Origin of the sequence: Phytohabitans aurantiacus (assembly GCF_027923225.1) — a bacterium.
GTDB lineage: Bacteria > Actinomycetota > Actinomycetes > Mycobacteriales > Micromonosporaceae > Phytohabitans > Phytohabitans aurantiacus.
In genome coordinates, this window is record NZ_BSDI01000013.1 from 244,207 (window position 1) to 300,882 (window position 56,676).

Below are 56,676 nucleotides of genomic sequence, written 5' to 3' on the forward strand. Positions count from 1 at the left end.
GTAGATGGTCGAGCGGTACTGGGTGCCGACGTCGTTGCCCTGGCGCATGCCCTGGGTCGGGTCGTGGTTCTCCCAGAAGACCTTGAGCAGCTGCTCGTACCCGATTTTCGCCGGGTCGTACACCACCTGGACCACCTCGGCGTGGCCGGTGAGGCCGGAGCAGACCTCCTCGTAGGTCGGGTTCGGGGTGCTGCCACCGGCGTAGCCCACCGACGTGGATATCACGCCGGGCAGGCGCCAGAAGAGTCGCTCAGCGCCCCAGAAGCAGCCCATCCCGAAGACCGCCACCTCGGCGCCGGCGGGCCAGGGGCCGGTCAGCGGGGTGCCGAGGACGGTGTGGCGCGCGGCCACCGGCATCTCGGTGGTGCGGCCGGGTAGGGCCTGGTCGGGGGTGGGTAGGTCGATTTTCACGCGTCGTAGGAACACGGGTTGACACCTCCGACATGGGTAACGCCAAGGGCCGCCCAAGCCTTACCCGAGCGCTGCGGCGATCTTCTCGGCGTACAGGCTGGCCTCATCATCAGACGTGTACCGCGTCCGGGGCCAGAAGAAACCGCGGAGGCCGTCGCCTTTCGTCCGCGGTACCACGTGGGTGTGGAGGTGCGGCACGGACTGCGACACCTTGTTGTTCATGGCGACGAAGGTCCCGCCCGCACCGAGGCCGGCCTCGACGGCGAGTGACAGGCGGCGCACCAGGCCGAAGTAGGGCTCCAGGTCGCCGGTGGGCAGGTCGCCGAGGACGGCGACGTGCGTGCGCGGCACGACCAGGACGTGGCCCTTGAAGACCGGCCTGGTGTCCAGGAACGCGAACCCGCCGGGCTCGTCGGCGACCACGAACCCGGGTACCGAGCCTGCGACGATGCCACAGAACAAGCATTGAGCCATCCGGGAAGGGTAGAGCCTGCGCGGCGAGTGCGAGGGTCGGCTGGGGGAGGACTAGCCTCGACCTAATGACGTACGGGTTCGACACGCTCGCCATCCACGCCGGCCAGGAGCCGGAGGCGCGCACCGGCGCGGTGGTGCCGCCGATCTTCCAGACCAGCACGTTCGCGCAGGACGCGGTCGGCGAGCCGCGGCTCGGCTACGAGTACGCGCGCTCGGGCAACCCGACCCGCGACGCGCTGCAGGAGTGCCTGGCCGCCCTGGAGGGCGGTCGGCGCGGGCTGACGTTCGCGTCGGGGCTCTCGGCCGAAGACACGCTCCTGCGCACCGTCTGCCGGCCCGGCGACCACGTGGTGATCCCCGACGACGCGTACGGCGGCACCTACCGGCTGTTCGCCAAGGTGGCCGAGCGCTGGGGGCTGAGCTGGACCGCCGCGCGCATCTCCGACATCGACCAGGTGCGGGCAGCGGTCACCGACAAGACGAAGGTCATCTGGGTCGAGACGCCCACCAACCCGCTGCTCGGCATCGCCGACATCGCCGGGCTCGCCGGCCTCGCGCGCGAAAATGACGCGCTTCTGGTCGTGGACAACACGTTCGCGTCGCCGTACCTTCAGCAGCCGCTCGCACACGGCGCCGACATCGTGGTGCACTCGACGACGAAGTACATCGGCGGTCACTCCGATGTGGTCGGTGGCGCGCTCGTCGTGTCCGACCCCGGGTTGGGCGACGAGTTGGCGTACCACCAGAACGCCATGGGCGGCATCAACGGCCCCTTCGACGCGTGGCTGACCCTGCGCGGCGTGAAGACGCTCGGGGTACGCATGGATCGGCACTGCGACAACGCCGAGCGCATCGCGGCCTATCTCCAGCGGCACCCGAAGGTCGCCCAGGTCCTGTACCCGGGCCTGCCCACCCACCCCGGCCACGAGACCGCGGCGAAGCAGATGCGCCGCTTCGGCGGGATGATCTCCTTCCGCGCGGCGGGCGGCGAGGGGGCGGCTGTCGACGTCTGCAACCGGACGAAGCTCTTCGTGCTCGCGGAGTCGCTCGGCGGGGTCGAATCCCTCATCGAGCACCCCGGCAAGATGACACACGCGAGCGCTGCCGGCTCGCCGCTTGAAGTTCCCTCGGATCTCGTGCGACTGTCGGTCGGCATCGAGACCGCCGACGACCTTCTCGCGGATCTGGAGCAGGCGCTCGGCTAGCCCAAGGGGAGGGGCCCGTGCAGGAGACGTGGGTCGGCGCGACCGCGAAGCAGATCGCGCGTGCCGTGCGGCGCGGCGACGCCTCCGCGACGCAGGTGGTCGCCGACCATCTCGACCACATCGCGACCGCCGACGCGGTGCTGTCCGCGTTTCGCGTGGTGCGCGGCGGTGAGGCGATCGTCGAGGCGGAAAAGGTCGACGAGCAGGACGACCTAGCCAACCTGCCGCTGGCCGGCGTGCCGGTCGCGGTCAAGGAGAACACGGCCGTCGCCGGCCTGCCCACCTGGAACGGCTCGGCGGCGGCTCGCGGCCCGGTGGCCGAAGACGACCACGAGGTGGTTCGCAGGCTGCGGGGCGCGGGCGCGGTGGTGCTCGGTGTGACCCGCATGCCCGAGCTTGGCCTGTGGGCGACGACCGACGACGAGTCGGGCACGACCCGCAACCCGTGGCGCACCGACCGCACCGCCGGTGGCTCATCGGGCGGCTCAGCGGCCGCGGTCGCTGCCGGGCTCGTGCCGTTTGCCCACGGCAACGACGGGCTCGGCTCGATCCGCATCCCCGCCGCCTGCTGCGGCCTGATCGGGCTCAAGCCGGGGCGCGGCGTGGTGCCCTGCAATCTTGGCGCCGACGACTGGTACGGCCTCACCGAGCATGGCATCCTCGCCACCACTGTGGCGGACACGGCGGTCGGGTTCGCGGTGCTCGCCGGCCGCCGCCCGGAGAAGCTGGTCGAGCCGCAGCGGCTCAAGGTCGCCGTCTCGCTGCGTTCGCCGGTCCGCGGCGTGCGGCCCGACAAGCCCAACCTCGACGCGGTCGCCGAAGCGACCCGCCTGCTGGTCGCCGCCGGGCACGACGCCGTCACCGCCGACCCGGTGTATCCGACGTCGCTCGGGCTGCGCGGCATCGCGACCTGGTTCGGGGCCGCTTGCCGCGACGCCGAGGCCGCCGGCCTCGATCGAAAGACCCTCCAGCCACGGACGCGCCGGCACGTCGCCCTCGGCGCGTGGGCACTACGCAAGGGGTACGTCCGGGAGGCGGATCGCGCGGGATGGCGCGACCGGTCCATCGGCTTCTTCTCCGACCACGGCGTCGACCTGATGATCACCCCTGCGCTGGCGAGCGCACCCATCGCCGCCGACGGCTGGTCGCGCAAGTCCTGGCGAGCCAACATGGTCGCCAACATCCGGTACGCGCCGTACGCCGCACCCTGGAACATCGCCGGGCTGCCCGCCCTGGTCGTACCCGTCGGCATGCGCCCCGACGGGTTGCCCGTGGCGGTGCAGATCGTCGGGCCGCCCGGTTCGGAGCTGACGCTGCTGGCGGTGGCGGGGCAGTTCGAGATGATCGCGCCCTGGCAGCGGCACGCCTCGACGTGGCCGCGTGCGGGCCGGTCAGCCGGTGGTGCGACGATCGGGCAATGAGCGAGCTCCTGACCTTGGGCGACATCGAGGCCGCCCGAGAGCTGCTGAGCGGGGTCGTGCGGACCACGCCACTCGAACCGTCCCGCCCGCTGTCCGCGACCATCGGGGGTCCAGCCTGGCTCAAGTGCGAAAACCTGCAACGCGCCGGCTCGTACAAGGTGCGCGGGGCGTACGTGCGCATCGCCCGGCTGTCACCGGAGGAGCGGGCCCGCGGCGTGGTCGCCGCCAGCGCCGGCAACCACGCCCAGGGCGTCGCGCTCGCCGCCGGGTTGCTCGGCGCCGTCTCCACGGTCTTCATGCCGGTGGGCGCGCCGATCCCGAAGGTGTCGGCTACCAAGGGCTACGGGGCACGCATCGAGTACTCGGGCATCACGGTCGACGACGCGCTGGTGGCCGCCCGCGAGTTCGCTGAGCGTACGGGGGCTGTGCTGATCCACCCCTTCGACCACCCGGACGTGATCGCCGGTCAGGGCACGGTGGCGCTGGAGATCCTCGAGCAGTGCCCGGACGTCAAGACGATCGTGGCCGGGCTGGGCGGCGGCGGGCTGCTCTCCGGTATCGCGGTCGCCGCCAAGGCGCTCCGGCCAGACGTGCGCGTGATCGGCGTACAGGCCGAGGGCGCGGCCGCGTATCCGCCGTCGCTGCGGGCAGGGACACCCGTACGGCTGCCGAAACTGGACACGATCGCTGACGGCATCGCGGTGGGCTGTCCGGGCGAGCACACGTTCGCGCACGTGAGCAAGCTCGTCGACGAGGTCGTGACGGTGACCGAGGAAGACATCTCCCGGGCGCTGCTGATGCTGCTGGAGCGCGGCAAACTGGTCGTGGAGCCAGCGGGCGCGGTCGGGGTGGCGGCTCTGATGTCCGGCGCCGTGAAGGCGGAGGCGCCCACCGTCGCCGTGCTGTCGGGCGGCAACATCGACCCGCTTCTGCTGCTGCGCGTGATCGAGCACGGGCTGACGGCGGCTGGCCGGTACCTGCGGTTCACCGTGCACTGCGGCGACCAGCCGGGGCAGTTGGCTTCCCTGCTCGCCCTGATCGCCGAGCACCGCGCGAATGTGGTGGACGTACAGCATCAGCGGGTGAGTCCGCGGTTGCGGCTGGGCGAAGTAGAGGTTGCGCTTTCCGTCGAAACGCGCGGCCCGGAACACGCCGAAAAGCTCATTGGCGTGATGCGCGCCAACGGATACGAAGTGACTTTCCGCTCCGCATAGCCAAGCAAAAGGCGCCCGTCGCAATCGCGACGGGCGCCTTTCTGAATCTGCTTACCGCCAGCTCGGCTTGGTCTTCTTGACCAGCTGCGCGCGGGCGGCTGCCGCGCTGCTTACCGCGCTCTGCGAACTGGCCGTCGCACCGGTCACCGTGAACTCCGGGTTGACCGAGCCGTCGCCCACCACGAACGCCACCACGTCGAGGAGGAAGTGCGTGGTCTGGCTGCTGAAGACGGACAGGCCGGACGCGACCGCCGTGTCGTCCCAGCCGGACCCGCTGAACACGAAGTTCGACAGGTTCTGCCCCGGCGAGTAGTTGACGTTCGACACCGTCGGCCGGGCCGTGTTGTACGGCCACACGGTCAGGAAGCCTGCGGCACCCTGCCCGGTGACGGTAGCGGTGAGCAGCACCGCGGTCGGGAAGAACGCGATGTCACTCAGGTCGACGCTGACCGACCGGCCCGCGATCAGGCGGCCCGCGCTGTCGAGGTTGCCCGCCGCGTTGAGGATCCGCGCACGGCCGGCAAGGTTGCGGGTGTCGACGACCCGGGTCGGGTTGATGGGCACGATCGTGTTCGAGTTGAACGTCGTGTGCACCGCGTGGGAGAACGTGAACGTCGGGTACTGCACCGACACCCAGGGAAGACCCAGCTCGTCGGCTGCGATCGAGCCGGCCGGAGCCTCGTCGTTCAGCCAGTTGCCGTGCGGGACGAGCTGGACGGCCGGACCGACCGCGACCCCACCCTCGGGCCCCGTCTCGTTCGGGTTGGACAGGATGAGCGTCGGAGCCGTCGGGCTGTTCGACGTGACCGTGGTGCTCGCCGTGCCCGCGTTGTTGGTGGCGCCCTGCACCACCGGGTCGCCCGGGGCTGCCTGGGCGGGCGTTGCGGCCACCGCACCCGCAACGCCAGCACCCGCGACGCCCGCAGCCACCGTGCCGGCGCGGCGCAGGAGCCGGCGGCGATCCACGGTGGACTTTTCGGACTCTGCCATTCGTTTACCTCCCCATGAAGGAGACTCACGGTTCGTGAGCCGACGGCGATCCTCGCAAGGGAAGCGCGTGTCGCGCTATCCGTCGAACGTCTTAGCCGCCGAACGGCTTGAACTCGACCACCGTGACCTTGATGTCTGCACCGCTGGGAGCGGTGTAAGTCACGGTCTGGCCGGGCCGTGCGCCGAGAATGGCCTGTCCTAGGGCGGATTCTGGGCTGTAGACGGTCAGATCGGTGGTGGCCGCGATCTCCCGGGACCCGAGCAGGAATGTCTCGGTGTCGTCGGTGTCGTCGTCGAAATGGATGGTCACGACGGTGCCGGGCGCGACCTTGTCGGCCTTCGGGGCTTCGCCGACGCGGGCGGTGCGCAGCAGCTCCTGGAGCTGCCGGATCCGCATCTCGGCCTTGCCCTGCTCTTCCCGGGCAGCGTGGTATCCGCCGTTTTCGCGCAGGTCGCCTTCTTCGCGTCGCGCGTTGATCTCAGCGGCCATCGCCGGACGGGCCGCGATCAGTTCGTCGAGCTCGGCCTTCAGGCGGTCGTGCGCGTCCTGGGACAGCCAGGTGGCCTGCGCCTGGGGGTCGGTGGTGGACACAGACGATCTCCTCGGGTGGGCTAACGGGCAAACAAATAAGAACTACCAACTTACCAGCGACTGACACCACCGGAATTACGCGATTTTTTCGGCGGCTGAACCGGGTCAGTCGCGCCGGTCAATTCGCTAGTCGGCGGCTCTGCAGCGCACCACTTCGCCGATCACCGGGCGTGCGCTGGTCGCGAGCCGGTATCGGGTGAGCGGGCGGGTATCACCGGCTGACGCGGCGACCTGTACCTCTGCCTTGCCGACCTCGGCGCCGTCGCGCGACCGGGCTCTCAGTACGCAGAGCGCCTTGCCGCCCTCCGGCACGTTGACCCGAAATTCCAGGTCGATACCGGTGTCGCTGATGCCGGAGTAGCTGGTCACCTGGGCGTTGTACGACGGATCGCCGTACTGCTGGTAGAGCCGGATGGCGAGCCCGACGCCAGCGGCGACCACGGCCGTGACCAGCAACGCGACCAACCACCGGCGCTGCCTACGCGGCTCCCGCCGGCGGCCGTACCGGCCGGGCGGGAACACCGGGGCGCCGGCGGTGGTTGTGGGGTGCGTCTCGGTCACCGGGTGGATCTCCTGCGACTGTTGTCGGGGGCATCGGCCAGAATGGCAGAGGGTCCGTTGCTGTTCCCATCTTGTCAGCACGTGACCGACGGGGAGCCGGCAGGTCGTGAGGGAGTTTTTCGTTGTCTGAGCAACTGCGTCTGATGGCTGTGCACGCACATCCGGACGACGAGTCCAGCAAGGGCGCCGCCACCATGGCGAAATACGTCGCCGAGGGCGTGTCCGTGCTGGTCGTTACGTGTACGGGGGGCGAGCGGGGCAGTGTGCTCAACCCCAAGATGGACCGGCCCGACGTGTGGGAAAACATCGCCGAGATCCGCCGCGCGGAGATGGACGCCGCCCGCGCGATCCTGGGTGTCGACCAGGCGTGGCTCGGCTTCGTCGACTCCGGCCTGCCCGAGGGTGACCCGCTACCGCCGCTTCCCGACGGCTGCTTCGCGCTCCAGGATGAGCAGGCCGCGGCGGCGCCGCTCGTGCGGATGATGCGCGAGTTCCGTCCCCACGTGGTGCTGACGTACGACGAAGAGGGCGGCTACCCGCACCCCGACCACATCATGTGTCACAAGATCAGCATGGTGGCGTTCGACGCGGCGGGTGACGCCGAGCAGTTCCCCGAGATGGGTGAGCCCTGGCAGCCAGCCAAGCTGTATTACCAGCACACGTTCACGCGGACCAAGTTCGTGGCGCTGCACGAGGGGATGATCGAGGCCGGCCTCGAATCGCCGTACGCGGAGATGCTGGAGCACTGGGAAGACGACGGGCGCGACAAGAGCGGCCGGATCACCACCCGCGTCGAGTGCGCCGCCTACTTCCCGCTGCGTGACGACGCGCTGCGGGCGCACGCGACCCAGGTCGACCCCGACGGGTTCTTCTTCCGGGCACCACTGGAGATCCAGCAGCGCATCTGGCCGACCGAAGACTTCGAGCTGGTCACCTCGCACGTCGACAGCCCGGTGCCGGAGACCGACCTGTTCGCGGGGGTCCGCCCGCCTGCGCGTACCGTGGAGTGATGCTGACGGCTGCACAGGTGCTCGCGGAGAACAACTTCGGCGACACGCGCTCCGGTGGCCTTGCTGGGCCCATGGGGTTGTTCATCATTGTGCTGCTGGCGATCGCGACTGTGCTGTTGATCCGGAACATGAACGCTCGCCTGCGCCGGCTCCCCGGCCGGTTCCCGCAACAGCAAGATCAAGAGGAGCGGGTGGTCGAGTCCGCGGGCACTGTCCTTGATCCGACAGATCGTGAGTCCAGCTCCTGACCGTGTTGTAGGGGGTAGAGCGCTCCCAGCGCCCGGATCGGCGACCTTCTTGGTAAACCGACCCGGCGACCCCTGTTGCGCCCATCCCGTTTGGCTTAGCCTTCCGCCGGGGGCATTGTCCCCGGAACTGCGGGTTGGAAGGGGACGCCGATGATGATTCGTCGCGAATTCCTTCCTTCTGTCCGGATGCGTCGCACCAAAAACGCCGGTCGCAGGCCGGCGGTTCGGAGTGACTCGTGACGGCCTCCCGCGAGGGCACCGCTGGGGCGGGCCGGACCCTCGTGCTCACCCTGATCGTGCTCGCCGCCGCACTCTCCGCAGCCGTGGTCGGTCTTGTCACCCCGGCAGACGCCCCGCCGGCGGGTCCGCTATCGCCGCTCAGCCGGCTCGGCATCGCCGCAGGCGTGATGGCGGTCGCCCAGCTCGCCCGGCTGCGCCTCCGGGTGGCTTCCGGCCTGGTCAGCGTCACGTGGGGCGAGGCCGCGCTCATCATCGGCCTGTACCTGGCGCCCGCCGGCTGGCTGCCGGCCGCCACGTTCGTGGGTGCCGGGCTCGCCTGGCTCCTGCTCTCGTTCTTCTCCGACCGCCGCACGCCCATCGAGATCCTCCACGTGACCGCCTCGCTGACCGTCGCGGTCGCGCTGGCCACCACGGTCACCACCGCGTTCGGCGACCCGTTCAGGCAGCCGCTCAGCCCCGCGCTCGCCGGTGCCCTGGCGCTCGGCGCGCTCGTGTACCTGCTGGTCACCGGCTGGCTGGCAGCCCTCACGCTGTCGCTGCGGCACGGTCGCCCGATCGGGGCGCTGCTGCTTCGCGCGCTGCGCGGCAAGCTGCTGATGTTCGTCGGCAACGTGCTCGTCGGCCTCGTCGTGATCGCGATGCTCGACCGCGATCCCCGCTGGCTCCTGCTCCTGCCACCCGCTCTGTGGCTCCTCCAGCAGACATACGGCCACCGGCTCCGCGCCGAAGACGAGCGGCGGCTCTGGCAGTCGTTCGCCGGTGCCACGAAGGAGCTCAACCAGCTCGACGAACGGGCCGTCGCGACGGCGGGCGTGGCCGGCGCGCTCACCCTCTTCGGTGCCGAGCGGGTCGACGTCGAGGTGCTGCGCCCCGACGGCGGTCGCCGCCGGTACCGGGGTGACGGCGTCTCGGCCCTCGAAGAGACCGACCTGCCGGCCGACGCCGCTCCTGACACCGCTGACGACGGCGACGAGGTCGAGGTGCGACCGCTCGCGGTCGGCGGAGTGCCGGTCGGCGACCTGCGAGTCCGCTTCGCCCGGCCGATCGGTCCAGACGCGGACGCGCGCGACCAGATGGCGCTGTCCGCGTTCAGCGACGCGCTGGCGTCCGCGCTGCATGACGCCGCGACGCATCGCCAGCTCCAGATCATGACCGAGCGGGCGCGGTACGAGGCCGTGCACGACCAGCTCACCAAGCTTGCCAACCGTGCGGCCCTGCTCATGAAGGGCGACGTCGCGCTGCGGCGGCTCGACCGTGACACGCCGGTCGCGCTGCTGCTGCTCGATCTCGACCACTTCAAAGAGGTCAACGACACGCTGGGGCACGCCGCCGGCGACGACCTCCTTCGGGCCAGTGCGGCGCGGCTTGACGCGCTGACCCACTCCGGCGAGCTGCTGGCGCGCCTCGACGGCGACGAGTTCGCCCTGCTGGTGACCGGGCTCGACGACGGCGAGTCGCCGATGCCACAGGCGTTGCGCCGGGCCCGCCGGATCGTCGAGGACCTGGCCGCACCCACCGAGATAGCCGGCGTGACGATGTCGGTCGAGGTATCGGTCGGCGTGGTCGTGGCCGCCGCCGGCACCGCCGACATGGCTGAGCTGGTACGCCGCGCCGAAAACGCCATGTACCAGGCCAAGACCGGCGGCGACAGCGTCGCTTGGTACGACAGCGCCAAGGACGAGGCGAGCACCGATCGGCTGGCCCTGCTGGCCGAGCTGCGCGAGGCACTCGAGGTCGACGACCAGCTCGTCCTCGCACTCCAGCCTGCCGTCAACCTCAGCACCGGCGCGCCCACCGGCGTCGAGGCGCTGATCCGCTGGCGCCACCCCCGCCGTGGCCCGCTCAGCCCGGTCGACTTCGTCCGGGTGATCGAGGGCAGCGACCTGCTGGGGCCGTTCACCCGGTACGTGGTCGACAAGGCGCTCACCGTCGCGGCCGAGTGGGCCTCGCACGGCATGGATGTGCCGATCTCGGTCAACCTCTCCGCCCGCAGCCTCCTCGACCCGCGCCTGCCAGCCGACATCGCCGAGCGGCTGCGCCGGTACCGGGTGCCAGCCCACCGGCTGGTCCTGGAGATCACCGAAACGGTGGTGCTCAGCGAGCTGGAGATCATCGACGAGGTGCTCGGCGCCCTGCGCGACCTGGGCGTCCAGCTCTCGGTCGACGACTTCGGCACCGGATTCTCGTCGCTGACGTTCCTGACTCGGATCGCGGTCGACGAACTCAAGGTCGACCGGTCCTTCGTGCGAAAGATGGCCGACTCGCCCGAGGCCGCCGCGATCGTGCGGACCACCGTGGGGCTCGGGCGCGAGCTCGGCCTGCGGGTGGTCGCCGAGGGCGTAGAGACCGCCGACCAGCGCGCCGCCCTTGCCGCACTCGGGTGCAGCGCCGCGCAGGGGTACCACTTCTTCAAGCCGATGCCGGCCGAAAAGATCGTGGCGGTACTGCGCTCCCTGCTCGACTCCGCGCAGGCCCAGGTCTTCCCCCTCCGCGCCGACGGCGCGTCCTAACCTCGTCCGGCTTCGGCCTTTCGGGCCTTTCGGGCCTTGCCCAGCCTTTGCCTGGCCTTTTCGGCATCGCCCGGCCTTTGCCTGGCCTCTTCTCGTCGATCAAGGGCGAATGCACGTGGTTGGATCTCTTTATCGCGTGCATTCGCCCTTGATCCATGCAGATGTCCTTGATCAACGCCGTTGAGTTAAGCGTTGCGGTGCTGTGTCAGGGCTCCGACGCGCACGACCAGACCCTCGCGGCCCGCGCCACGACCGGCCGGATTGCCCGATTCCACCTATGCCCGCCGAGATCTTGAACAGTTATTGCTCGCCAGAGAGAGCAATAACGGTTCAAGATCTCGGCGAATGAACCACCCTTGACGGCGGTCCGGCTCGCTTAACTCAACGGCGTTGTGTCCTTGAACGGCGGGTCGTCCGCCTGCCGTAGGCGGACGGTCGCCGGCTGCCCGCCACGGACCGCTAGTGGCCTCCGGCCGCCAGTTCCGGCCGCCGGGCGCTCGCGCTGCGTGCCTGGCGTGCATCGCGCCGGTGCGCGGTGCGCCGGCGGTGTGCTTCGCCCTCCGCTGGCTTGTGGGAGCTGGACCTCCGGTCCAGCTCCGTCTCGAGCAAGGAGGCAATGCCGCCGAGTTCGGCGAGCCCGACCGCCGTACAAGCCGGGCCATTTGTGTATCCGCTGGAGATACCGGGCATTCCGTCTGGTGGTGGCGCTGGCGGGCGGGTTCGGATCGTGCGTTGCCGCAGCCTTGACTGCGCGCCGGAGCGCGTGGCGCAAGGGCGCTGATCAACGAGACGGGGCCGTTGTTTCAAGCGCGCGGGCCCGAGGGCAGCGCGCCGCGCTGTGAACGTTTATGGCTGCTCCAGCAGCCATAAACGTTCACAGCGCGAGAGACCCGGCGGACGGATCGGGACGATCCGGTCGGGTGGCGGCGCCTAGCGGCGCCGGGCCGCGGTGGTCCGGCTTGACGCGGCGCCAGAGCCCTTACTCAGCGGCGCCGATCAAGGAGATCTGCATGGATTAAGGGCGAATGCACGCGGAAAAGAGATCCAACCGCGTGCATTCGCCCTTGATCCATGGAAAGAGCCGCGCCAGCGCGCCGTGGGCGGTGCGCCGTGGGCGGTGCGGCGTGGGCGGTGCGGCGTGAGCGGTGCGGCGTGGGCGGTGCGGCGTGGGCGGTGCGGCGTGGGCGGTGCGGCGTGGGCGGTGGGCGGGATAGCTTCGCGGTATGGGCAACAGACTGGCTGACGCGACCTCCCCCTACCTGCTGCAGCACGCTGACAATCCGGTCGACTGGTGGCAGTGGAGTGCCGAGGCGTTCGCGGAGGCCAAACGGCGGGACGTGCCAGTACTGATTTCGGTGGGATACGCGGCCTGTCACTGGTGCCATGTGATGGCGCACGAGTCGTTCGAGGACGACGCCGTCGGGCGGCTCATGAACGAGAACTTCGTGTCGATCAAGGTGGACCGCGAAGAGCGCCCCGACGTCGACGCCGTCTACATGACCGCCACCCAAGCGATGACCGGTCAAGGTGGCTGGCCGATGACGGTGTTCGCCACGCCGGACGGTCAGCCCTTCTTCTGCGGTACCTATTTTCCCAAAGCCAATTTTGTCCGTCTCCTGGAGAGCGTCACGACCGCGTGGCGCGACCAGCGAGACGATGTCGTGAAGCAGGGCGCGGCCGTGGTGGAGGCGGTCGGTGGAGCGCAGGCGGTGGGAGGGCCGACGGCGCCGTTGACGGCCGAGATACTCGACGGCGCGGCTGAACAGCTCGCGAAGGAGCACGACGAGTCGCACGGTGGTTTCGGTGGGGCGCCGAAGTTTCCGCCGCACATGAACCTGCTTTTCCTGCTCCGGCACCATCAGCGTACGAAGTCTCCGGAGAGCTTGGAGATCGTGCGGCACACCGCCGAGGCGATGGCCCGGGGCGGCATCTACGACCAGCTCGCGGGCGGTTTCGCGCGGTACTCGGTCGACGCCACCTGGACAGTGCCGCACTTCGAGAAGATGCTGTACGACAACGCGCTGCTGCTGCGGGTGTACACGCAGCTGTGGCGGTTGACCGGTGATGTGCTGGCCGCACGGGTGGCCGCCGAGACGGCTGCGTTCCTGCTCGACGGCCTCGGTACGCCCGAAGGGGGTCTCGCGTCGGCGCTGGACGCGGACACGAACGGCGTCGAGGGTGCCACGTACGCGTGGACGCCGGACCAGCTACGTGAGGCGCTGGGCGACGAAGACGGCGCGTGGGCGGCGGACCTGTTCGCGGTGACTGCCACGGGAACCTTCGAGCACGGCACGAGCGTGCTGCGGCTAGCGAGGGACATCGACGACGCAGCTGCGAGCGGAGGCGGCGTGACCGCGAGCGGAGGCGGCGTGACCGCGAGCAGAGGCGACGTGACCGCGGGCGAAGGCGACGCGGCTGCCGGGAACGGACAAGCAGCGGCGACGGAAGGCGGCGCAGCCCAGACGATTGTGGAGCGTTGGGAGCGGGTGCGGGCACGGCTGCGTGCGGCTCGCGACGAGCGGCCGCAGCCGAGCCGCGACGACAAGGTGGTCGCCGCGTGGAATGGGCTGGCGGTGACCGCGCTCGCCGAGCACGCGATGATCACCGGTGACGCGGTGACGGCCTCCGCCGCGACCAGGATCGCCGGGGTACTTGCCGACCGGCACCTGGTAGACGGGCGACTGCGGCGGGTGTCGCGGGACGGTGTCGTGGGCGAGCCAGCCGGCGTACTGGAGGACTACGGCGCGGTGGCCGAGGGCTTCTGCGCGGTGCACCAGTTGACCGGTGACGGGCGCTGGCTGGACCTGGCGGGGGAGCTGCTCGATACCGCGCTGGCCCGGTTCGGGGCGGGCAATGGCGGGTTCTACGACACGGCCGACGACGCCGAGCAGCTGGTCACCCGCCCGGCGGACCCGACCGACAACGCGACTCCCTCGGGGCTGTCCGCGATGGCGGCGGCGCTGACGGCGTACTCGGCGTTGCGGGGAGAGTCGCGCTACCGGGAGGCGGCCGAGTCCGCGCTGGCGACCATCGCGCCGATCGCCGCCCGGCACGCGCGGTTCACCGGGTACGCGGCGGCGGTCGGCGAGGCGCTGCTGTCCGGCCCGTACGAGATCGCGGTCGTGACCGGTGAGCCGGTGGCCGACGAGTTGGCGCGGGCCGCGTACCAGTACGCCCCGCCCGGCGCGGTCGTGGTGGTGGGGGCGTCCGACCAGGCCGGTGTGCCCCTGCTCGCCGACCGCCCGATGCTCGGTGGCCGCCCGACGGCGTACGTCTGCCGGGGGTTCGTCTGCGACCGCCCAGTCACCACGACCGGGGAACTTGTGGCGCAGCTCCGGTAAATAAGGGACATATCGGCCTAACATCGGCTAATGGCCGGAATCGCTGGCACCTTCTACGCGCCCACAAGCGGGCCCGCCCGCACCAGAGCGAGCACCCAAACGAGTACACGAGCGAGCACACCTGAAGGCCCGCTCAAAGCACTGTCCACCGCGCTCGCCCGCCGCGGGCCCGACGTGGCGACCTGGCACGCGGGTGGCGCCGCGCTGCTGGTGCGCGCCGCCATGCCGGCGGTACACGAGCAGGACGGCATCGCCGTGGTGGTCGACGGGATCGCCGAGGTCAGCGCGCTGGCCAGCGGGTACTCCACCCGGGGCCCCGCCGCGCTGGTGGGCGGCGCCGAGCCGTACGCGCTGATCCTCGCCGACCCGGCCCGCGGCGGGCTGGTACTCGCGCGCAACGGCGACGGCCCGCCGCTCTACTACGCGGAGACGGCGAACGGGGTGTTCGCCGCCTCGGAGCCGGCCGCGCTGCTGGCCGCCGGGGTCGCCGCCGAGCCGGACGAGGGCGTGGTGTCGCGGTTCATCGCCACGGGCGCCTGCGATGACACCGCGGCCACGTTCTACGCGGGCATCCGCCGGGTGCTCCCCGGGGAGATCGTCGAGATCACCGGCGGTGTGCGTACCCGAAAGACCGCGACGGCGCGCGACGGAGGCGGACGGTTCGCGCGGCCGGTGCTGGACGCGGCGCTCGGTCGTGGCCGGATCGGCGTGCGGTTCGGGCACGGCCTCGCGGGCGCGGCCACCGTCGGCGCGGCGCTGGCCGGCGCCGGCGGACCCCGGCAGCTGATGATCTACTCAGCAACGTTCCCCGGACTCACGACGGCGGCCGCCGACTACGCCGCGGCGGTACTCGGACCGGTCGCGGCCAGCGGCGCGCGGCACCGCGCCCAGCCGTTCTTCGCCGACGAACTCGACCTCGACGCCCTCCTCGCCGACCTCGGCGAACCGGTCCCCGACCTCGACAGCTACCTCATCTGGGCGACCGCTCGGTCGACCGCGGGGGAGGTCGACACGCTGATCGACACGGCCGGCGGCGGCGCGCACCTGGCTCGGATCGCCGACCGGCTGGAGAGCCGCTACGGCGTCACCGTGCGGTTCCCGCTGCGCGCGCTCGCGTCGACCGGTCCGGTCCTGCGGGCCGAGCTCGCGGCGATCGTCGAGGGCACGCTCCCGACCGCCGCGGCGCGGTTCGCCACCGGCAACGCCGCGCACAGCCTCCAGCCGCCGATGCGCGACCTGCTCCTGCGGATGCGCGCGGAACTGGCCGCCGTGCTGCTCCACACGCGCCTGCCGGGCTCGCATCGTGCGTCCAGGACCGCGCTGGCCGCGCTCTTCGCGGACGGCCAGGTCGACACCGGCGCGCTCTTCCGCCGGTACATGGTGGAGCGCTGGCTGCGGTCGGTCGCGCCCGCCGAACCGCCTCGCCCCGCGCCCAAGCCCGAGAAGCGGGCCGGCGGCGCCACCTGGACCCGTTCGGCGATCGCCACGGAAGCGTTCGCGAGCGGCGACAAGCTGCCCGAAAAGGTCGCCTGGTACGTCGGCGAGCGGCTGGCCGAGGCGGGCCGCAAGGCGTACCGCGAGAAGTGGTGTGTGCTGGTCGCGGCCCGGCCGGTCGCGGTCGTGCAGGGCCGCGCCCGCCCGGTCTGGGACATCCGGCCCGGCGCCCTCGCGCGGACGCTGCACCGGTTCGCCCGGCCGTCGGCCGGGCTCGACAGCCCATGGACGGCGCAGGTGGCGGTCGAGCAGGTCGGCCCGCTGCGGGCTGCGTTCGGTCCAGCCGCTTCGCATGGTGTACGCGGACCCGCCGTCGACGCCGTGGCGGTGGTGCTGCCTCCCGAGTCCCCCGATCGGGTGGCCGCCGACATCATGGCGGCGCTGCGCACCACGCTGCCCGAGGAGGCGTACGCCACGCTCGCCGGTTGCGCGATCGCGGGCTCCGCCGGCGTACTGGCCGTCGCCGGAGACCTGTCTCGCGAGGCCGCCGAGGCCCTGTGCGCCGACGATCCGTTCCCCGTGGGCGGGCCGATCGTGGTGGCGTTCAGCACCCCACCAGCGCGTAAGGGAGGCCGTCCTCGTACGAGGGGCAAGAAGTGAGCGACTAGGCTGGCGGCCGAAATGGATACCCGTACCGGTCTGCCTGTTGTCGGCATGGTGGGCGCCGGGCAGCTTGCCCGGATGACGCACCAGGCCGCGATCGCCCTCGGCCAGTCCCTGCGCGTCCTCGCCGCCGCGCCCGACGACGGTGCCGCCCTGGTGGCCGCCGACGTACAGTTCGGCGACCACACCGACCTGGCGGCGCTGCGCACGTTCGCGAAGGGCTGCGACGTGGTCACGTTCGACCACGAGCACGTCCCCACCGAGCACATCCGCACGCTCGCCGCCGAGGGCGTCAAGCTGTACCCGGGCGCCGACGCGCTCCTGTACGCCCAGGACAAGCGGGCGATGCGGGAGCGGCTGAGCGCGCTCGGTGCCCCGGTGCCGCGCTGGCGCCCCGACGCCGCCGACCTCGCCTCGTTCGGCGACGAGGTTGGCTGGCCCGTGGTGGCGAAGGCGGTGCGTGGCGGGTACGACGGCCGCGGCGTGTGGATGCTGGACGCCGGTTCGCCCCTGCCTCCCGGCGTCGAGTTGATGCTCGAGGAGCGCGTGCCGCTGCGCCGCGAGCTGGCGGTACAGGTGGCTCGCTCGCCGTTCGGTCAGGTCGCCGCGTACCCGGTCGTCGAGACGGTCCAGCGAGACGGCATCTGCGTCGAGGTGCTGGCGCCGGCGCCCGGGCTGCCCGAGGAGCTGGCCGTGGCCGCCCAGCAGCTCGCGATCGACATCGCGACGGCACTCGGCGTGGTGGGCCTGCTTGCCGTGGAGCTCTTCGAGGTCGACGGTGGCCTGGTGGTCAACGAGCTCGCGATGCGCCCGCACAACTCCGGCCACTGGACGATCGAGGGCGCCCGCACGTCGCAGTTCGAGCAGCACCTGCGCGCGGTCCTGGACTACCCGATGGGCGACACCACGCTCACCGCGCCGGCAGTCGTGATGGCCAACGTGCTCGGCGGCGAGCCGGGCGGCATGAGCATCGACGAGCGGCTGCACCACCTCTTCGCCGCCGAGCCAGGTGTCAAGGTCCACTTGTACGGCAAGCAGGTGCGCCCCGGCCGGAAGATCGGGCACGTCACGGCGCTCGGTGACGATCTGGACGACGTACGTGAGCGGGCCGGCCGGGCCGCCAAGTGGCTTCAGGAGGGTTCCCTACGGCCTCGGGAGAGTCAGTGACTGTTGGTGTGATCATGGGTAGCGACTCGGACTGGTCGACGATGAAGGCGGCCGCCGAGGCGCTCGACGAGTTCGGCGTGGCGTACGAGAGCAAGGTCGTCTCGGCGCATCGCACCCCGGTCGCCATGATCGAGTATGGCCAGCAGGCCGCCGCGCGGGGGCTCAAGGTGATCATCGCGGGTGCCGGGGGAGCGGCTCATCTGCCGGGCATGGTCGCCTCGGTCACCTCGCTGCCCGTCATCGGCGTGCCGGTGCCGCTCAAGTACCTCGACGGCATGGACTCGCTGCTCTCGATCGTGCAGATGCCGGCCGGTGTACCCGTGGCCACGGTGTCGATCGGCGGAGCCCGCAACGCCGGCCTGCTCGCGGTGCGCATCCTCGCCGCCTCAGACGACGGGCTGCGCGCCAAGATCGAGGAGTTCCAGCAGAGCCTGGTGCGCCTCGTGGAGGAGAAGAACGCCGCCCTGCACGCCTCAGTCGACTAGCTCGGACGCCTGCGGCTGGCGTGGCGCCACTTCGAGCTGCGGTGGTGCGACCAGCTCGTCGCCGGACACGCCCAGCTCGGCGAGCTTGCGGGCGCTGACCAGTACCCGGGCCTCCAACGAACCCACGGCCTTGTTGTATGCCGTCACCGCGCCCCCCAGCGAGCTGCCCAGCTTTGACACGTGATCGCCCAATGTGGACAGCCGCCCGTACAGCTCGCGAGCCAGCGTGTGTACCGCCACCGCGTTGCGGGCCAACGCCTCCTGTCGCCACGCGTATGCGACCGTGCGCAGCAGCGCCATCAGCGTCGCCGGGGTGGCCAGCACGACGTTGCGGGCGAACGCGTGCTCCAGCAGCGACGGGTCGCGTTGCAGCGCCGCGTCGAGGAACGTGTCGGCCGGTATGAAGAGGACCACGAACTCGGGGGTCTGGTCGAACGCGGTCCAGTAGGACTTCGCGGCCAGCGCGTCGACGTGCCCGCGCAGGTGCTTGGCGTGCGCGTCGAGCTGGGTGTCGCGCCCGCGCTCGTCACGCGCCTCCATCGCGGCCAGGTACGCCTCGAACGGCGCCTTGGCGTCGACCACGACGGACCGCCCGCCGTGCAGCCGCACCACCAGATCGGGGCGCACCCCCTGGTGGTCGGTCGAGGCGGTCACCTGCTCGGCGAAGTCGCAGTGCTCCAGCATCCCCGCCGCCTCGACGATCCGCCGGAGCTGGTGCTCGCCCCACCGCCCGCGTACCTGAGGCGCGCGCAGGGCGGCCACGAGCTGCTTGGTCTCGGTGCGCAGCTCGCCGGAGACCGCCGACATCGAACGCACCTGCTCGCGCAGCTCCGCGTACGCGTCGACGCGCTCCCGCTCCAACTCGGCGACCCGCTGCTCGTATCGCCGCAGCGTCTCGTGCAGCGGCGCGACCGCCCGGGCGACCGCCTCCTGCGACTGCGCGGTGGCCTCGTACGACAGCGCGCGCATCGACTGCTCGAGCCGCCCCTCACCCTCACGGGTGGCGCGGAGCGTCGCATCGAGCCGAGCCAGCTCGGCGCCGGACCGGGCGCGGGCGGCCAGCCAACCCACGGCCCCGCCGGCGAGCAGGCAGACAATCACCACGGCCAGCGTCGAAAAGTCCACGCCAGGTAGCTTGCCAAACAAATACGACAGACAGCCGCGAGTACCGTCGGAGTCATGGAACTGATCCTGCTGGCCCTCCTGATTGTGCTGGTCATCGGCGGGGGCCTGTGGTGGAGCCGGATGAGCGCGGCGCGTCGCGAGCGCGACCTGGCCGACGCGCGCGCCGAGGCCCAGCGGTGGTACGAACGCCTCGGCGGTCAGGTGATGAACCTCCACGGCGAGGACCAGGCCGTCCGACAGGCACTCGTGGACGCGGGTGAGCGGTACACGGCCGCCGGCAGCCAGTTGGAGCAGGCGCGCACCGTGCGGCAGTACGCGCTGGCACGGGAGACCGCCCTGGAAGGGCTCGCCTACGCACGGGCAGCCCGGATCGCGCTCGGCCTCGACCCAGGCCCCGACCTGCCCCCGCTCGCCGCCGCCCAAGGCGTCGGTCACCTCACCAAGGAGCGCGAGGTGGCGGTACAGGGCCAGCACTACAAGGCAGGCCCCCAGCCCGGCGCCGACACCCCGTACTACTACCCGGGCGGCCGCGTGCAAGGCCGGCCCGTGCCCGCGGGCTGGTACTCCCAGCCACTGTGGAAGCCGGCCCTGGCCGGCGCCGCGGGCGCGATCGGCGGCCTCTTGATCTTCGACGCGCTCTTCTCCCCAGCGTTCGCCGACCCGGGGTACGGCTTCGACGCCGGCTACGCCGATGGCTTCGAAGACGGCGCCAACTTCGACGACGGCGGCGACGCGGGCGGCGGCGACTACGGCGGTGGCGACTACGGCGGCGGCGGCGATTTCGGAGGCGGCGACTTCGGGGGTGGCGACTTCGGCGGCGGCGGCGACTTCTAACCCCCACCCGGTCCCCGCACTCCCGCGCTGTGCTTGCGGCTCGCGCCGCGCGCCTCTGCCCGCCGATCAAGGCCAAACGCACGTGGTTCGATCTCTTTTCCGCGTGCATTCGCCCTTGATCGATGCGAATCTCCTTGATTGACGCGGCTGAGGCCGCCGGGTCCGAGATGGAGACCGGCGGCTTCGCGCCGCACGCCCGCCGGCGCCGGCGTCGCGGCCGCGGCCATGCCAGAATCGCAACATCCGCGACGCTGCGGCCTCCGCGCGGACCCACTCCGCAATCCGCGGATCTGCGTCCTTGGGAGGCGGCTGGTCTGGCCTCCTGGAAGAGGAAGAGTAGGGCTAACCGGATGGCCGCGGCCCGTTCGCGGCGGCATATTCGTCAGCGTGACCGTTGAGACCGAGGCGATGACAGTACGGCGACCGGCGCGGGCGTGGCTCGCCGGTGCGGTGGGGGCGGCGGTCGGCGTCGCGGGTTTGACCAGCACCGCGCAGGCGGCGGGGCACTTCCACTGGTGGGCCGGGTTCATCGTGGTGCCGGGCGCGCTGATCGCGGCGTCCGGTGCGGTGCTGCTCGCGCAGGGCCGGAGCACGGGCAAGGGCTTGTTCGGGTACGTGACCGCCTGCGCCGGCGCGCTCGTCTTCACTGTCGGGGCGCTGCTGATGGTCGGCAAGATGGGCGAGGGCTGGCCCTTGATGATCAGCCTGCCGGCGCTGGCGGTGGCTGGTACGTACGCGTGGCGTCCGGAGCACCCGCTAGCCCGCGCCTTTCACCGCATGATCGCTTCGCTGGCGGTGGCTGGTGCCGCGCTGGGCGTCACATTCGTGTTGATGAACACGGGCGCGCTCGACCTCGAAGGCGACTGGTGGGGCTGGTTCATGATGCTCGGGGCGGTGCTCGTGGCACTGAACGGCCTGGAACTGTTGCGGCACCGCATCGAGTACCGCCTCCAGGCCGTCGCCCTCGCTATCGGCCCGGCGGCGTTCGTCTTCCTCCTCGGACTCCGCATGGCACGAGGCGCCTGGCCCTACTGAGCAGGCGTACGCGCTGCGGCCCCTGCGTCCCGTCGCACCAAGCCGCGCGCCGCGTCGATCAAGGCCATTCCCATCGATCAAGGGCAAACGCACGCGGAAAAGAGATCCAACCACGTGCATTCGCCCTTGATCGACGGAAAGGCGCGGCCGCGCGGACGCGGAAGCGCGAGCGGGGGAGCGCAAGCGGGAAGGGCTAGAAGGCGCAGGCGACTACCAGGGACGGGGTGCGGTTGGGGAGCATGTCGAGTTTGCCGATCTTGCCGGCGGACCGGAAGTCGCCCGAGACCAGAGCCAGCTTGTCGAGCAACTCGGCTGGCCCCAGCGCCTCGGCGAGCGGCACCTCGGCGCGCATCGACAGCCGGCGCTCGGACTTGGCGCGCCGCACCTGGGTCAGCGCCTCGCCCGCCACCCGTAGCAGCTCGTGGTCACCGTCGCTGGGCACCTCGTACGCCGACGGCCACGGCGAGCGGTGGACCGACCCGTACCGCCACCATGACCACACCTCCTCGGTCACGTACGGCAGGACCGGTGCGAACAGGCGCAACTGCACCGAGAGCGCGGTGGCGAGTGCCGCGCGTGCCGAGTCGGCGGCGGCGCCGGAACCGTATGCCCGCTCCTTCACCAACTCGATGTAGTCGTCGCAGAACGTCCAGAAGAATGACTCCGTCGCCTGCAGGGCGCCCGTGTGGTCGTACCCGTCGAACGCGGACGTGGCGGTGGCGACGACGCCGGACAGGACCGCGAGCATCGACTGGTCAAGTGGTTCGGTGACCGGTGCCCGCAGTGCATCGGCGGCGCCGAGCCCCAGCGCGAAGCGGGACGCGTTGAGCAGCTTGGTCGCGAGCCGCCGTCCCACCTTGATCTGCCCCGGGTCGTACGCGAGGTCGGTGCCCGGCCGCCCGCTGGCCGCCCAGTACCGGACCGCGTCGGAGCCGTGCTCTTCGAGCAGGCCCATCGGGGTCACGACGTTGCCCTTGGACTTCGACATTTTCTTGCGGTCGGGGTCGAGGATCCAGCCCGACAGCACGGCGTCGCGCCACGGGAGCGTGCCGTGCTCCAGGTGCGCGCGCACGACAGACGCGAAGAGCCAGGTGCGGATGATGTCGTGTCCCTGCGGCCGCAGGTCCATCGGGAAGACCCGCGCGAACAGGTCCGGATCGGTCTCCCAGCCGCTCACGATCTGCGGCGTGAGCGACGAGGTGGCCCAGGTGTCCATGACATCCGGGTCGCCGATGAAGCCGCCTGGTTGCCCGCGGTCAGCCTCGGTGAAACCATCCGGTATGTCCGAAGATGGGTCGATTGGTAGCCGTGACTCATCGGGTGTGAGAGGGTGGTAGTGGTCCGGCTCGCCAGCGTCGTCGAGCCGGTACCAGACCGGAATCGGCACGCCGAAGAATCGCTGCCGGCTGATCAGCCAGTCGCCGGTGAGGCCGCCCACCCAGTGCTCGTACCGGTGGCGCATGTGCTCTGGCACCCACCGCAGCTCGCGCCCGCGCGCGAGCAGCGCCTCCCGTAGGTCGAGGTCGCGTCCACCGTTTCCGATGTACCACTGACGCGAGGCGACGATCTCCAATGGCTGGTCGCCGCGCTCGTAGAACTTGACCGGATGCGTCAACGTGCGTGGCTCACCGAGCAGATCGCCGCTTTCGCCGAGCAGGTCGACGATCGCGCGCCGGGCCTGGTTGACCGTCATGCCGGCCAGCGGTGAGTAGGCGGCGGATGGCACGCCAGCGGGCGCCTCGGCCAGCAGCCGCCCGTCGCGCCCGATCACCACGCGGGTGTCGAGCCGCAGCTCTCGCCACCATGTCACGTCGGTGAGGTCGCCGAACGTGCACACCATCGCGATGCCGCTGCCCTTCTCCGGGTCGGTCAGTTGGTGCGCGTGCACCGGCACCTCGACGCCGAAGATGGGCGTGCGGACCGTGCGGCCGACCAGATCGGCGTACCGCTCGTCGGACGGGTGGCACACGAGCGCCACGCACGCGGGCAGCAGCTCGGGCCGGGTGGTCTCGATGTGCACGTCACCGGCCGGCCCGTGAAACCGCAGCCGGTGGTACGCGCCCTGCCGCTCCCGATCCTCCAGCTCGGCCTGGGCCACGGCGGTGCGGAACCCGACGTCCCACAGCGTCGGCGCCTCGGCCGTGTACGCCTCACCACGCGCCAGATTGCGCAGGAACGCACGCTGCGACGCGGCCCGCGCGCGCGAACCGATCGTCGTGTAGGTCATGGACCAGTCCACCGACAGGCCCAGCCGGCGCCAGAGCGCTTCGAAGGCGCGCTCGTCTTCGGCGGTCAGCCGCTCGCACAGCTCGACGAAGTTGCGCCTGGAGATCGGCTCTGGCTTGCCTGAGGGCTCCCACGAAGGGTCATAAGGCAACGATGGGTCACACCGCACGTGGTAGACATTCTGGACGCGGCGCTCGGTGGGCAGGCCGTTGTCGTCCCAGCCCATCGGGTAGAAGACGGCCTTGCCGCGCATCCGCTGGAAGCGCGCGACGGTATCGGTGTGCGTGTATGAGAAAACGTGTCCGACGTGCAGCTCACCCGATACGGTCGGCGGCGGAGTGTCGATCGAGTACACGTCGCCGCGAGCCTTGTCGCACGCGAACGTGTACGTGCCCTCCTCTTGCCAACGCTGTGCCCACTTCTCCTCGACCCCGTCGAGGGTGGGGCGCTCGGGTAGCCCAACCATGCATCGATGCTACGAAGCGATCACCTCGCCGGCACCCCGATATCCCGCGCGGCGCCCCGCCGTCGCCGCGTATGCGGCGGCTCGCGGTCCGTACGGCGGGCTCGCGTCCGTATGGCGGGCTCGCGTCCGTATGGCGGGCTCGCGGCCGCGAGCGGCCGTCGCGGCTTCGCCGATCAAGGGCATTTGCATGGATCAAGGGCGAATGCACGCGGAACAGAGATCCAATCGTGTGCATCCGCCGTTGATCGGCGGGAGCAGGCGCCCGCGCTGCCCGCGCCGCGGGGTCAGACGAGGCTGTCGCGCCATTGGGTGTGGAGGAGGGCGTAGCGGCCGCCGGTCGCGATCAGCTCCTCGGGCGGGCCGTCCTCGACGATGCGGCCGCCGTCGAGGACAAGTACCCGGTCGGCGATCTCCACTGTGGACAGGCGGTGCGCGATCACGATCGCGGTGCGCTCGCTCAGGATCGTGCGGAGCGCGCGTTGTACGAGTCGCTCGCTGGGCACGTCGAGCGACGACGTGGCCTCGTCGAGGATGAGCACGGTCGGGTCAGCGAGAAACGCTCGCGCGAACGCGACGAGCTGCCGCTGCCCCGCCGAGAGCCGCCCGCCGCGGCGGTGCACGTCGGTGTCGTATCCGTCGGGCAGCGCCGCGATGAAGCCGTGCGCCCCGATCGCCCGTGCCGCGCCGGCAACCTCGTCGTCGGTGGCGCTCGGCCGCCCGAACCGGATGTTGTCGGCGATGCTGCCGGAGAAGAGGTGGTTTTCCTGGGTGACCATCACGACCGCGCGCCGCAGGTCGGCGTCGGCCACCTCGCGCAGGTCGACGCCGTCGAGCGTCACCGAGCCTGTCACCGGGTCGTAGAACCGCGCCACCAGCTTCGCGATCGTCGACTTGCCGGCGCCGGTCGCCCCGACGAGCGCCACCGTCTGGCCCGCCGGAATGTGCAGGTCGAGCGTGGGCAGGATCGGCTGGTCGGGACGGTAGTGGAAGGTCACGGCCCGGAAGTCCAGGGCGCCACCACCGTCGGGTGCCAGCGCCACCGGCCGCGCCGGCTCTGGCACGGCGGGTTTCTCATCCAGTACTCCGGAGAGCTTCTCCAAGGCCGCGGTGGCCGACTGGAGCGAGTTGTAGAACTGGCTCAGCTCCTGCATCGGTTCGAAGAACCGCCGCAGATACAGCAGGAACGCCGCCAGCACGCCGATCTCGGTGCGACCGTGCATGACCAGCCAGCCGCCGTAGGTGAGGATGACCGCGATCGTGATGTTGCCGATCACCTTGATGCCCGGCGAGTACGTGGCGATGAGCCGGAACGCGCGCAGGTTGGCGCGGCGGTAGTCGTCGTTGACCTTCTCGAAGATCTGCTGGTTGCGCGGCTCGCGGCGGAACGCCTGGACGGCCCGGATGCCGCCCAGCGACTCGACGAAGTGGACGATCACCAGTGCGACCGCCTCGCGGGTGCGGCGGTAGGCACGGGCCGAGGCGCGGGCGAACCAGCGCGAGAGCCACAGCAGAAACGGAAACGCCAGCAGCGTGACCGCGGCGAGCGGCGCGTCGAGCCACAGCAGGATGCCGGCCACCGACAGCACCGACAGCCCGGCGAGGACGAGGTCGTCGATGCCGCCGTCGGCCAGTTCGGCGATGGAGTCCATGTCGCTCGTGAGGCGGGCGACCACTCGACCGGACGTGTACCGCTCGTGGAAGCTGACCGACAGGCGCTGGAAGTGGTCGTACACCCGCTGGCGCAGGTCGAGCAGGACGGCCTGGCCGATGCGCGCGGAGAGCACCAGGAAGCCCCGCTTGCCGATGTACTCGGCGACCGTGGCCGCGAGGAACGCGGACGCGATCGCGATCAGTGGACGGGCGTTGCCGTCGTCGCGCAGCGGCGGGATGGCGCTGTCGATGCCGAGCATGACCAGGTAAGGGCCGGCCATGCCGGCGGCGTTCTGCAACAGCAACAGGCCGACGGCGACGGCGAGCAGCCTGCGGTGCGGCCGGATCAGCGAGGTGAGCAGCGTCCGGCTGCGAGCCCGCAGGCGTACGACCGAGCCGGTCTCCGCGACCGTCTGCTCCGCCGCCTGGTCGGGCGCGATGCCCCGCCAGTTATCGGCTGACGACATCGTCGACCTCGAGCTCGGTGCCGGAGGCGTCAGCCTCCAGGGAGGCGGACGCGGAGAGTGCCGCGCGGTACGCCGGAACGTCGCTGAGCAGCTCGGAATGGGTGCCGATCGCGACGATCTCGCCGTCGGCCAGGAGCGCGACCCGGTCGGCGAGCGCCACTGTGGACGGCCGGTGGACGACGAGGAGTGCGGTAGTGCCGCGGAGCACCCGGGCGAGCGCGTCTTCGACAAGGGCCTCGGTGTGCACGTCGAGCGCGGAGAGCGGATCGTCGAGCACCAGTACGCGGGGGCGGCTCACCACCGCGCGGGCGAGCGCGAGCCGCTGGCGCTGCCCACCGGAGAGCGACAGGCCCTGCTCGCCGATCCGGGTGTCGAGCCGCCACGGCAGGTCGTACACGAATTCCGCCTGCGCCACCGCGAGGGCCTCGGCGATCTCCTCGTCGGTGGCCTCGTGCCGCCCGAGCGTGAGGTTTTCGCGCACCGACATGGAGAAGAGCGTCGGCTCCTCGAACGCCATGCCGACCAGCCTGCGCAGCGAGGTGAGCTGGATGTCGCGGATGTCGCGGCCGTCGAGCGTGATGCGCCCGCCGCTGACGTCGTACAGCCGCGGCGCGAGCGAGACGAGGCTGGTCTTGCCCGAGCCGGTGGCGCCGACGATCGCCAAGGTCTCGCCGGGTCGTACGTCGAGGTCGATGCGGCGCAGCACGGGCGCGCTGGTGCCGGGGTATGTGAACGACACGCCCTCGAACCTCAGATGCCCTTCGGACTCCCGCAGCGCAACCGCAGCCGGCCGGTCCACGATGGACGGTGGCGTGTCGAGTACGTCGTGAATGCGGTCGGCGGCGGTCATCGCCTCCTGCGCGTTCGCGATGATCCAGCCCAGCGACTCGATCGGCCAGATCAGCATGAGCTGGAGCGACACGAACGCGACCAACTCGCCGAGCGTCATCGCGTCGTGTGCGACCGCCACCGAGCCGGCGACCAGCACGATCGCGAGCGTCAGGTTGGGCACGAGGTCGAATCGTGCCGAGCTGAGCGCCAGCAGCCGGCCCTTGCCGATCGCGGTGTCGTGGAGGCGGCGCGCCTCGCGGCCGAACCGCTTCGCCATGTGCGGCCGCCGCCCGAACGACTTGATCGTGCGCAGGCCCTGCGCCGACTCCTCGACCAGCGTGGCGACGTCGCCGAGCTCGTCCTGCATGCGGCGGGACGCGGCGATGTAGTGGCGCGAGAAGTGCCGGCTGAGCAGGAAGAGCGGTATGCCGCTCGTGGCGACCAGCAGCCCGAGCGGCCAGCGCAGGTGGATGAGCAGCGCCACCACGGTGATGTACGTGGCGGTGTTGACGATCAGGAACACCAGCCCGAACGACAGGAACCGCCTGATCACCGACAGGTCGGCGGTGATGCGGGACAGGAGCTGGCCGGTCTGCCACTGGTCGTGGAACGAAATCTGCAGCCGCTGGAGGTGGGCGTAGAGCTCGTTGCGGATCGTGGTCTCCATGCCGAGCGCGGACGCCGCCTGGGTCCACCGCCGGATGAAGATGAGGCCGGCCTCGATCAGCCCGAAGACGGCCGCGAGCGCGCCGAGCTGCCACAGCCCCACCGGGTCGCGGTGGGCGATCGGACCGTCGACGACCTGCGCCACGACCAGCGGGACGGCGATGCTGGCGCCCGTCGCGGCGAACGCGGCGAGCACCAGCCACACCATCTGGCCCAGATATGGGCGGACATAACGGCGGATTCGCCACAGATTGTGCACGGGGTGTTGTCTGTCACCGTGATAGTGCACAGAGTGACGTTATCTGTTACGTCTGACGTTTACGAGTCAGTTGTGTTCTCGTGTGCCAGAAGCCACTTCTTCACGTCGAGGCCCCACCGGTACCCGCGCAGCGTGCCGTCGGTACCGATGATCCGGTGGCACGGCACGAACAGCGCGACCGCGTTACGAGCGCAGGCGGTCGCGGCGGCCCGGATCGCACTCGGCCGGCCCGCCAGCGCGGCGAACTGGGTGTACGTCACCGGCTGCCCCGGCTTGACGTGCCGCAGCGTGTCCCAGGAATGCGACAGGAACGCCCCACCGGTGTGCTGCTCCACCGTCACCTCGTCGATGGCGGCCACATCACCGTCTAAATAGGACCTGACAGCATCGGTCACGGACCCGAGGTCCGGTCGGGCGCGCGGCTCCGCACGCAGGCTCGGGTGTACCAGCCGGAGCAGCTCCGCCGTATCGGTGGTGAAACCCGCCGCGCGAACCGCGTTGTCGTCGCTCGCCAGGATCGTAAACGGGCCGGCGGGCGTGTCGACGGTCGTCATGTTCATCTTCTTCTCCATTTCATGACCTCCACAGCCTGATCAGGGCGTACGAGCGCCACGGCCGCCAGCGGGCCGCGTACGCGTCGAGCGCCGTCGGGTCGTCGGGGATGCCGAGCGCCTCCGCGCCGCGGCGGATCCCCAGGTCGGTCGGGAGGAACGTGTCCGGGTCGCCGATACCCCGCATGGCCACGTAGCCGGCGGTCCACGCCCCGATGCCGGGCAGCGCGGTGAGCCCCGCGACCGCCGCCTCGCGGTCGGCTCCCGGATCCAGGTGCAGCCCGCCGGCGACCGCCTCGGCGAGCGCGCGGATCGTCGCCCGTCTCGCCGCCGGCATCCGGAACGCCTCGTCGGGCAACTCCAGCACCTGCTCCGGAGATGGGAACGGCGTCAACTCGTCGGGTGCGGTGGTCACCAGGTTCGACAGGACCCGGCGTGCGGCCAGTACCGAAATCTGCTGGCCGACGACGGCCCGGACCGCCATCTCCCAGCCGTCCACCGACCGCGGCACGCGGACGCCCGGCTCCTTCGCGACCGACGGCTCCAGCGCCTCGTCCGCCGCGAGCGTCGCGTCCACGGCGATCGGGTCCGCGTCCAGGTCGAGCAGGCGGCGGCAGCGCGCTACTGCGGGCGCCAGGTCCCGCACGTCCGTCAGGCGCAGCCGCGCGGCGACGTACTCCGGCTGCGGCGTGAGCGTCACCGTGGCGGTGCCGTGGGGCAATCGCAGCGCCCGCTGGTACGTGGTCGTGTCCACCTCTTCGACGCCCGGAACAGCCCGCAGCGCGAGGAACTCCAGCAGCGAAGCGGCGTGCAGCGGCGGCCGGTACGCCAGCCGGAGCGCGACCGTGCCCGCCTCGGCGGTGCGGCGGGCGCCCGGCTTGCGCAGTTCCGACGGCGCGGCGCCGTACACCTCGCGGATCGTGTCGTTGAACTGCCGCACGCTGCCGAACCCGGCCGCGAACGCGATCTCGGCCAGCCCCAGGTCGGTCGTCTCGATCAGGATGCGTGCCGTCTGCGCCCGTTGCGCCCGGGCCAGCGCTAGCGGCCCGGCGCCGAGCTCGGCCGTCAGCATCCGGTGCAGGTGCCGCTCGGTGTACCCGAGCCGGCTCGCCAGCCCCGGCACGCCGTCCCGGTCGACGACGCCGTCGCCGATCAGCCGCATCGCGCGCCCGACCAGGTCGGCTCGCGCGTCCCACTCCGGTGAGCCCGGGGCCGCGTCGGGGCGGCACCTGCGACACGCCCGGAACCCGGCGCGCTGCGCCGCTGCCGCCGACGGGTAGAACCGCACGTTCTGCCGCTTCGGGGTGACCGCCGGGCAGGACGGCTTGCAGTAGATCCGTGTCGAGGTCACCGCGGTGTAGAACCAGCCGTCGAACCGCTGGTCGCGGCTGTCGACGGCTCGGTAGCACCGCTCGAAATCGAGTTCCACGCCATCGATACTGCCCCAGGATGCCGGGCACGGCTGGCGGGATTCGGACGTCGGCGTGACGGCTTGCGACAGGGCGTCGAACCGACCCGCGTAGACTCGCGGTCCGTGAGTCTCACCATCGGGATCGTCGGCCTGCCGAACGTCGGCAAGAGCACGCTCTTCAACGCCCTGACCAAAAACGACGTGCTGGCGGCGAACTACCCGTTCGCCACGATCGAGCCGAACGTCGGCGTCGTCGGGCTGCCCGATCCGCGGCTGGAAAAGCTCGCCGAGATACACCAGTCGCAGAAGATCATCCCGGCACCCGTGTCGTTCGTCGACATCGCGGGCCTGGTGCGCGGTGCCTCCAAGGGGCAGGGCCGGGGCAACGCGTTCCTGGCCAACATCCGCGACGCGACGGCGATCTGCCAGGTCGTGCGCGCGTTCTCCGACCCGAACGTGGTGCACGTCGACGGCAAGATCTCGCCGGCCGACGACATCGAGACGATCAACACCGAGCTGCTCCTGGCCGACATCCAGACGCTGGAGAAGGCGCTGCCCCGCCTCGAAAAGGAGGCGCGCGCCCGCAAGGACCGGGCCGGGATCGTCGCCGCGGCCTCCGCGGCCGCCAAGCTGCTCAACGAGGGCATCACGCTGTACGCGGGCGCGGCTGCCGCCGGCATCGACGTCGACGAGCTGCGCGAGCTGCACCTGCTGACCACGAAGCCATTCCTCTACGTCTTCAACGTCGACGAGGAAGAGCTGGCCAACACCGAGTTCCTGGACGAGATGCGTGCCCTGGTCGCGCCTGCCGAGGCGGTCTTCATGGACGCCAAGATCGAGTCCGAGCTGATCGACCTGCCCGAAGACGAGGCGCGCGAGCTGCTGGAGTCGATCGGCCAGCCGGAGCCGGGCCTGCACCAGCTGATCCGGGTCGGCTTCGGCACCCTTGGCCTCCAGACGTACCTGACCGCCGGCCCCAAAGAGGCGCGGGCCTGGACGATCCCGATCGGCGCGACCGCGCCCGAGGCGGCCGGGGTGATCCACTCGGACTTCCAGCGCGGCTTCATCAAGGCGGAGATCGTCTCCTACGACGACCTGGTCGCGGCGGGCTCGATGGCCGCGGCGAAGGCGGCCGGCAAGGTGCGCATGGAGGGCAAGGAGTACGTCATGCAGGACGGCGACGTGGTCGAGTTCCGCTTCAACGTCTGACCGGCGGCCATGCTGCTCAGCCCGTACGACATCGAGGTGTTCGAGCGCTCCCGGCCGCGCCTTGAGGCGATCGCCTATCGCCTGCTGGGCTCGGCGAGCGACGCGGAGGATGTGGTCCAGGACACGTTCCTGCGCTGGCAGGCCGCCGATCGGGAGCGTGTCGAGGTCCCCGACGCGTGGCTGACGAAGGTGCTCACCAACCTGTGCCTCAACCAGCTCACCTCGGCGCGAGCCAGGCGCGAGACGTACGTGGGCATGTGGCTGCCCGAGCCCGTCCTCGCCGGAGACCGGATGCTCGGCCCGGTCGACACCGTCGAGCAGCGCGAATCGGTCTCCACCGCGGTGCTGACCCTCCTGGAGCGGCTTTCGGCCAACGAGCGCGTCGTCTACGTGCTGCGCGAGGCGTTCGGCTATTCGCACGGAGAGATCGCCGAGATCCTCGATCTCTCCGAGTCGAACTGCCAGCAGATCTACCGGAGGGCCAAGCAGCACGTCGCCGCAGACCGGGCACGCGCGGAGGTCGACGAGGCAGCCGCCCGCAGGATCGTCGAGGAGTTTCTCGCCGCGGCCGTCAGCGGCCAGACCGAGCAACTGGTGAAGCTGTTGAGCGTCGACGCGATCAGTGTCGGTGACGGCGGCGGCAAGGTACGGGCGGTCGCGACGCCGATCTCCGGTGCGGTGGCGGTGGCGAGGTTCCTGCGTGGCCTGTTCAAGCCCGCCGACGCCAAACGGGCCATGGTGGGCGGTAGCCCGACCTTCTACGCCAACGTGGTCAACGGCGAGCCAGCGGTGGTGATCGTGGTGGATGACCGGGTCGTCGGCACCATGTCGCTGGAGGTGGTGTCCGGGGCCATCGCGGCGGTCCGCTTCCAGGCCAACCCCGACAAGCTTGGCCGCTTCACTCGCCAGTGGTTCGCATCCGAGCGCGGGGAGCCTGTCATCGACGCCTGGTGATTCAGGTCACAGCCAGCTCCTGTCAGGAATCGTGTCGCTGCCCGGTTCAGGAGGCGACACACACCGAGACAGGAGTGAGGCCATGAAGCACCGCATCGTCGTCCTCGGGGCCGGGTATACCGGAGCGCTCACCGCCGGCCGTCTCGCCCGGCGGCTGCACCCCGACGACAGCGAGATCACCGTCGTCAACGCGGTTCCTGACTTCGTCGAGCGGGTCCGCATGCACCAGGTCGCGACCGGCCAGGAACTCAAGCACCGCCCGCTGACCGACATCTACGCGGGCACGGGAGTCGACGTCCGGCTGGCGCGGGTCACCGCAGTCGACGTCGAACGCAAGACCGTCGCGCTCCTCGAAGAGCACGGCGCCGGCGAGATCGCCTACGACACCCTGGTCTACGCCCTCGGCAGCGCGGCCACCGACCACGGGGTGCCCGGCGCCACCGAGCACGCCTACGACATCGCCGGCAGGCAGTCGGCGCTCCGGCTGCGCGAGCGGCTGAACGAGCTCGCCGCGGGCGGGGCCGTGCTGGTCGTCGGCGGAGGACTCACGGGCATCGAGGCGGCTACGGAGATCGCCGAGTCCCGGCCCGACCTGCACGTCGCTATCGCCGCCCGCGGCGTCCTCGGCGACTGGCTCAGCGAGAAGGGCCGGCGGCACCTGCGCGGCGTCTTCGACCGGCTCGGCATCGCCGTGCAAGAGCACACCGACATCGCGCGGGTCGAGGCGACCGGCGTGGTCACCGGTGACGGCAAGACCATTCCAGCGCAGGTCACGGTGTGGACGGCGGGTTTCGCGGTACACCCCATCGCCGCCGCCACGACCCTGAAGGTCGCCGGCAACGGGCAGATCATCGTCGACGGCACGATGCGCTCGGTCTCGCATCCCGACGTGTACGCCGTGGGCGACGCCGGGCTCGCCGACGGGTCGGGTGGCAAGCCGCTGCGGATGTCGTGCGCCTCGGGGATCCCGATGGCCATGCGGGCGGCAGATGCCATCGCCGCGCGCCTGACCGGCCAGAAGCTCCCCGAGGGCCAGATCGGGTACTCCCAGCAGTGCATCAGCCTCGGTCGCCGGGATGGCCTCATCCAGTTCGTGACCGCCGACGACCAACCGAAGCCGTCTGTCCTCATGGGAAAGATGGCGGCCCGGTACAAGGAGTTGATCTGCAAGAGCGCGGCCTGGAGCATCGACCACCCGACGCTGCTGGCCCCCACCCGCCGCCGGCACCTCTCGGCGGCGGGCGTCGAGAACCCGGTGGCCACCTCGTGACGGCAGGACCACATCGGTGGCACAGCATAACGCGTTGCGTTATGCTGTGTGGGTGATCAGGTCGTTCGGGGATACCGTGACCGAGCGGCTCTGGGCACGTGAGCGGGTCAGGGAGATCGATCCGCGCATCCACCGTGTAGCGCTCCGGAAGCTGGTGATGTTGGACGCTGCTGCGGTGCTCGACGACCTGCGGGTGCCGCCAGGCAACCGCCTGGAGGCTCTCAGGGCAGACCGGGGCGGCCAGCACAGCATTCGCATCAACCAGCAGTGGCGGATCTGCTTCGTCTGGACCGCTGCCGGCCCTGAGCGCGTCGAGATCGTGGACTATCACTAGGGGGGCAGATGGACAAGATCAGTCCGATCCACCCGGGCGAGGTGCTTCTGGAGGAGTTCATCGAGCCGCTGGGCGTGACGCAGCACAAGGTCGCGGTCGCGATCGGCGTGCCGCCGCGGAGGATCAACGAGATCGTGCACGGCAAGCGGCGTGTCACGGCTGACACCGCACTGCGGCTGGCCCGGTACTTCGGTACGACGGACCTGTTCTGGCTGAACCTGCAGATCCGCTTCGACCTCGAGATGGAGCGGGATCACCTCGGATCGTCGTTGGAGGCGATACGGCCGCTCGAGGCGGTCTGAGGGCGGCTATTCGGCGCCGGTGACCTTGCGGTAGGCATCTTCGATGCGGGCGGCGAGCGTGACCTCGCCCTCGGTGATCACGTCGCCTTCCCGGGGGCTCACCCGGATCTGGGTGCGCCCGTCGAGCCGCCGGATCTCCGGACGGATGTGCAACGCATCGGCGACGACCTTGATACGCTCAGTGAGCGCAGCGTGTTGGGCGTCATCGAGGACCAGGGTGCGCTTGATCTGGCGACCCTCGCGAGCCCAACCACCAAGTAGGGTCAGCGCGTCGCTGAGATAGTCGCGGTCTGCCCTGCTGCCCCACAGAGCACGCATGCGCCACACCTCCCAGGCGTCGTTGCCGGCTTGTGGCCAAATCGTCGCCATCTCGTCATCGTTCGGTGTCCACCAGTCTTGCCGCTGACCGGCTGGTGTGTCCACGCCCACAATTCCGTCTTCTGGTGTCCTACAGGACGGCTCCGGCACCCAAATTTCGTTCTGATCTGGAAGGCTGGTCGGCCGTGCAGACCGAACGGACGAACCAAAGGATCATCGTCGGCGCCGCGATCATCGTAAATGGGCGCGTACTGGGGTGTGCCAGGTCCGATCCGCCCGAGGTAGCTGGAATGTGGGAGTTTCCGGGCGGCAAGGTGGAAACCGGCGAGTCGGATGTCGAGGCGCTCGTGCGCGAGTGTGAGGAAGAACTCGGCGTGCGAGTGACGGTGGGCGAGCGGGTCGGCAGCGACGTCCTCCTCGCGCACGGGCGGGCGGTGCTTCGGGTGTACGCCGCGCGGCTGGTCGGCGATGCCCAGCCGCAGGCGCTCGAACACGCCGAGTTGCGCTGGCTCGGCCCGGACGAGCTGGACTCCGTGGCCTGGCTGCCAGCCGACGCGCCGATCGTCAAAGCACTTCACCCCCTCTTGCTTGACCTTTCACGCTCGGCCTGAAACCGACTGGATCCTCGTCGAGAAGCCGTGTGAGGCCAGGCCATCGCCGTCCCGCCACAGCTCGAACCCGGCCTCGACGCCGCTCAGGTACCACCAGTCCCGGATGTACCCGCGGCTCACGGCGTCGCGGGTGAACGCCCGCAGGTCAAGGTCGCGCACCGACGACGTGGGGCTGGTGCGCACGTACACGACGTGGTTCCAGTCCCAGTTGGCGTACGAGACGTCCCAGGTCGCCCCGGCGATCGGCACCGAGCGTGCGACAACTGTGCCCTTCGGGCGGGCACCCATCGTGTGGTCGAGCCAGATCATCAGTTCGGCGCCGTCCGGGCTGCGGTTGGCGTCTTCGGTGGTGTGGAACCAGAGGTCGTACGCCGCGTTCCACTGGCCGGGCGCGTTGTTGCCGCTGAAGCTCCAGTTGCTCGTCGCGGTGCGCAGGTGTGACACCTGTGCCGGCAGTTCGCTCTTCGCCGTGCAGTCGCCCCAGTGGCAACCGGCGTAGATGGCCGGGTACGCCGCGACGTTGTCACCGTTGTCGTGGTCCGAGCGGACCACCTGGAACGCACCGGTGCCCGGGTCGACGTCGAGGCACTGCGTGGATTCGGCGCCCCAGACGTTCGACATCACGGCGTACCGGCTGTCGTCGGCCCGCACGGTGCCCTGGCAGAGCTGTGTGGGCTCGGCGGAGTCGGAAGGGGCGGCGGTTATTCCGTACGTGGCGGCGAGCCCACCGAGCGCGACGAGCACGCTGAGGGCCGTGAGCAGACGAGCGCGCTTCATGACGAAGCTCCCTAGCGCGGGTGCGCCGCACGCGGCGACGCACCGGGGCGCGGGTGCGCTGCCACTTCGCGTACCCGCCCGGAATCGGCTCCGGGGGGATGATACTCGTCGATAAAACAAGCGCGCGCCCCCTGGTAGGGGGCGCGCGCTGAGAATTTTTGGTTACTTGTCCCGGTCGGGGTGGGCGTAGTTGAGGCCCTCCGGCGGCAGCGGGAAGGTCACGTCATCACCGAACGGCGACGGGCCGCCCGCGCGGTCGAACGTGATCTCGGAGATCGGCAGCTTGCCGTCGTCGCCCACCGGCGCGACCTGCGGCGCCGGCACCTCACGGTGCCAGTTCACGCCACTCTTGTGCTCGGCACCGTGGCCGTCGGCCTGCGGAAGACCACTCATACCCAGCCCGTCACCCTCGCTCAGCTGATCACGACGGAAGATCTTGCGTCCCAACCACACGATCGGATCGTACCGGCGGTCGACGACGCGCTCCTTCATGGGGATGATCGCGTTGTCCGTGATCGTGATGTGCTCGGGGCAGACCTCGGTGCAGCACTTGGTGATGTTGCAGTACCCGAGGCCCATGGACGCCTGCGCGTAGTCCTTGCGGTCGGTCTTGGCGTCCAGCGGGTGCATGTCGAGCTCGGCGGCCCGGATGAAGTACCGCGGACCCGAGAACGCCTTCTTGTTCTCCTCGTGGTCACGCACCACGTGGCAGACGTTCTGGCACAGGAAGCACTCGATGCACTTGCGGAACTCCTGCGAGCGCTCCACGTCGACCTGCTGCATCCGGTACTCGCCCGGCGCGAGATCCTCCGGCGGCGCGAAGGCGGGCGTCTCGCGTGCCTTCTGGTAGTTGAAGTTCACGTCGGTGACCAGGTCGCGGATGACCGGGAACGTGCGCAGCGGCGTGACGGTGACCGTCTCGCTCTCCTCGAACGTGGACATCCGCGTCATGCAGCCGAGGCGGGGCATGCCGTTGATCTCCATCGAGCAGGAGCCGCACTTGCCGGCCTTGCAGTTCCACCGGCAGGCGAGATCGGGCGTCTCGGTGGCCTGGAGCCGGTGGATGATGTCGAGGACGACTTCGCCCTCGTTGACCTCCACCTGGTAGTCCTGCAGGTCGCCGCCGGTCTCGTCGCCCCGCCAGACCCGGAAGTGACGCTTCGCGCCCATTACTTAGCCTCCTCAGCCAGCGCGTCGAACTCGGCGAGCTCTTCGTCGGTCAGGTACTTGGCCAGCTCGGCCCGGTCGAAGAGCTGGATCAGCTCCGCGCGCATCCGCGGCACCGGCTTGTGCTCCAGCCGCACCTTGTCGCCGTCGAGGGAGCAGACCAGGTTGACCCGGCGCCAATCCGGACGCATCGTGGGGAAGTCTTCGCGGGTGTGACCGCCACGCGACTCCTCACGCTCCAGCGCCGCCTTGGCCGTGCACTCCGACACCACGAGCATGTTGCGCAGGTCGAGCGCCAGATGCCAACCGGGGTTGTACTTGCGGCCGCCGGTCGCGCTCACCTTCGCCACCCGGTCGCGCAGCTCGGCGAGGCGGACCAGCGAGTCTTCGAGCTCGCCCTTGCGGCGGATGATGCCGACGAGGTCGCCCATGACCGTCTGTAGCTCCTGCTGGAGCGTGTACGGGTTCTCCCCGCCGTCGCGCTCCAGCGGGGCCAGGGCGGTCTCCACAGCGGTTTCGAGGTCGCGCGTCGACACCTTCGGCCGTGCGGTCAGCGCGTCGGCGTACGACGCCGCGTGCTCGCCCGCCCGCTTGCCGAAGACGAGCAGGTCGCTCAGCGAGTTGCCGCCCAGCCGGTTGGAGCCGTGCATGCCGCCGGACACCTCGCCGGCCGCGAACAGGCCCTGCACGGTGCCCGCCGCCGCGGCCGTGTCGGGGTCGACCTCGACGCCGCCCATCACGTAGTGGCAGGTCGGACCGACCTCCATCGCCTGTTTCGTGATGTCGACGTCGGCCAGCTCCTTGAACTGGTGGTACATCGAGGGCAGCCGCTTGCGGATGACGTCGGCGGACATGCGGGTGGACACGTCCAGGAAGACGCCGCCAGCGGGGGAGCCGCGACCGGCCTTGACCTCGGAGTTGATGGCCCGGGCCACCTCGTCACGGGGCAGCAGCTCCGGTGGGCGCCGGTTGTTGTCGGGGTCGGTGTACCAGCGGTCCGCCTCTTCCTCGGTCTCCGCGTACTGCTTGCGGAAGACGTCGGGCACGTAGTCGAACATGAACCGCTTGCCCGTGGAGTTCTTCAGCACGCCACCGTCACCGCGCACCGACTCGGTGACCAGGATGCCCTTGACCGAGGGCGGCCAGACCATGCCGGTCGGGTGGAACTGCAGGAACTCCATGTTGATGAGCGTCGCGCCGGACCGCAGCGCGAGCGCGTGCCCGTCGCCGGTGTACTCCCAGGAGTTCGACGTCACCTTGTACGACTTGCCGACGCCGCCGGTGGCCAGCACGATCGCGGGCGCCTCGAAGAGTACGAACTCGCCGGACTCCCGGTAATAGCCGAACGCGCCGGCGACCTTGTTTCCGTCGAGCAGCAGCTCGGTGATCGTGGTTTCCTGGAAGACCCGGATGCGGGCCTCGTAGTCGCCGAACTCGCGCTTGTCTTCCTGCTGCAGCGAGACGATCTTCTGCTGCAGCGTGCGGATCAGCTCCAGGCCCGTGCGGTCGCCGACGTGCGCCAGCCGCGGGTACTCGTGGCCGCCGAAGTTGCGCTGCGAGATCTTGCCGTCCTTGGTGCGGTCGAACAGCGCGCCGTACGTCTCCAGCTCCCAGATCCGGCTGGGCGACTCCTTGGCGTGCAGCTCGGCCATCCGGAAGTTGTTGAGGAACTTCCCGCCGCGCATGGTGTCGCGGTAGTGCACCATCCAATTGTCTCGGCTATTGACGTTGCCCATCGCGGCGGCCGCGCCGCCCTCGGCCATGACGGTGTGCGCCTTGCCGAAGAGCGACTTGGAGATGATCGCGGTCTTCTTACCCGCGAGTCGAGCCTCGATCGCGGCACGCAGGCCGGCACCGCCGGCGCCGATGACGACGACGTCGTAGTGGTGTCGTTCGATTCGGGTAGCCATATTCAGTGCCCTCAGTTGATGAACCGCAGGTCGCCGAACCAGCCGGCGGAGACAGCCATGATGTAGAAGTCGGTCAGCGCCAGCGTGCCCAGCGTGATCCAGGCGAGCTGCATGTGCCGGACGTTCAGCTTCGACACGAACGTCCAGAACCGGTAACGCACCGGGTGCTTGGAGAAGTGCTTGAGCCGCCCGCCGGCGATGTGGCGGCAGGAGTGGCACGACAGCGTGTACGCCCACAGCATCACCACGTTGAGGACGAGGATCACGTTGCCGAGCCCGAAGCCGAAGCCGTCGGGGCTGCGGAACGCCACGATCGCGTCGTACGTGTTGATGATCGAGATGATGCCGGCCGCGTAGAAGGCGTACCGGTGCGCGTTCTGGAAGATGAGCGGGAAACGCGTCTCGCCGCTGTACGTCTTGTGGCCGTCCGGTACCGCGCAGGCCGGCGGTGACGCCCAGAAGGACCGGTAGTAGGCCTTCCGGTAGTAGTAGCAGGTCAGCCGGAACAGCAGCAGGAACGGCAGGGTGAACGACGCCTCCGGAATCACCCACCAGCCGGGCAGGTAGGTGCCGAAGTGCGCCGCATCGGTTACGCACCGGTCGGTGATGCAGGGCGAGTAGAACGGCGTGAGGTAGTGGTAATCCTCGACCCAGTAAAAGTCGTGCATGAAGACCCGGACGGTGGCGTACGCGACCCATCCGCCGAGCCCGACGACCGTGATGAGCGGGGCCAACCGCCAGTTGTCGGTGCGCAACGTCTTGGCCGCAATGGCGGCGCGTGCGCGCGCCCCTCCCGGCTTCGTTGCCGTAGTGGTCATCCTTTACGTCTCCCTAACGGCGCAACCGCGTCGATTTTCGGCTACACGTTACGCCGGGCCGTGGGGGTGGCCTGCAAGGGAGTCCTAGTTATCGCCGCCTGGTCACAGGTCGGGTCCGGCAAGGCGCCGGATCGCGCCGCCGCACGACTCGGGTGAGTCGTCTGTGAGGCGCTCGACGACCGGCGTGCCGTGCCGGCCTTGCGGCGCCACGAAGAACGCCGGTTCGCCGCCGCCCGCTTCCCGGTCGAGCGCGTCGGCGTACGTGATCCGGGCGTCGACGAGCTGGCGCCACGATTCGATCCAGTCTCGCCAGTGCGCGTCGCGGTCTTCGCGGATCTGCTCCAGTTCGGTGACGAACGGTCGGATCGCGGCGTTCTCCGCGCGTACAGCGGCGGCGCGTTGCCGCGAGTCGGCGGCCGCGCCGGGCGGGCTCAGCCGGTTGAGCCGCCTTTCCAACTCCAGGCAGGCGGCGTCGGTGCGTTCGGCGCCCCGCTCGCTCTCGTCGATCCGTTCGGCGACCCCGTTGATCGCGTTGACGAACGCGATGCCGCCCACGCAGACCGCGACGACGAGCACGGCGAGCACCGTGCCCACGACGATGAGTAGCCGTCGCCGGCTCGGCTGCGGCGCCTTCTCGGGCTGCGGCGCCTTCTCGGGACCGGCCTCCGCGGATTCCTCCGTCACCCGCCCAGTGAACCATCGTCGGGCCAGTGGGTCATCCCGAGGCGCCGCCCGTGAAGTTCCAGGAGGCGAGGCGGAGGGCGGGCGCGGTCCACCAGGCGATGCCCCACGGGTCGGGGAAGACGGTCGCCTGGCCGCCGACGCCCAGCACCGCGCCCGGTCCGAGCGCCTGCGGGTACGACTGGGTGAACCGGAAGTTCCGCACGGGCCTCGTCAGCTCGCCGTCTTCGATGAGCCACACGCCGTTGCGGGTCAGGCCGGTCACGACCAGGCTCTTCGGATCGAGCACCCGGGTGTACCAGAGGTCGGTCACGAGGAGCCCTCGCTCGACGCCTGCCACCAGCGACGCGGCGGCCGGGTCGATCACAGCGCCCGCCTCCACACTGGACGCCGCCGGCCCCGGCATCAGCCCCAGGTTGACCGGCAGCGCGCCGCGGGTCCGGACGCCCAGCCCCGCGTGCCCGGTCGATTCGCCGCCGGCCTCCGCCGCGGTGCGCCGGTCGTGCGCCACCGCCTGCGTGACGCCCCCGGACACGAACTCGACCGGCCGCTTCGGGGTGCCCTCCGCGTCGAACGGGATACCGAGCCCGGTGTCGCCCAGCGGGTCGTCGACGAGCGTGACCGCCGCGTCGAGCTGCTGCGCGCCCGGTTCGGCGAACGACTGCCGCTCGTTGTACGCCTTGCCGTTGAACCCGTAGAGCGACAGGTTGTGGAGCACGTCGACCACCGCGGTCGCCTCCAGCACCACTTCGTACCGGCCGGGTGGCAGCTCGACCGCCCCCGCGCCGGCCCGGGCCTTGGCCGCGGCCCGCGCGCCCAGCACCGCCCCGTCCACATCGGACAGGCGGCCGGACGCGACCCGCGCGGTGCCGTCGGCGCCCTCGACCCGGGCGATGCCGTCCATCGCGACCTCGGCGGTGCGCCCGGTGACGACCTGACCGGCGCTGTTGGCGAACGCGGCCGACCAGTGCAGCGTGCGGCAGTACCCGGCCGTCTCCAGCCCGCCGGCGGCGTCGACGAACGCGCGTACCCGATCGGCGCGCGCCTCCGGCGAGGCCTTTGCGGTCTCTTCGTTCCAGTTGCCCTCGCTGGCCAGCGCCGCTGGCGGCGCGAGGCCGGGCCAGCCGGCGTCGGGCGGGCACAGCCGGGCGGCGTCGAGCGTCCGGGACACCAGACCGCGCAGGCCTTCGTCGGTGGTCACCGTCGTGGCGCCACTGGCGGTGCGCCCATCGGCGTGCAGCCGCAGCCGTACTGTCGTCGTGGCGTCGGCGACGTTCTGGTGGATGAAGGAGTTCGCGAACCGGGTCAGCGCGCGGGCCATGTGGTCGACGAACACCTCGGCCTCGACCCCGGCCGGCACCATCCCGAGTACCCGTTGCGCCAGTTCGATACTCACCCGCGGACCCCCACGCGTACGTTCTGGAATCGGGCCGGCGCCGCCGGGTGCCCAGTGTGGCCGATCTGGCCGGGCTGGCCCTTGCCGCAGTTGGGCGTGCCCCACGGGACCACCTCGGACGACAGCATGTCCATGGAACGCCAGAACACAGGGCCGATGCCGGTGTACGTCGGGTTGCGCAGCATCCGCCCGCGCCGCCCGTTCTTGATCTCCCAGCCGATCTCGCACCCGAACTGGAAGTTCAGCCGCCTGTCGTCGATCGACCAGGAGCGGTTGGTGTCCATGTAGACGCCGTCGTCGGTCGCCGCGATCATCTCGTCGAGCGTGTGCGGCCCCGGTTCAAGCCCGACGTTCGTCATCCGCACCATCGGCAGCCGAGCCCACCCGTCAGCGCGCACGCTGCCCGCGTAGTCGAGGCCGGCGACCGCCGCCGAGTCGCGCCCGGCGAGTACGCCGACCCAGCGACCCTCCTTGACCGCGTGCCGCCGTGCGGCGGGCGTGCCCTCGTCGTCGAACCCGAAGCTGCCCAACGCCCCCGGGAGCGTCGGGTCGATCGTGATGTTCATCAGCTCGGATCCATAGTGGAGGCTGCCCAACTGGTTGAGGTCGAGCCACGACGTGCCGGCGAACGCGGCTTCCCAGCCGAGAATGCGGTCGAGTTCGATGGCGTGCCCGACGGACTCGTGGATCTGCAGGGCCATCTGCTCGTCACCGAGGATTAGCGTGGTCTCGCCGGCCGGGCAGGGCGGTGCGGTCAGCAGCGCCCGCGACTCGTCGGCGATCCGGGCGGCGTGCGCGCCGAGGTCCAGCGACTCGACCATCTCCCACCCGCGCGTGCCGTACTGCCCGCGGTCGGCCGGGTAGCTGCGCCGCTGCACCTCACCGTCGCCGACCGCGATCGACGCGATGCCTCCACCGCACTCGCGGATCCGCTGGTCGATGCGGTGCCCCTCGCTGGAGACGAACCACTTCTCGGTGTCCCAGATGTGGTACAGGCCCTCAGCCTGGTCGGCACCGTGCTCGCGCATCGTCTTCGTGGCGTGTACCAGCAGGTCGCCCTTGTCGGAGAGCGGCACCGACAGCGGGTCGATCACGCACTCCGACGACCAGGAGGCGGTTCGGGCCTGCACCGGCACGAGGTCCGCGGCCGGGCCCGGCACCCGTGCGCTGGCCGCCGCGATCTTCGCCGCCCGGCCACCTGCGGCGCGCGCCGCACCGTCTGACAGATCGGGTACCGCGTAGAAGCCCCAACTGCTGCCCACGAGCGCCCGTACGCCGATGCCGGCGTCTTCGCTCTGCGTCAGCTCCTCGACATCCCCGTTTCGCGCGAACATCGACTCGTACCGCCGGTGCATGACGCGCGCGTCGGCGTACCGCGCACCCGCGTCCAGCGCCGCCTGCACAGCAGCAGCCGCCACGTCGAAGTGACTCATGCACCGACCCTACGGCAGAAGATCCTCCGGCCGGATCGTCACCGCCACCGGCTCACCAAGCCGCAAAACCTCACCCGGCTCCGCCACCGCGTGCGGGGCATAGGTCCTGCCGTCGAGCCGGAAGAGCCGCAGTGTCGCCGTCTTGTGCTCCACAAGCAGGTACCACGGGATGCCGGCCTCCGCGTAGTAGTGCATCTTGAGCACCTTGTCGTGCGCCTCGTTGCTCGGCGAAGTGATCTCGCAGACCAGCCGCGTCGCCTCAGCGGGTGCTACCACCGCGTCGAAGTCGATCGGCGAGGTGATCACGAGGTCAGGAATCAGTATCCGGCCAGGCCTTAGCCGGAGATTGATCGGCCCGAGGACATAGAGCGCCTCGGCCTCGGCTGGCCCGTCGAGCAGGCCAGCCAGGCCATTGGCGAAGAACTGGTGCCGGACGCAGGGTGAAGGGCTTACGTAGAGCGATCCGTCGAGGAGTTCGATGCGGTCGTCGGTCTCGCCGAGCGCTAAGCAGTCATCCTCGGTCCAGGGTCCGTGGTTGGTGGGGATCATGGCTGTCGCGGACACCTTTCGAGGCTTGCGAGATCGGCGCCTTGGCGCAAGCCGCCCACGAGCTTCCTGCGGCGTGTCGCGGTATAAAGGACGCCATCGAAACCGAGTCGTAACGGCGTAGAATATTTTCAGTCTTCGCAGCTCGTTGTAAGTTCTCTACGAACAGAGCGCGAAGGAGGCCCGGTGCGACCAGTCGGCGACGGCCCGTATCTGCAGGTCCGCGACCTGCGGGTGCGGTTCGACACCGAAGACGGCGTGGTGCGCGCGGTCGACGGCGTCTCGTTTGCGGTGGAGCGCGGCAAGACGCTCGGCATCGTGGGTGAGTCGGGGTCCGGCAAGAGCGTCACCAGTCTGGCGGTGCTCGGGTTGCACGATCCGAAACGCGCCCAGATCAGCGGCGAGATCCTCGTCGGCGGCCGCGACATCGTGGGGCTCGCCGAGGAAGAGGTCCGCCATCTGCGCGGCCGCGACATGGCGATGATCTTCCAGGATCCGCTCTCCGCGCTGCACCCGTACTACACGGTGGGTCGCCAGATCGCCGAGGCGTACCGGGTGCACCACTCGGGCGCGAGCCGGCGCGAGGCGCGACAGCGCACGGTCGAGATGTTGGGCCGGGTCGGCATCCCGCAGCCGGAGCGGCGGGCTGACCAGTACCCGCACGAGTTCTCCGGTGGCATGCGGCAGCGGGCCATGATCGCGATGGCGCTGATCAACAACCCAGACCTGCTGATCGCCGACGAGCCGACCACCGCCCTCGATGTCACCGTGCAGGCCCAGATTCTCGACCTGCTGGGAGATCTCCAGGACGAGTTCGACTCCGCGATCATCCTGATCACCCACGACCTCGGCGTGGTGAGCCAGGTCGCCGACGAGGTGCTGGTCATGTACGGCGGTCGGGTGGCCGAGCACGGCAGCGCCCAGCAGGTGCTGCGGCGGCCGCAGCACCCGTACACCTGGGGTCTTCTCGGAAGCGTGCCGTCGCTGCACGGCGACGCCGACGCCGACCTGATGCCCATCCGGGGCAATCCGCCGAGCCTGATCAACCTGCCGTCGGGCTGCGCGTTCCATCCGCGCTGCCCGCACGCGACGAACCGTTCCCGGGTCGACGTGCCCGAGTTGCTGCCGGCGGGCGAGGCGGGTCACCTGGTGGCCTGCCACCTGCCGGAGCCCGACCGCCAGCGGCTTTTCCAGGAGGCACGATGAGCCTGCTCGCCGTCGAGGGGTTGACCAAGCACTTCCCGGCCCGCGGCGGCGTGGTGCGGGCGGTCGACGGGCTCGACTTCACGGTGCGCGCGGGGGAGACCCTCGGGCTGGTCGGGGAGTCGGGCTGCGGCAAGACCACGACTGGGCGGATGCTGGTGCGGCTGCTGGAGCCGACGGGCGGGCGGATCGTCTTCGAGGACCGGGACATCACGCACCTCGGCGGCCGCGCGATGCGCCCGCTGCGGCAGGAGCTTCAGATCATCTTCCAGGACCCGTACGCGTCGCTGAATCCGCGGCACACCGTGGGCCGGATCGTCGCGATGCCGCTGACCGTCAACGGCATCCGGCCGCCCGGCGGGGTGAAGAAGCGGGTCCAGGAGCTGCTCGAACTGGTCGGTCTCAACCCCGAGCACTACAACCGGTACCCGCACGAGTTCTCCGGCGGGCAGCGGCAGCGGGTGGGTATCGCCCGCGCGCTCGCGCTGCGCCCCAAGCTGATCGTGGCCGACGAGCCGGTCTCGGCGCTGGACGTCTCGATCCAGGCCCAGGTCATCAACCTGTTGCGGCAGTTGCAGCGGGACCTGGGGCTGGCCTTCGTGTTCATCGCGCACGACCTGGCCGTGGTGCGGCACTTCTGCCAGCGGGTGGCGGTGATGTACCTGGGCCGGATCGTCGAGATCGGCGAGCGCGACGAGATCTACGAGCGGCCCCGGCATCCGTACACGCGGGCGCTGCTGTCGGCGATTCCCAATGTGGCGAAGTTGGGGGAGTCCGAGGGGCGGATCAGGCTCTCCGGTGACGTGCCCACGCCGATGAACCCGCCCTCGGGCTGCCGGTTCCGGACCCGCTGCTGGAAGGCGCAGGACGTCTGCGCGACCGAGGAACCACCCCTGACCGGGGGCGTGGCGTGTCACTTCCCGGAGGGGGCGTCATGAGTCTCTCGCCGGAGGTTCTCGAACCCGTACCAGTCGCTGATGCCGCGCCGGTCGAGAAAGGCGTCGTCGGACGCTCGCCGGGACAGCTCGCCTGGACCCGGCTCCGCCGCGACCGCACCGCGATGATCAGCGGCTGCACACTGCTCCTCCTCATGCTCGTCGCGCTGGCCGCCCCGCTGATCGAGGTGCTGTACGGCGTCGGGCCGCACGACGAGTTCAAGGAGCTGCTGACCCGGCGCGGCGCCATCCCACTCGGGTACGCCGGCGGCGTCAGCGCCGACCACTGGTTCGGCATCGAGCCGGGCACGGGACGCGACATCTTCATCCGCATGGTCTACGGCTTGCGCACCTCGATCTTCATCGCGCTGGCGTCCGCCCTGGTCACCGCGGGGATCGGGGTGACCGCAGGCATCCTCGCCGGCTACCTTGGCGGCTGGGTCGACACGGTGATCAGCTGGATCACCGACTTCGCGCTCGCGCTGCCGTTCCTGATCTTCGCGCTGGCCATCATGCGCCCGGTCGAGATGCGCTTCTACGGCCCACGCGACGAGGTGCCGGTGTGGTTCCGGGTGACGGTACTGATCGCCATCTTCGCCGCGTTCGGCTGGACGAGTACCGCCCGCCTGGTACGCGGACAGGTGATCTCGCTGCGCGAACGGGAGTTCATCGAGGCGGCTCGGGCCAGCGGCGCCGGGCTGGGACACATCCTCTTCCGGCAACTCCTGCCGAACCTGTGGGCGCCGATCCTGGTGTCGTTCTCGCTGGCGGTGCCGGCGTACGTCACGGGCGAGGCGGCACTGTCCTTCCTGGGTATCGGCATCGTCGACCCGACTCCGGATTTCGGCGCCATGATCTTCCGGAGCATCGCCTACCTGCAGACCGACCCGGCGTACGTCTTCTTCCCCGGCATCACGATCTTCGCGCTCGTGCTGGCCTTCAACCTCTTCGGTGACGCGCTGCGTGACGCGCTCGATCCGAAGTCGTCCCGCTAGAGGTTCGCCATGGCCCGATTCTTGATCAAGCGGTTGCTCTCGGTATCGCTGACGCTGTTCGCGGTCAGCGTGGTGAGCTTCCTGATGTTCTTCGCGCTGCCGAAGGACCCGGTCACCGGCATGTGCCCGAAGAACTGCAACGCCGAGCGGCTGGAGCGGGTGCGCCAGGAGCTCGGGCTGAACGACCCGAAGGTCGAGCAGTACGCGGCGTACATGAAGGGGATCTTCGTCGGGCGTGACCTCGGCAGCGCGCAGGGCGGCAAGTGCGAGGCACCGTGCCTCGGGTACTCGTACGTCAACAGCGAGGCGGTCACCGACACGCTCGGCAGGGTCCTGCCGGTCACGCTCAGCATCGTGATCCCGGCGGCCATCCTGTGGTTGCTGCTGGGCGTCGGTCTCGGCATGCTCTCCGCGTTGCGGCGGGGCACCCTGGTCGACCGGCTCGCCATCGGCTTCTCGCTGACCGGCGCCTCGATGCAGCTGTACTTCGTCGGCGCGCTCCTGCTGCTGATCTTCACGTACCAGCTCAAGATCGTGCCGGTACCGCACTACACGTCCATCCTGGACAATCCGTTCGACTGGGCGAGCGGCCTGGTGCTGGCCTGGATTGCGCTGGCGTTCCTGTTCTCGGCGATCTACGCGCGGCTGGCCAGAGCGCAGATGCTGGAGACGCTCTCGGAGGACTTCGTGCGCACCGCGCGCGCCAAGGGTCTCGCGAAACGCACGGTGTACGGCCGGCATGCGTTGCGCGCCGCGATCACGCCGCTGGTCACGATCGCCGGGCTCGACGTCGGCGCCGCCCTCGGCGGCACGGTGATCACCGAGACCACCTTCGGCATCCAGGGGCTAGGCCGCACCGCTGTCTACGCCGTACGCGGCGGCGACCTTCCCATGATCATGGCCACCGTCCTGATCGCGGCGGTCTTCGTCGTGATCGCGAACCTCGTCGTCGACCTGCTCTACGCGGCCATCGACCCGCGTGTCCGATTGTCCTGACCTAGGAGAGTAATTATGAGAATGAAAGTGGCCGCCGCCGCGGCCCTGGTACTCGTGGTCAGCGCCGCCTGCAGCAAGACCACCGAGGACGGCGAGGAGGTCGACCAGACCCGCACCGCCACCGGCGTGATCGCCACCGACCCGAAGGACTCGCTGGGCCCCGCGGCCGAGGTGCCCGGTGCCACGAAGGGCGGCACCTTCACGGTCATCCGCGAGAACAAGATCTCGCACCTCGACCCGCAGCGCGTCTACTCGTTCGCCGGCCTGATGAACGCGCCCCTGTACGCCCGGTCGCTCACCGCCTTCAAGGACGACGGCAAGGGCAAGCTGACGCTCGTCGGCGACCTCGCCGAGACCCCCGGCACGAACGTCAACAAGGACTGCAAGGTCTGGGAGTTCAAGGTCAAGGACGGGGTGAAGTTCGAGGACGGCAGCCCGATCACCTCCAAGGAGATCGCGTACGGCATCGCCCGCTCCTTCGATCCGGACCTGACCGGCGGTCCCACGTACGTGCAGGAGTGGCTGGCCGACACCGCCGACTACGACACCAAGTGGAACTTCAAGGCCAACAAGGCGTCGCTGCCACCGGGACTGACCACGCCGGACGCCAAGACGATCAAGTTCGAGTTCGCCAAGCCGCGGTGTGACCTGCCGTTCGCGCTGTCGCTGCCGTCGAGCGCGCCGCTGCCGCCCGCGAAGGACACCGGCGTCAACCTCGACAACCAGCCGTTCTCGTCCGGCCCATACAAGATCACCAAGCACACGCCGGGCGTCGAGCTGGTGATGGAGCGCAACGAGCACTGGGACGCGAAGACCGACCCGGTCCGCCACCAGTACCCGGACAAGTTCGTGTGGAGCTTCGGCCCGGACCCGGACGCGGGCGCCAACCGGGTGATCGCCGACACCGGCGGCGACGCCGCCGCGCTCGCCTTCAATGGCGTGCCGTCCGCGCTGGTGTCCAAGGTGGAGGGCGACGCGGCGCTGAAGGGTCGCACGATCACCTCGCCGACCCCGTCGGCGTGGCGGCTCACCATCAACACCCAGCGGGTCACCGACCTGAGCATCCGGCAGGCGCTGAACTACGCGATCGACCGGCAGGGCCTCATCACCGTGTACGGCGGCACGACCGTCGCGTCGCCGCTGACCACGCTCATGCCGCCCGCCACGATCGGCTACAAGGAGTACGACGCCTACCCCGCCGGGGCGACCGGCAACCCGGAGAAGGCCAAAGAGGTGCTCGCCGGCAAGGCGCCCGAGCTGGTGCTGGGTATCGGCGACGACTCCACCGAGCTGGGCACGCAGCTCAAGACGAACCTGGAGAAGGCCGGCTTCAAGATCACGGTGAGGACGATCCCGGCGGACGCCAAGCTCGACGAGACCAAGAAGAAGGACAACCCGTGGGACATCTGGCTGGACCAGTGGGCCGCCGACTGGCCCAGTGGCGCGGCGATCCTGCCGGTGCTCTTCGACGGCCGCTCGATCAAGGCTGAGGGCAACAGCAACACGTCCTACTTCAACAACGACGCGATCAACACCGAGTTCGACCGCGTGCTCGCCATGGACCCGTCCGCCCAGGCGTCGGAGTGGTCCAAGATCGACGAGAAGATCATGAAGGAGCAGGCGCCCGCGGTGCCGCTGTTCGTAGAGGTGGCGTACTACGTGCACGGATCCAAGGCCGGCGGCGTCTTCATCTCCAGCGTCTTCGGGTACCCGGCGTTCGTGAACGCGTACGTCAAGCAGTAATCACCCGCTGGATTTGAGCTACCGCGACGTCCGCCCCGCGCAAGACCGCTGCTCCCGCGGCCTCGCCCTTCGCGTCCCCACGACCAACCCCGGACGGGGTTGATCGTGGATCGCGGACGGTGAGGCCGCGGGAGCAACGGGCCTGGACCGCGGCGGACGTCGCGGCAGCCCATCTCCAAAGCTCTCTAGATGTTGCGCCGGAGGAAGTCGAGCTCCAAGGCGAGCAGCTTCTCGGCCACGCCGCCGGCCGCCATGTGGGTCGCCCCGGTCAGCGGGATCACCGAGTGCGGGCGGCCAGCCGTCAGCAGAGCCGCCGACAGGCGCAGGGTGTGCGCGGCCACCACGTTGTCGTCGGCGAGCCCGTGGATCAGCAGCAGCGGCCGGGTCACGTCGGACGGTTCGGCCGCCAGTTCGACCAGCGAGTGGTGCGCGTACACGTCGGAGTTCTCCTCGGGCAGTCCCAGGTAGCGCTCGGTGTACGCGGTGTCGTACAGGTGCCAGTCGGTCACCGGCGCACCGGCGATGCCGCACTTGAAGAGGTCGGGCCTGCGCAGTACGGCCAGGCCGGCAAGCCAACCGCCGAACGACCAGCCCCGGACGGCAACCCGGTCGAGGTCGAGGTCGGTGTGCTTGCCCGCGAGCGCGGCCAGCGCATCGACCTGGTCGGTGAGCGCCACGTCGGCCACCCGCCGGTGGATCACCTTCTCGAACGAGGGCGCCACACCCGGGGTGCCCCGGTTGTCGACGGTCACCACCGCGAAACCGGCATCGGCCCACCACTGCCGCTCCAGCCAGCGCGAGCGCGCGGTCACCACCTCCTGGTGACCCGGCCCGCCGTACACGTCCAGCAGCACCGGCAGCCGCCGGCCGCTCACGTGACTGCGCGGGTAGACCACTGCGGTGGGAAGCCTGCGGTCGGTGACCCGCTCCAGGGCGGGCCTCGGCGCGTACGGCGGCTTGGCGGCCAGCGACGCCAGCCCGGCCACCTGCTTCTCTCCCCGCCAAACCGTCCACTGTGTACCGGCGTGGTCGAGCGAGGCGGTGCCGATCACCACGACGTCGCCGCCAACGGCGCCGAAGTGCCAGCCCGGCGCCGTGGTCAGCGGGCGGATCTCGGCGCCGCCCCCGCCGATCGCGGTGCGCACGCGGTACAGGTGCTGCTCGCTCGGCTCGCCCTCGCTCGCCTCGACCAGCAGGTCAGGTGATCCGGAGCCGCCGGACATCCGGCCCACCACCCGGCGCACGTACAGCGACGGCGGCGTCAGCAGCGTGCCGTCCGCGAACAGGCAGCGCGCGTCGTACCCGTCATGCGCCAGCTCGCCGCCCACCAGTACCCGGCCGTCGGGCAGGTGGCTGGGCGTACCGGCGACAGGCTCCACCCAGCGCGGGTCGGCCAGCTCGGCGTGCACCTGGGTCTCGCCGGTGCGCGGGTCGACCGAGAGCACGAGGCCGTGCTGCTGGAGGCGGCGCAGCACCGTGATCAGCGGGCCACCCTCGGCCCAGTGCACCGACACCAGGTACGGGTAGGTCTCGCGGTCCCAATGCACGTCGACCCAGCCGCCGTCGAGGTCGAGCAGGTGCAGCGTGACCTCGGCGTTCGCGGCGCCGGCATGCGGGTACGCCACGGACGTCGGGTCCTGCTCGGGGCGGGCCGGGTCGTGCAGGTGCCAGCGCGGCACCCGGGATTCGTCGACCCGTGCGGCCAGGACCGAGCGGCCGTCGGGCGCCCACCAGTACCCGCGGAACCGGTCGAGCTCCTCGGCGGCGATGAACTCCGCGAGCCCCCACGTGACGCCGCCCTGCTCGCCGGCCAGCATGGCGTCGGTGCCGTCCGGGTGCACGACGTGCAGGGCGCCACCGGTGACGTACGCGATGCGCGTGCCCGTGGGATCCGGCCGGGGATCGACGACCGGGCCGGCGGTGGCGACCTCGGTCACCTCGCCCCGCGCCAGGTCAGCCCGGAAGAGCCGTCCGGCCAGCGGAAACGTGCAGACTCGCGCGGCGTTGTCGGTCGCGTACGAGCCGATGCCGGCGGCGGAGAGCCGCAGCCTCTCGCGCAGCGCGCGCTCCTCGGCCGGCAGGTCCTCCTCGACGCCGGCGAGCAGCGCCGCCGGGTCGGCGACGAGCCGCTCGGACGCTGTGCCCACATCGAGCACCCAGAGGGCGTCGGCCGTCGCTTCTGGGCCGTCTGACCTGAGAAAAACCACCCGCGAGCCGTCACTCGCGACGCTCACCGCCCGCGGTGCGCCGCGAGTGAACCGGCGGGTACGCGCTGCCAGCTCTGGATACTCCACACTTTGGATCGTAGATCCGGGACGCCCCAGCGCCCGACCGCCACGGGCGTGTCTGCCCGGAACGTGGTGATCTCTATGCGCGCGCGTAGAGTGACGCGGGTGGCACGACGACTGATGCTGGTGCACGCTCACCCCGACGACGAGACTGTCGGCACCGGCGCGACCATGGCCCTCTACGCCGCCGCCGGCGTCGAGGTCACGCTCGTGACCTGCACGCTCGGTGAAGAGGGCGAGATCCACGTTCCCGAGCTGGAGCTGCTGGGGCCGGCCGAGGCCGACCAGCTCGGCGGCTACCGCCTGGCCGAGCTCGACGCCGCGTGCGCCGCGCTGGGCATCACCGACCGCCGCTTCCTCGGCGGCGCCGGGCGCTACCGCGATTCGGGCATGATGGGCCTCGAAACCAACAAACACCCACGCAGCTTCTGGCAGGCCGACGTCGAGGAAGGCGCCGGCCACCTGCTCGAAATCATGCGCGAGGTACGCCCGCAGGTGCTGGTCACGTACGACGAAAACGGGTTCTACGGGCACCCCGACCACATCCAGGCGCACCGGGTAGCGATGCGCGCGGCCGAGCTGGCCACCGCCGAGGGCTTCGGCCCCGCCAAGATCTACTGGACGGCGATGCCGAAGAGCGTGCTCGAAGCCGGCATCAGCGCGTTCGCGCAGTCGAGCAACAACCCGTTCGAGGGCATCGAGCGCATCGAAGACTTCCCGTTCGGCACACCAGACGAGAAGATCGCCGCCCGGATCGACGGCACCGACCAGCACGAGGCGAAGGTGGCGGCCATGCGGGCGCACGCCACCCAGATCCCGGACACCTCCTGGCTGTACTCCATCGCCGGCAACTTCGGCAGCGAGTTCATGGGCGTCGAGTACTACACCCTGGCCGCAGGCCAGAAGGGCCCCGGCGACGGCCCGTACGGCTGGGAGAGCGACCTTTTCGCCGGCCTGCCGGTATGAGTTTGTCCAGTACGCCCGTCGCCGATTCGGTTCCGTCGCGGTTCGCGCCGATGGCCGACACGGCGCTGCGGGTGGCGGGCGGGGCTCTGCGGGTGGCGGGCGGGGTGATCGCGGTACTCGCCGCGGTGCTGACGGCCGTGCTCGAGTTGCTGCTCGCCGCGGTACGTGTCGGCGGTGAACTGGTCGGCATCTCCATCGTGGTGGCGGTGGCTGGCAACCTGGCACTGGGCTGGTTCGCCTACACCACCGTCGGACGGAAGTGGGCGATCGCGCTGCCCGCGACGGCGTGGCTCGCCGTGATGCTGGTCGCGTCCGGCCGTACCGCCGAGGGCGACCTCCTGCTCGTGGGCCCTTCGGGCGGCAAGGTCATCGATGGCAACAGCTGGGTCGGGATCACAATGATCTTCGGCGGCGCCATAGCGTACGCAATGGCCGCCTTCCGCCTAATGCTCATGCCACCCCCCACCCCGCCCCCTTCACCCCCCGCGGCGCCCGCGCCCCCCGCAGCGTCCGCGCCCCCTGCGGCGGCGCCCGCGTCCGCGCCGCCCGCGCCGTCCCCTCCTCCCGCCGATCAAGGGCAAAAGCACGCGCTTTGATCTCTTTTCCGCGTGCATTCGCCCTTGATCGATGCGAAAGCCCTTGATCGGCGCGTTGCCGCGCGGCGTAGTCGGCGGTTTACTCGTGATGCCTGGCGGATTCTCTGGCCGCGCGGTAAATGGAGAGGTAACGCTTCGGGGAGGTTGAGATGAAGGATCGTTGGCTGCCGGTCGGCGTGCTCGCGGGCGTGCTGTTCGCGGTCAACGTGGCGGCCCGCCTGGTCGCCCGCTTCGCGTTCGACAGCGACACCGAGGCCCAGGATCGGGCCTCGCTGGTCATGTTCGTCGTGATCGGGCTGATCCTCGCCACGATGGCGTTCATCTGGGGCCGGCGATACCCAGCCAGCCGGTGGATCGCCGACATCGGCGCCGCCGTCATCGTCGCGATGCTGCTGACGATCTTCGTCGGGCCCTTCATCAGCGGGGATACGCCGTTCGAGGGCGGGGCCGGTGACTTCTTCTCGCAGGTCTGGCTGTACTGCGGCTTCTCCATCGGCGGCGCGCTCGTCGGCTTCATGATCCTCACGACGCTGGGGTGGGACTACCGCTCGCAGTCGCTGAAGCGTTTCGCGGAGACCAAGATGGCCAAGCCTCGCCGCACCGTCCGCCGCTGACCGTCCGCCGATCTCGGCCGGTCGCCCGGCTCATCGCTGCCGCGCGCAGCGGTATGGGTGAAATGCGCCGGGGTGCTTCCGGGGCGCCCGGCCGTCGGGACCGGGCGAGTTGGCTATGCGGCGATTGTCCGATAACGCCGCTACGGCCGTATCGAGGCGCCGCTGAGTGGGGGCGTGTTCGGGTCAGCGCCGTAGGGGTCGCCCGGCGTGCGGCGCCGCTGCGTGTTCCGCTGCCGTGTCTGCGCGGCCTTCGCCGCGTCGATCAAGGCCATCTGCATGGATCAAGGGCGAATGCACGCGGAAAGAGATCGAAGCATGTGCGTTTGCCCTTGATCGGCGTGTGGGGCGTGGCGACACGCCGTGCCTGGCTGGCCTGGGGGCGGACGCGCGCGGAAGAGAGATCCAATCACGTGCGTTCGCCCTTGATCGGCGTGTGGGGCGTGGCGACACGCCGTGCCTGGCTGGCCTGGGAGCGGACGCACGCGGGGAAGAGATCCAACCGCGTGCATTCGGCCTTGATCGGCGGAAGGGGCGCGGGCGCGGCGGGAGGGGCGGCGCGCCGAGAGCGGGGCGCGGGGTGCGCGGGCGGCGCGCGAGGCGCGGACGGCGCGCCCCAGAGCGGCGAGCAGGCGCGGGGTGCCCGGGTGGCCCGGGGTGCCCGGGTGGCGCGAGGTGCGCGGGCGGTGCGGGCGGGGTGTGTGGGCGGCGCGGGGTGTGCGGGGTGTGGGTGGTGTGGGGATGTGATTACGGGGGTGGGGGTGTGCGGGTTAGGTAGGCGTGGTGGGTGGTGAAGCCCAGTCGGGTGTAGAGGGCGACCGCCGCTGTGTTGCGCTCCTCGACCTGGAGGAAGGCTCGCGGCACGCCCAACTCGGCGGCCCAGCTCGACAGGGCGCCGATGACCTGCTGGGCCAGGCCGCGGCGGCGGGCCTCGGGGACGACCTCGATCAGCGAGAGCCCCAGCCATCGCCGGTCGGCGGTGACGGCGCCGCGTCCTATCGCGATCAGGTCGCCCGGCTGGCCGTACACGTGTGCGAAGCGGACCTCGGGCACCGCGGTCAGGATGTGAACGGCGGCGTCCGGGAGGCCGCTCTTTCTGGCGCCCGCGACCCGCAGCCATCCCTCGGTGGGCGTGGTGGCGAGGTCGACCTCGATTGTGCTGGCGATCGCCGGGAGGGGCGCGGTCTGGACGAGCGTGAGCGGGCGGGCGCCCCAGCCGCGCGCGTCGAGCGCCGCACCGACCGGCGCGGCCAGCGGCAGGGGTGTGTTGATCAGAGGGGGTTGCCCGCGCTCGGCGTACCAGCGCTCGATCGCGTCGATGGCCGCCTCCAGTGGGCGGTCGGGGTCGCCGATCGGGAGCGCGGAGTTGGCCCGGCCGGTCCAGCCGTCGGCCGCGCGCAGCAGCCACTCGCCGAGCCGGTCCTGGACGGGCGCGGGCCAGGTCTCGTTGGATGCCAGTTCAAGGGCCACGACGTCCGCCGCGTTCGGCCGCCGCGACGGTGGCACCCGCTTGGCGCGGTGGATCTCATCAAGTGGTACGCGGAGCGGGCCGTTCTTGGTGGCCAGAGTGAGATCGGTCTCCGACACCTCGATCAGCTCGCCCAGCGCGTCGGAGTAGAGCGGACGATTGTTACGAGTACCGACAATTCGCCGCACCACGACTCGGTGTCCCACATCCTGCCGCCGGAGCACTTTCCACCCCCTCTCCGGCGAGATACTAGGCTCCTAGAAGCTGCGGAGAAGTACGGCAGTGCCTGCAGTGCGCTTGCGGAGAGGAAGACCCGTGACCTACATCATCGCCGAGCCGTGCGTTGATCTGCTCGACAAGGCATGCATTGAGGAGTGCCCGGTCGACTGCATCTACGAGGGCAACCGGATGCTCTACATCCACCCCGATGAGTGTGTCGACTGCGGGGCCTGTGAGCCGGTCTGCCCGGTCGAGGCGATCTTCTACGAAGACGACGTGCCCGAGCAGTGGAAGGACTACACCGGGGCGAATTACGAGTTCTTCGAAGACCTCGGCTCTCCCGGCGGCGCCTCCAAGATCGGCAAGGTGGAGAAGGACGCGACGTTCGTCGCGGCTCAGCCACCGCGCGAGGAAGCCCACTGAGCAGAACCTCCGGGCTCCCGGACTTTCCCTGGGACCTGCTTGCGCCGGCCAAGCAGGTCGCCGCGACGCATCCGGACGGGCTCGTCGACCTGTCGATCGGCACACCGGTCGACCCCGTGCCGCGGGTGGTCCGCGAGGCGCTCGCCGCTGGTTCCGACGCGCCTGGATACCCGCTGACGGCGGGCACGCCCGATCTGCGGGCCGCCTTGACCGACTGGGCGGTGCGCAACTGCGGCGCGTCCGCCGGCGCGCTGGGCGTACTGCCGACGATCGGCTCGAAGGAAATGGTGGCCTGGCTGCCGACACTGCTCGGCCTCGGCCCGGGTGACGTGGTCGTCATCCCGGAGGTCTGCTACCCGACGTACGAGGTGGGCGTACGGCTGGCCGGCGCTACCCCCGTGCGCAGTGACTCGCTCACGGCGGTCGGCCCGGCACGGGTACGGCTGGTGTGGGTCAACTCGCCGTCCAATCCCACCGGCCGGGTACTGCCCGCCCCGCACCTGCGCAAGGTCGTCGACTGGGCACGCGAGCGCGGTGCGGTGGTGGCCAGCGACGAGTGCTATCTGACGCTCGGCTGGGACGATTCGCCGGTGTCGGTGCTGTCGCCTGAGGTGACGGCTGGCCGGTACGAGGGTGTGCTCGCCGTGCACTCCCTCTCCAAGCGGTCCAACCTGGCGGGATACCGTGCCGGCTTCGTTGCCGGTGACCCGGCGCTGGTGGCTGAGCTGCTGGCCGTGCGCAAGCACGCCGGCATGATCATGCCGGCACCCGTGCAGGCCGCGATGGTAGCCGCGCTCGCCGACGAGGCGCACGTCGCGGAGCAGCGCGCCCGGTACGCCTCCCGCCGCGAGACGCTGCGCGCGATGCTGATCAAGGCCGGCTTCGAGATCGAGCACTCGACCGCCGGTCTCTACCTGTGGGCCACCCGCGGCGAAGACTGCTGGACCACTGTGGACTGGTTCGCGGCCCGCGGCATCCTTGTCGCACCCGGCGCCTTCTACGGCCCAGCCGGTGAGCGAC

General features: G+C 70.4%; 51 protein-coding genes (2 of these 51 cut by a window edge). 28 read left to right on the forward strand and 23 right to left on the reverse strand.

What is annotated here, in order from left to right; genetic code table 11:
- Window positions 1-426, reverse strand: partial view of a peptide-methionine (S)-S-oxide reductase MsrA gene (gene msrA, locus QMG73_RS16635; protein ID WP_281896476.1) — the 5' portion only. The gene continues 231 nt to the left of window position 1, outside the view; only the first 426 of its 657 coding nucleotides appear in the window; its start codon is at window positions 424-426; the stop codon falls past the left edge of the window.
- Between the two features lie 45 nt (window positions 427-471).
- A complete protein-coding gene (locus tag QMG73_RS16640) occupies window positions 472-885 on the reverse strand; it encodes an HIT family protein (RefSeq protein ID WP_281896477.1) in 414 nt (137 codons plus the stop codon).
- 65 nt (window positions 886-950) lie between these two features.
- Between QMG73_RS16640 and QMG73_RS16645 the strand changes: the two genes are divergently transcribed.
- The 3 genes from QMG73_RS16645 to ilvA are packed head-to-tail and all read left to right on the forward strand — an operon-like array spanning window position 951 to window position 4,725.
- On the forward strand, window positions 951-2,090 hold the full coding sequence (locus tag QMG73_RS16645) for a cystathionine gamma-synthase (protein WP_281896478.1): 1,140 nt from the start codon (window positions 951-953) through the stop codon (window positions 2,088-2,090).
- 17 nt (window positions 2,091-2,107) lie between these two features.
- Entirely contained in the window at window positions 2,108-3,511 is a 1,404-nt protein-coding gene (locus tag QMG73_RS16650) for an amidase (protein WP_281896479.1), read from the forward strand.
- Window positions 3,508-4,725, forward strand: coding sequence for a threonine ammonia-lyase (gene ilvA, locus QMG73_RS16655; protein ID WP_281896480.1), 1,218 nt, complete (start codon window positions 3,508-3,510; stop codon window positions 4,723-4,725). Before QMG73_RS16650 ends, ilvA begins: the two co-directional genes overlap by 4 nt.
- A 51-nt stretch (window positions 4,726-4,776) precedes the next feature.
- Here ilvA and QMG73_RS16660 read toward each other — a convergent pair whose 3' ends face one another.
- The 3 genes from QMG73_RS16660 to QMG73_RS16670 all read right to left on the reverse strand — a co-directional run bounded on the left by QMG73_RS16660 (window position 4,777) and on the right by QMG73_RS16670 (window position 6,868).
- Window positions 4,777-5,715 (reverse strand): hypothetical protein, encoded by a 939-nt coding sequence (locus QMG73_RS16660; RefSeq protein WP_281896481.1) that lies wholly within the window; start codon window positions 5,713-5,715, stop codon window positions 4,777-4,779.
- Window positions 5,716-5,806: 91 nt separating this feature from the next.
- Window positions 5,807-6,307, reverse strand: coding sequence for a transcription elongation factor GreA (greA, locus tag QMG73_RS16665; RefSeq protein WP_281896483.1), 501 nt, complete (start codon window positions 6,305-6,307; stop codon window positions 5,807-5,809).
- Window positions 6,308-6,433: 126 nt separating this feature from the next.
- Window positions 6,434-6,868, reverse strand: a complete 435-nt coding sequence (locus QMG73_RS16670) for a DUF4307 domain-containing protein (protein ID WP_281896484.1) — start codon at window positions 6,866-6,868, stop codon at window positions 6,434-6,436.
- A gap of 143 nt (window positions 6,869-7,011) precedes the next feature.
- Here QMG73_RS16670 and mca point away from each other — a divergent pair, with 143 nt between their 5' ends.
- The 7 genes from mca to purE all read left to right on the forward strand — a co-directional run bounded on the left by mca (window position 7,012) and on the right by purE (window position 17,966).
- The gene (gene mca / locus QMG73_RS16675; protein ID WP_281896620.1) at window positions 7,012-7,878 is read left to right on the forward strand and encodes a mycothiol conjugate amidase Mca; all 867 of its coding nucleotides are present in this window, start codon (window positions 7,012-7,014) and stop codon (window positions 7,876-7,878) included.
- A complete protein-coding gene (locus tag QMG73_RS16680; protein WP_281896485.1) occupies window positions 7,878-8,126 on the forward strand; it encodes a hypothetical protein in 249 nt (82 codons plus the stop codon). The genes mca and QMG73_RS16680 overlap by 1 nt, the downstream gene beginning before the upstream one ends.
- A 236-nt stretch (window positions 8,127-8,362) precedes the next feature.
- A complete protein-coding gene (locus QMG73_RS16685; protein ID WP_281896486.1) occupies window positions 8,363-10,876 on the forward strand; it encodes an EAL domain-containing protein in 2,514 nt (837 codons plus the stop codon).
- Between the two features lie 1,223 nt (window positions 10,877-12,099).
- The gene (locus QMG73_RS16690) at window positions 12,100-14,217 is read left to right on the forward strand and encodes a thioredoxin domain-containing protein (RefSeq protein WP_281896487.1); all 2,118 of its coding nucleotides are present in this window, start codon (window positions 12,100-12,102) and stop codon (window positions 14,215-14,217) included.
- Between the two features lie 30 nt (window positions 14,218-14,247).
- Entirely contained in the window at window positions 14,248-16,311 is a 2,064-nt protein-coding gene (locus tag QMG73_RS16695; protein ID WP_281896489.1) for a class II glutamine amidotransferase domain-containing protein, read from the forward strand.
- Between the two features lie 21 nt (window positions 16,312-16,332).
- Window positions 16,333-17,481, forward strand: coding sequence for a 5-(carboxyamino)imidazole ribonucleotide synthase (locus QMG73_RS16700; protein WP_281896491.1), 1,149 nt, complete (start codon window positions 16,333-16,335; stop codon window positions 17,479-17,481).
- Between the two features lie 14 nt (window positions 17,482-17,495).
- The gene (gene purE, locus QMG73_RS16705) at window positions 17,496-17,966 is read left to right on the forward strand and encodes a 5-(carboxyamino)imidazole ribonucleotide mutase (RefSeq protein ID WP_281896493.1); all 471 of its coding nucleotides are present in this window, start codon (window positions 17,496-17,498) and stop codon (window positions 17,964-17,966) included.
- On the opposite strand, the gene rmuC is transcribed toward purE, so the two are convergent.
- Window positions 17,955-19,091, reverse strand: a complete 1,137-nt coding sequence (gene rmuC, locus QMG73_RS16710; protein WP_281896495.1) for a DNA recombination protein RmuC — start codon at window positions 19,089-19,091, stop codon at window positions 17,955-17,957. The two genes, purE and rmuC, sit on opposite strands and share 12 nt — an antisense overlap.
- A gap of 54 nt (window positions 19,092-19,145) precedes the next feature.
- Between rmuC and QMG73_RS16715 the strand changes: the two genes are divergently transcribed.
- Window positions 19,146-19,925, forward strand: a complete 780-nt coding sequence (locus QMG73_RS16715; RefSeq protein WP_281896498.1) for a hypothetical protein — start codon at window positions 19,146-19,148, stop codon at window positions 19,923-19,925.
- A 387-nt stretch (window positions 19,926-20,312) separates the two neighbouring features.
- Complete coding sequence (locus tag QMG73_RS16720) at window positions 20,313-20,960, forward strand: hypothetical protein (protein WP_281896500.1); 648 nt, start codon at window positions 20,313-20,315, stop codon at window positions 20,958-20,960.
- A 193-nt stretch (window positions 20,961-21,153) separates the two neighbouring features.
- Here QMG73_RS16720 and valS read toward each other — a convergent pair whose 3' ends face one another.
- From valS to QMG73_RS16745, 5 genes are all read right to left on the reverse strand, one after another.
- Window positions 21,154-23,652 (reverse strand): valine--tRNA ligase, encoded by a 2,499-nt coding sequence (gene valS, locus QMG73_RS16725; RefSeq protein ID WP_281896502.1) that lies wholly within the window; start codon window positions 23,650-23,652, stop codon window positions 21,154-21,156.
- Window positions 23,653-23,936: 284 nt separating this feature from the next.
- Complete coding sequence (locus QMG73_RS16730; RefSeq protein WP_281896504.1) at window positions 23,937-25,769, reverse strand: ABC transporter ATP-binding protein; 1,833 nt, start codon at window positions 25,767-25,769, stop codon at window positions 23,937-23,939.
- Window positions 25,753-27,474 (reverse strand): ABC transporter ATP-binding protein, encoded by a 1,722-nt coding sequence (locus QMG73_RS16735; RefSeq protein WP_281896506.1) that lies wholly within the window; start codon window positions 27,472-27,474, stop codon window positions 25,753-25,755. Before QMG73_RS16735 ends, QMG73_RS16730 begins: the two co-directional genes overlap by 17 nt.
- 110 nt (window positions 27,475-27,584) lie before the next feature.
- On the reverse strand, window positions 27,585-28,085 hold the full coding sequence (locus QMG73_RS16740) for a methylated-DNA--[protein]-cysteine S-methyltransferase (RefSeq protein ID WP_281896508.1): 501 nt from the start codon (window positions 28,083-28,085) through the stop codon (window positions 27,585-27,587).
- 13 nt (window positions 28,086-28,098) lie between these two features.
- A complete protein-coding gene (locus tag QMG73_RS16745; RefSeq protein ID WP_281896510.1) occupies window positions 28,099-29,505 on the reverse strand; it encodes an AlkA N-terminal domain-containing protein in 1,407 nt (468 codons plus the stop codon).
- A 105-nt stretch (window positions 29,506-29,610) separates the two neighbouring features.
- Here QMG73_RS16745 and ychF point away from each other — a divergent pair, with 105 nt between their 5' ends.
- The 5 genes from ychF (at window position 29,611) to QMG73_RS16770 (ending at window position 33,556) form a co-directional block, all read left to right on the forward strand.
- Window positions 29,611-30,696 carry a redox-regulated ATPase YchF gene (ychF, locus tag QMG73_RS16750; protein WP_281896511.1) on the forward strand — a complete coding sequence of 362 codons (1,086 nt, stop codon included), beginning with the start codon at window positions 29,611-29,613 and terminating at the stop codon, window positions 30,694-30,696.
- Window positions 30,697-30,705: 9 nt separating this feature from the next.
- Complete coding sequence (locus QMG73_RS16755) at window positions 30,706-31,650, forward strand: RNA polymerase sigma-70 factor (RefSeq protein WP_281896514.1); 945 nt, start codon at window positions 30,706-30,708, stop codon at window positions 31,648-31,650.
- Between the two features lie 82 nt (window positions 31,651-31,732).
- Complete coding sequence (locus tag QMG73_RS16760; protein ID WP_281896517.1) at window positions 31,733-32,920, forward strand: NAD(P)/FAD-dependent oxidoreductase; 1,188 nt, start codon at window positions 31,733-31,735, stop codon at window positions 32,918-32,920.
- A gap of 52 nt (window positions 32,921-32,972) precedes the next feature.
- Window positions 32,973-33,254 carry a type II toxin-antitoxin system RelE/ParE family toxin gene (locus QMG73_RS16765; protein ID WP_281896518.1) on the forward strand — a complete coding sequence of 94 codons (282 nt, stop codon included), beginning with the start codon at window positions 32,973-32,975 and terminating at the stop codon, window positions 33,252-33,254.
- Between the two features lie 8 nt (window positions 33,255-33,262).
- A complete protein-coding gene (locus QMG73_RS16770) occupies window positions 33,263-33,556 on the forward strand; it encodes a HigA family addiction module antitoxin (RefSeq protein WP_281896520.1) in 294 nt (97 codons plus the stop codon).
- A gap of 6 nt (window positions 33,557-33,562) precedes the next feature.
- On the opposite strand, the gene QMG73_RS16775 is transcribed toward QMG73_RS16770, so the two are convergent.
- Window positions 33,563-33,874, reverse strand: coding sequence for a 4a-hydroxytetrahydrobiopterin dehydratase (locus QMG73_RS16775; protein ID WP_281896622.1), 312 nt, complete (start codon window positions 33,872-33,874; stop codon window positions 33,563-33,565).
- A gap of 212 nt (window positions 33,875-34,086) precedes the next feature.
- Between QMG73_RS16775 and QMG73_RS16780 the strand changes: the two genes are divergently transcribed.
- Window positions 34,087-34,485 (forward strand): (deoxy)nucleoside triphosphate pyrophosphohydrolase, encoded by a 399-nt coding sequence (locus QMG73_RS16780; protein WP_281896624.1) that lies wholly within the window; start codon window positions 34,087-34,089, stop codon window positions 34,483-34,485.
- Here the strand turns inward: QMG73_RS16780 and QMG73_RS16785 are convergent.
- The 8 genes from QMG73_RS16785 to QMG73_RS16820 all read right to left on the reverse strand — a co-directional run bounded on the left by QMG73_RS16785 (window position 34,471) and on the right by QMG73_RS16820 (window position 43,231).
- Window positions 34,471-35,262, reverse strand: coding sequence for a GH12 family glycosyl hydrolase domain-containing protein (locus QMG73_RS16785; protein WP_281896521.1), 792 nt, complete (start codon window positions 35,260-35,262; stop codon window positions 34,471-34,473). The two genes, QMG73_RS16780 and QMG73_RS16785, sit on opposite strands and share 15 nt — an antisense overlap.
- A gap of 162 nt (window positions 35,263-35,424) precedes the next feature.
- Window positions 35,425-36,432, reverse strand: coding sequence for a succinate dehydrogenase/fumarate reductase iron-sulfur subunit (locus QMG73_RS16790; RefSeq protein ID WP_281896524.1), 1,008 nt, complete (start codon window positions 36,430-36,432; stop codon window positions 35,425-35,427).
- Window positions 36,432-38,345, reverse strand: coding sequence for a fumarate reductase/succinate dehydrogenase flavoprotein subunit (locus QMG73_RS16795; protein ID WP_281896626.1), 1,914 nt, complete (start codon window positions 38,343-38,345; stop codon window positions 36,432-36,434). Before QMG73_RS16795 ends, QMG73_RS16790 begins: the two co-directional genes overlap by 1 nt.
- Before the next feature lie 5 nt (window positions 38,346-38,350).
- On the reverse strand, window positions 38,351-39,157 hold the full coding sequence (locus tag QMG73_RS16800) for a hypothetical protein (RefSeq protein WP_281896526.1): 807 nt from the start codon (window positions 39,155-39,157) through the stop codon (window positions 38,351-38,353).
- Between the two features lie 102 nt (window positions 39,158-39,259).
- Window positions 39,260-39,841 (reverse strand): hypothetical protein, encoded by a 582-nt coding sequence (locus tag QMG73_RS16805; RefSeq protein WP_281896527.1) that lies wholly within the window; start codon window positions 39,839-39,841, stop codon window positions 39,260-39,262.
- A 31-nt stretch (window positions 39,842-39,872) separates the two neighbouring features.
- Window positions 39,873-41,201 (reverse strand): TldD/PmbA family protein, encoded by a 1,329-nt coding sequence (locus tag QMG73_RS16810; protein WP_281896627.1) that lies wholly within the window; start codon window positions 41,199-41,201, stop codon window positions 39,873-39,875.
- Between the two features lie 29 nt (window positions 41,202-41,230).
- The gene (locus tag QMG73_RS16815; protein WP_281896529.1) at window positions 41,231-42,667 is read right to left on the reverse strand and encodes a TldD/PmbA family protein; all 1,437 of its coding nucleotides are present in this window, start codon (window positions 42,665-42,667) and stop codon (window positions 41,231-41,233) included.
- Window positions 42,668-42,676: 9 nt separating this feature from the next.
- Complete coding sequence (locus QMG73_RS16820) at window positions 42,677-43,231, reverse strand: Uma2 family endonuclease (RefSeq protein ID WP_281896532.1); 555 nt, start codon at window positions 43,229-43,231, stop codon at window positions 42,677-42,679.
- Between the two features lie 168 nt (window positions 43,232-43,399).
- Here QMG73_RS16820 and QMG73_RS16825 point away from each other — a divergent pair, with 168 nt between their 5' ends.
- The 5 genes from QMG73_RS16825 to QMG73_RS16845 are packed head-to-tail and all read left to right on the forward strand — an operon-like array spanning window position 43,400 to window position 49,085.
- Complete coding sequence (locus QMG73_RS16825) at window positions 43,400-44,419, forward strand: ABC transporter ATP-binding protein (protein ID WP_281896533.1); 1,020 nt, start codon at window positions 43,400-43,402, stop codon at window positions 44,417-44,419.
- Window positions 44,416-45,354: an ABC transporter ATP-binding protein gene (locus QMG73_RS16830; RefSeq protein ID WP_281896535.1), complete on the forward strand. Its 939-nt coding sequence runs from the start codon at window positions 44,416-44,418 to the stop codon at window positions 45,352-45,354. The genes QMG73_RS16825 and QMG73_RS16830 overlap by 4 nt, the downstream gene beginning before the upstream one ends.
- On the forward strand, window positions 45,351-46,346 hold the full coding sequence (locus QMG73_RS16835) for an ABC transporter permease (protein ID WP_281896539.1): 996 nt from the start codon (window positions 45,351-45,353) through the stop codon (window positions 46,344-46,346). Before QMG73_RS16830 ends, QMG73_RS16835 begins: the two co-directional genes overlap by 4 nt.
- A gap of 9 nt (window positions 46,347-46,355) precedes the next feature.
- Window positions 46,356-47,342, forward strand: coding sequence for an ABC transporter permease (locus QMG73_RS16840; RefSeq protein WP_281896542.1), 987 nt, complete (start codon window positions 46,356-46,358; stop codon window positions 47,340-47,342).
- Between the two features lie 15 nt (window positions 47,343-47,357).
- Entirely contained in the window at window positions 47,358-49,085 is a 1,728-nt protein-coding gene (locus QMG73_RS16845) for an ABC transporter substrate-binding protein (protein ID WP_281896543.1), read from the forward strand.
- A gap of 185 nt (window positions 49,086-49,270) precedes the next feature.
- Here QMG73_RS16845 and QMG73_RS16850 read toward each other — a convergent pair whose 3' ends face one another.
- Entirely contained in the window at window positions 49,271-51,379 is a 2,109-nt protein-coding gene (locus tag QMG73_RS16850; RefSeq protein ID WP_281896545.1) for a S9 family peptidase, read from the reverse strand.
- A gap of 75 nt (window positions 51,380-51,454) precedes the next feature.
- On the opposite strand from QMG73_RS16850, the gene mshB reads away from it, so the two are divergent.
- The 3 genes from mshB to QMG73_RS16865 all read left to right on the forward strand — a co-directional run bounded on the left by mshB (window position 51,455) and on the right by QMG73_RS16865 (window position 53,549).
- Entirely contained in the window at window positions 51,455-52,339 is an 885-nt protein-coding gene (gene mshB, locus QMG73_RS16855; RefSeq protein WP_407676810.1) for an N-acetyl-1-D-myo-inositol-2-amino-2-deoxy-alpha-D-glucopyranoside deacetylase, read from the forward strand.
- Window positions 52,336-52,935 (forward strand): hypothetical protein, encoded by a 600-nt coding sequence (locus tag QMG73_RS16860; protein ID WP_281896546.1) that lies wholly within the window; start codon window positions 52,336-52,338, stop codon window positions 52,933-52,935. The genes mshB and QMG73_RS16860 overlap by 4 nt, the downstream gene beginning before the upstream one ends.
- A 149-nt stretch (window positions 52,936-53,084) precedes the next feature.
- Complete coding sequence (locus QMG73_RS16865; RefSeq protein ID WP_281896547.1) at window positions 53,085-53,549, forward strand: hypothetical protein; 465 nt, start codon at window positions 53,085-53,087, stop codon at window positions 53,547-53,549.
- Between the two features lie 140 nt (window positions 53,550-53,689).
- Here QMG73_RS16865 and QMG73_RS16870 read toward each other — a convergent pair whose 3' ends face one another.
- Entirely contained in the window at window positions 53,690-53,827 is a 138-nt protein-coding gene (locus tag QMG73_RS16870) for a hypothetical protein (protein WP_281896549.1), read from the reverse strand.
- Between the two features lie 466 nt (window positions 53,828-54,293).
- Complete coding sequence (locus QMG73_RS16875) at window positions 54,294-55,238, reverse strand: GNAT family N-acetyltransferase (RefSeq protein WP_281896552.1); 945 nt, start codon at window positions 55,236-55,238, stop codon at window positions 54,294-54,296.
- Window positions 55,239-55,329: 91 nt separating this feature from the next.
- On the opposite strand from QMG73_RS16875, the gene fdxA reads away from it, so the two are divergent.
- Together fdxA and dapC are read left to right on the forward strand one after the other, a co-directional pair.
- Complete coding sequence (gene fdxA, locus QMG73_RS16880; protein ID WP_265249398.1) at window positions 55,330-55,656, forward strand: ferredoxin; 327 nt, start codon at window positions 55,330-55,332, stop codon at window positions 55,654-55,656.
- Window positions 55,653-56,676, forward strand: the 5' portion of a protein-coding gene (gene dapC, locus QMG73_RS16885; protein WP_281896631.1) for a succinyldiaminopimelate transaminase. It continues 68 nt past the right edge of the window; the window shows 1,024 of its 1,092 coding nt (coding positions 1-1,024); the start codon lies at window positions 55,653-55,655; its stop codon lies beyond the right edge, outside the window. The genes fdxA and dapC overlap by 4 nt, the downstream gene beginning before the upstream one ends.

What these genes read in the sequence shown, in the direction of transcription:
- QMG73_RS16835 (WP_281896539.1), top strand. Translation starts at nt 45,351, where the DNA reads ATGAGTCTCTCGCCGGAGGTTCTCGAACCCGTACCAGTCGCTGATGCC.
- QMG73_RS16845 (WP_281896543.1), top strand. Translation starts at nt 47,358, where the DNA reads ATGAGAATGAAAGTGGCCGCCGCCGCGGCCCTGGTACTCGTGGTCAGC.
- QMG73_RS16770 (WP_281896520.1), top strand. Translation starts at nt 33,263, where the DNA reads ATGGACAAGATCAGTCCGATCCACCCGGGCGAGGTGCTTCTGGAGGAG.
- QMG73_RS16860 (WP_281896546.1), top strand. Translation starts at nt 52,336, where the DNA reads ATGAGTTTGTCCAGTACGCCCGTCGCCGATTCGGTTCCGTCGCGGTTC.
- QMG73_RS16870 (WP_281896549.1), bottom strand. Translation starts at nt 53,827, where the DNA reads ATGCAGATGGCCTTGATCGACGCGGCGAAGGCCGCGCAGACACGGCAG.
- purE (WP_281896493.1), top strand. Translation starts at nt 17,496, where the DNA reads ATGGGTAGCGACTCGGACTGGTCGACGATGAAGGCGGCCGCCGAGGCG.
- ilvA (WP_281896480.1), top strand. Translation starts at nt 3,508, where the DNA reads ATGAGCGAGCTCCTGACCTTGGGCGACATCGAGGCCGCCCGAGAGCTG.
- QMG73_RS16785 (WP_281896521.1), bottom strand. Translation starts at nt 35,262, where the DNA reads ATGAAGCGCGCTCGTCTGCTCACGGCCCTCAGCGTGCTCGTCGCGCTC.
- QMG73_RS16690 (WP_281896487.1), top strand. Translation starts at nt 12,100, where the DNA reads ATGGGCAACAGACTGGCTGACGCGACCTCCCCCTACCTGCTGCAGCAC.
- QMG73_RS16755 (WP_281896514.1), top strand. Translation starts at nt 30,706, where the DNA reads ATGCTGCTCAGCCCGTACGACATCGAGGTGTTCGAGCGCTCCCGGCCG.
- QMG73_RS16715 (WP_281896498.1), top strand. Translation starts at nt 19,146, where the DNA reads ATGGAACTGATCCTGCTGGCCCTCCTGATTGTGCTGGTCATCGGCGGG.
- QMG73_RS16645 (WP_281896478.1), top strand. Translation starts at nt 951, where the DNA reads ATGACGTACGGGTTCGACACGCTCGCCATCCACGCCGGCCAGGAGCCG.
- QMG73_RS16775 (WP_281896622.1), bottom strand. Translation starts at nt 33,874, where the DNA reads ATGCGTGCTCTGTGGGGCAGCAGGGCAGACCGCGACTATCTCAGCGAC.
- QMG73_RS16840 (WP_281896542.1), top strand. Translation starts at nt 46,356, where the DNA reads ATGGCCCGATTCTTGATCAAGCGGTTGCTCTCGGTATCGCTGACGCTG.
- QMG73_RS16640 (WP_281896477.1), bottom strand. Translation starts at nt 885, where the DNA reads ATGGCTCAATGCTTGTTCTGTGGCATCGTCGCAGGCTCGGTACCCGGG.
- QMG73_RS16700 (WP_281896491.1), top strand. Translation starts at nt 16,333, where the DNA reads ATGGATACCCGTACCGGTCTGCCTGTTGTCGGCATGGTGGGCGCCGGG.
- QMG73_RS16830 (WP_281896535.1), top strand. Translation starts at nt 44,416, where the DNA reads ATGAGCCTGCTCGCCGTCGAGGGGTTGACCAAGCACTTCCCGGCCCGC.
- QMG73_RS16735 (WP_281896506.1), bottom strand. Translation starts at nt 27,474, where the DNA reads ATGGTGTGGCTGGTGCTCGCCGCGTTCGCCGCGACGGGCGCCAGCATC.
- QMG73_RS16680 (WP_281896485.1), top strand. Translation starts at nt 7,878, where the DNA reads ATGCTGACGGCTGCACAGGTGCTCGCGGAGAACAACTTCGGCGACACG.
- QMG73_RS16815 (WP_281896529.1), bottom strand. Translation starts at nt 42,667, where the DNA reads ATGAGTCACTTCGACGTGGCGGCTGCTGCTGTGCAGGCGGCGCTGGAC.
- mca (WP_281896620.1), top strand. Translation starts at nt 7,012, where the DNA reads ATGGCTGTGCACGCACATCCGGACGACGAGTCCAGCAAGGGCGCCGCC.
- QMG73_RS16695 (WP_281896489.1), top strand. Translation starts at nt 14,248, where the DNA reads ATGGCCGGAATCGCTGGCACCTTCTACGCGCCCACAAGCGGGCCCGCC.
- QMG73_RS16865 (WP_281896547.1), top strand. Translation starts at nt 53,085, where the DNA reads ATGAAGGATCGTTGGCTGCCGGTCGGCGTGCTCGCGGGCGTGCTGTTC.
- valS (WP_281896502.1), bottom strand. Translation starts at nt 23,652, where the DNA reads ATGGTTGGGCTACCCGAGCGCCCCACCCTCGACGGGGTCGAGGAGAAG.
- mshB (WP_407676810.1), top strand. Translation starts at nt 51,455, where the DNA reads ATGCGCGCGCGTAGAGTGACGCGGGTGGCACGACGACTGATGCTGGTG.
- QMG73_RS16730 (WP_281896504.1), bottom strand. Translation starts at nt 25,769, where the DNA reads ATGTCGTCAGCCGATAACTGGCGGGGCATCGCGCCCGACCAGGCGGCG.
- QMG73_RS16800 (WP_281896526.1), bottom strand. Translation starts at nt 39,157, where the DNA reads ATGACCACTACGGCAACGAAGCCGGGAGGGGCGCGCGCACGCGCCGCC.
- QMG73_RS16790 (WP_281896524.1), bottom strand. Translation starts at nt 36,432, where the DNA reads ATGGGCGCGAAGCGTCACTTCCGGGTCTGGCGGGGCGACGAGACCGGC.
- QMG73_RS16740 (WP_281896508.1), bottom strand. Translation starts at nt 28,085, where the DNA reads ATGAACATGACGACCGTCGACACGCCCGCCGGCCCGTTTACGATCCTG.
- QMG73_RS16660 (WP_281896481.1), bottom strand. Translation starts at nt 5,715, where the DNA reads ATGGCAGAGTCCGAAAAGTCCACCGTGGATCGCCGCCGGCTCCTGCGC.
- QMG73_RS16760 (WP_281896517.1), top strand. Translation starts at nt 31,733, where the DNA reads ATGAAGCACCGCATCGTCGTCCTCGGGGCCGGGTATACCGGAGCGCTC.
- QMG73_RS16810 (WP_281896627.1), bottom strand. Translation starts at nt 41,201, where the DNA reads ATGGTGCCGGCCGGGGTCGAGGCCGAGGTGTTCGTCGACCACATGGCC.